The organism is Azomonas agilis, from assembly GCF_007830255.1.
Taxonomy (GTDB): domain Bacteria; phylum Pseudomonadota; class Gammaproteobacteria; order Pseudomonadales; family Pseudomonadaceae; genus Azomonas; species Azomonas agilis.
In genome coordinates this window covers 171750-228826 of the sequence record NZ_VLKG01000003.1, presented here as the reverse complement: position 1 = coordinate 228826, position 57077 = coordinate 171750, and the positions used below count along the sequence as shown (strand labels likewise).

The 57077-nt window shown below is 52.1% G+C and carries 57 protein-coding genes and 1 tRNA gene (2 of these 58 cut by a window edge); 27 read left to right on the top strand and 31 right to left on the bottom strand.

The window, feature by feature from the left end:
- The 4 genes from LX59_RS05795 to LX59_RS05780 all read left to right on the top strand — a co-directional run.
- Positions 1-155: the 3' portion of a c-type cytochrome gene (locus tag LX59_RS05795; protein WP_144571005.1), read on the top strand. Its footprint begins 241 nt before the window's first position; 155 of the gene's 396 nt are visible here — the last part of the coding sequence; its start codon lies off the left edge, out of view; the stop codon is at positions 153-155.
- Positions 156-299: 144 nt separating this feature from the next.
- The gene (locus tag LX59_RS05790; protein ID WP_144570901.1) at positions 300-1013 is read left to right on the top strand and encodes a carbonic anhydrase; all 714 of its coding nucleotides are present in this window, start codon (positions 300-302) and stop codon (positions 1011-1013) included.
- Between the two features lie 38 nt (positions 1014-1051).
- Entirely contained in the window at positions 1052-1921 is an 870-nt protein-coding gene (locus LX59_RS05785) for an acyl-CoA thioesterase (RefSeq protein WP_144570900.1), read from the top strand.
- Positions 1918-2517 carry an HAD family hydrolase gene (locus LX59_RS05780; RefSeq protein WP_144570899.1) on the top strand — a complete coding sequence of 200 codons (600 nt, stop codon included), beginning with the start codon at positions 1918-1920 and terminating at the stop codon, positions 2515-2517. Before LX59_RS05785 ends, LX59_RS05780 begins: the two co-directional genes overlap by 4 nt.
- A 28-nt stretch (positions 2518-2545) precedes the next feature.
- Here LX59_RS05780 and oadA read toward each other — a convergent pair whose 3' ends face one another.
- Together oadA and LX59_RS05770 are read right to left on the bottom strand one after the other, a co-directional pair.
- Positions 2546-4363 (bottom strand): sodium-extruding oxaloacetate decarboxylase subunit alpha, encoded by a 1818-nt coding sequence (gene oadA, locus LX59_RS05775; protein ID WP_144570898.1) that lies wholly within the window; start codon positions 4361-4363, stop codon positions 2546-2548.
- Positions 4364-4443: 80 nt separating this feature from the next.
- Entirely contained in the window at positions 4444-5859 is a 1416-nt protein-coding gene (locus LX59_RS05770) for an acetyl-CoA carboxylase biotin carboxylase subunit (RefSeq protein WP_144570897.1), read from the bottom strand.
- 277 nt (positions 5860-6136) lie between these two features.
- Between LX59_RS05770 and LX59_RS05765 the strand changes: the two genes are divergently transcribed.
- A complete protein-coding gene (locus tag LX59_RS05765; protein ID WP_144570896.1) occupies positions 6137-7105 on the top strand; it encodes a LysR family transcriptional regulator in 969 nt (322 codons plus the stop codon).
- On the opposite strand, the gene LX59_RS05760 is transcribed toward LX59_RS05765, so the two are convergent.
- Both LX59_RS05760 and hexR read right to left on the bottom strand, forming a co-directional pair.
- A complete protein-coding gene (locus LX59_RS05760) occupies positions 7041-7262 on the bottom strand; it encodes a PA3496 family putative envelope integrity protein (protein ID WP_144570895.1) in 222 nt (73 codons plus the stop codon). The genes LX59_RS05765 and LX59_RS05760 overlap by 65 nt on opposite strands.
- 101 nt (positions 7263-7363) lie before the next feature.
- Entirely contained in the window at positions 7364-8233 is an 870-nt protein-coding gene (hexR, locus tag LX59_RS05755) for a transcriptional regulator HexR (protein ID WP_144570894.1), read from the bottom strand.
- Positions 8234-8426: 193 nt separating this feature from the next.
- Between hexR and LX59_RS05750 the strand changes: the two genes are divergently transcribed.
- From LX59_RS05750 to LX59_RS05720, 7 genes are all read left to right on the top strand, one after another.
- A complete protein-coding gene (locus tag LX59_RS05750) occupies positions 8427-8876 on the top strand; it encodes a YiiD C-terminal domain-containing protein (protein ID WP_144570893.1) in 450 nt (149 codons plus the stop codon).
- Positions 8877-8971: 95 nt separating this feature from the next.
- Positions 8972-9877 (top strand): energy transducer TonB, encoded by a 906-nt coding sequence (locus LX59_RS05745; protein WP_144570892.1) that lies wholly within the window; start codon positions 8972-8974, stop codon positions 9875-9877.
- A 90-nt stretch (positions 9878-9967) separates the two neighbouring features.
- On the top strand, positions 9968-10555 hold the full coding sequence (locus LX59_RS05740; RefSeq protein ID WP_144570891.1) for a YqgE/AlgH family protein: 588 nt from the start codon (positions 9968-9970) through the stop codon (positions 10553-10555).
- The gene (gene ruvX, locus LX59_RS05735) at positions 10552-10986 is read left to right on the top strand and encodes a Holliday junction resolvase RuvX (protein WP_144570890.1); all 435 of its coding nucleotides are present in this window, start codon (positions 10552-10554) and stop codon (positions 10984-10986) included. The genes LX59_RS05740 and ruvX overlap by 4 nt, the downstream gene beginning before the upstream one ends.
- Positions 10987-10998: 12 nt before the next feature.
- On the top strand, positions 10999-11508 hold the full coding sequence (pyrR, locus tag LX59_RS05730; protein WP_144570889.1) for a bifunctional pyr operon transcriptional regulator/uracil phosphoribosyltransferase PyrR: 510 nt from the start codon (positions 10999-11001) through the stop codon (positions 11506-11508).
- Between the two features lie 10 nt (positions 11509-11518).
- On the top strand, positions 11519-12529 hold the full coding sequence (locus LX59_RS05725) for an aspartate carbamoyltransferase catalytic subunit (RefSeq protein ID WP_144570888.1): 1011 nt from the start codon (positions 11519-11521) through the stop codon (positions 12527-12529).
- A complete protein-coding gene (locus LX59_RS05720; RefSeq protein ID WP_144570887.1) occupies positions 12529-13803 on the top strand; it encodes a dihydroorotase in 1275 nt (424 codons plus the stop codon). The genes LX59_RS05725 and LX59_RS05720 overlap by 1 nt, the downstream gene beginning before the upstream one ends.
- A 28-nt stretch (positions 13804-13831) precedes the next feature.
- Here the strand turns inward: LX59_RS05720 and LX59_RS05715 are convergent, their stop codons facing one another.
- Positions 13832-14239 carry an NINE protein gene (locus LX59_RS05715; RefSeq protein ID WP_144570886.1) on the bottom strand — a complete coding sequence of 136 codons (408 nt, stop codon included), beginning with the start codon at positions 14237-14239 and terminating at the stop codon, positions 13832-13834.
- A gap of 305 nt (positions 14240-14544) precedes the next feature.
- Here LX59_RS05715 and phnD point away from each other — a divergent pair, with 305 nt between their 5' ends.
- The 4 genes from phnD to LX59_RS05695 all read left to right on the top strand — a co-directional run bounded on the left by phnD (position 14545) and on the right by LX59_RS05695 (position 18258).
- Complete coding sequence (gene phnD / locus LX59_RS05710) at positions 14545-15462, top strand: phosphate/phosphite/phosphonate ABC transporter substrate-binding protein (protein WP_144570885.1); 918 nt, start codon at positions 14545-14547, stop codon at positions 15460-15462.
- A gap of 97 nt (positions 15463-15559) precedes the next feature.
- The gene (locus LX59_RS05705) at positions 15560-17200 is read left to right on the top strand and encodes a sigma-54 interaction domain-containing protein (RefSeq protein ID WP_246118684.1); all 1641 of its coding nucleotides are present in this window, start codon (positions 15560-15562) and stop codon (positions 17198-17200) included.
- A 241-nt stretch (positions 17201-17441) separates the two neighbouring features.
- On the top strand, positions 17442-17702 hold the full coding sequence (locus LX59_RS05700) for a DUF2790 domain-containing protein (RefSeq protein WP_170234338.1): 261 nt from the start codon (positions 17442-17444) through the stop codon (positions 17700-17702).
- A 232-nt stretch (positions 17703-17934) separates the two neighbouring features.
- A complete protein-coding gene (locus tag LX59_RS05695; protein ID WP_144570883.1) occupies positions 17935-18258 on the top strand; it encodes a hypothetical protein in 324 nt (107 codons plus the stop codon).
- Between the two features lie 64 nt (positions 18259-18322).
- Here the strand turns inward: LX59_RS05695 and LX59_RS05690 are convergent, their stop codons facing one another.
- Positions 18323-19330 (bottom strand): class 1 fructose-bisphosphatase, encoded by a 1008-nt coding sequence (locus LX59_RS05690; RefSeq protein WP_144570882.1) that lies wholly within the window; start codon positions 19328-19330, stop codon positions 18323-18325.
- Positions 19331-19546: 216 nt separating this feature from the next.
- On the opposite strand from LX59_RS05690, the gene LX59_RS05685 reads away from it, so the two are divergent.
- The 3 genes from LX59_RS05685 (at position 19547) to LX59_RS05675 (ending at position 24547) form a co-directional block, all read left to right on the top strand.
- On the top strand, positions 19547-21868 hold the full coding sequence (locus LX59_RS05685; protein ID WP_144570881.1) for a Tex family protein: 2322 nt from the start codon (positions 19547-19549) through the stop codon (positions 21866-21868).
- Between the two features lie 345 nt (positions 21869-22213).
- On the top strand, positions 22214-23545 hold the full coding sequence (locus LX59_RS05680) for a dicarboxylate/amino acid:cation symporter (RefSeq protein ID WP_144570880.1): 1332 nt from the start codon (positions 22214-22216) through the stop codon (positions 23543-23545).
- Between the two features lie 135 nt (positions 23546-23680).
- The gene (locus tag LX59_RS05675) at positions 23681-24547 is read left to right on the top strand and encodes an isocitrate lyase/PEP mutase family protein (RefSeq protein ID WP_144570879.1); all 867 of its coding nucleotides are present in this window, start codon (positions 23681-23683) and stop codon (positions 24545-24547) included.
- 227 nt (positions 24548-24774) lie between these two features.
- Here LX59_RS05675 and znuB read toward each other — a convergent pair whose 3' ends face one another.
- The 3 genes from znuB to LX59_RS05660 are packed head-to-tail and all read right to left on the bottom strand — an operon-like array spanning position 24775 to position 26823.
- Entirely contained in the window at positions 24775-25560 is a 786-nt protein-coding gene (gene znuB, locus LX59_RS05670) for a zinc ABC transporter permease subunit ZnuB (protein ID WP_144570878.1), read from the bottom strand.
- Positions 25553-26335, bottom strand: a complete 783-nt coding sequence (gene znuC, locus LX59_RS05665) for a zinc ABC transporter ATP-binding protein ZnuC (RefSeq protein ID WP_144570877.1) — start codon at positions 26333-26335, stop codon at positions 25553-25555. The genes znuB and znuC overlap by 8 nt, the downstream gene beginning before the upstream one ends.
- The gene (locus LX59_RS05660) at positions 26332-26823 is read right to left on the bottom strand and encodes a Fur family transcriptional regulator (protein WP_144570876.1); all 492 of its coding nucleotides are present in this window, start codon (positions 26821-26823) and stop codon (positions 26332-26334) included. Before LX59_RS05660 ends, znuC begins: the two co-directional genes overlap by 4 nt.
- Before the next feature lie 61 nt (positions 26824-26884).
- On the opposite strand from LX59_RS05660, the gene LX59_RS05655 reads away from it, so the two are divergent.
- On the top strand, positions 26885-27802 hold the full coding sequence (locus tag LX59_RS05655) for a zinc ABC transporter substrate-binding protein (protein WP_144570875.1): 918 nt from the start codon (positions 26885-26887) through the stop codon (positions 27800-27802).
- A gap of 7 nt (positions 27803-27809) precedes the next feature.
- On the opposite strand, the gene LX59_RS05650 is transcribed toward LX59_RS05655, so the two are convergent.
- The 9 genes from LX59_RS05650 to LX59_RS05610 all read right to left on the bottom strand — a co-directional run bounded on the left by LX59_RS05650 (position 27810) and on the right by LX59_RS05610 (position 36762).
- Positions 27810-29288 carry an ATP-binding protein gene (locus LX59_RS05650; RefSeq protein ID WP_144570874.1) on the bottom strand — a complete coding sequence of 493 codons (1479 nt, stop codon included), beginning with the start codon at positions 29286-29288 and terminating at the stop codon, positions 27810-27812.
- On the bottom strand, positions 29288-29947 hold the full coding sequence (locus LX59_RS05645; RefSeq protein WP_144570873.1) for a response regulator: 660 nt from the start codon (positions 29945-29947) through the stop codon (positions 29288-29290). The genes LX59_RS05650 and LX59_RS05645 overlap by 1 nt, the downstream gene beginning before the upstream one ends.
- 71 nt (positions 29948-30018) lie before the next feature.
- The gene (locus LX59_RS05640) at positions 30019-30651 is read right to left on the bottom strand and encodes a tetratricopeptide repeat protein (protein WP_144570872.1); all 633 of its coding nucleotides are present in this window, start codon (positions 30649-30651) and stop codon (positions 30019-30021) included.
- 27 nt (positions 30652-30678) lie between these two features.
- Positions 30679-31470, bottom strand: coding sequence for an SDR family oxidoreductase (locus LX59_RS05635; protein ID WP_144570871.1), 792 nt, complete (start codon positions 31468-31470; stop codon positions 30679-30681).
- 12 nt (positions 31471-31482) lie between these two features.
- The gene (locus LX59_RS05630) at positions 31483-32142 is read right to left on the bottom strand and encodes an iron-containing redox enzyme family protein (protein WP_144570870.1); all 660 of its coding nucleotides are present in this window, start codon (positions 32140-32142) and stop codon (positions 31483-31485) included.
- A gap of 14 nt (positions 32143-32156) precedes the next feature.
- A complete protein-coding gene (locus tag LX59_RS05625; protein WP_246118683.1) occupies positions 32157-33620 on the bottom strand; it encodes an AMP-binding protein in 1464 nt (487 codons plus the stop codon).
- Positions 33604-34299 (bottom strand): thermostable hemolysin, encoded by a 696-nt coding sequence (locus LX59_RS05620; protein WP_144570869.1) that lies wholly within the window; start codon positions 34297-34299, stop codon positions 33604-33606. The genes LX59_RS05625 and LX59_RS05620 overlap by 17 nt, the downstream gene beginning before the upstream one ends.
- Before the next feature lie 102 nt (positions 34300-34401).
- Complete coding sequence (locus LX59_RS05615; RefSeq protein WP_144570868.1) at positions 34402-35055, bottom strand: YciC family protein; 654 nt, start codon at positions 35053-35055, stop codon at positions 34402-34404.
- A 111-nt stretch (positions 35056-35166) separates the two neighbouring features.
- Positions 35167-36762 carry a SulP family inorganic anion transporter gene (locus tag LX59_RS05610; protein WP_144570867.1) on the bottom strand — a complete coding sequence of 532 codons (1596 nt, stop codon included), beginning with the start codon at positions 36760-36762 and terminating at the stop codon, positions 35167-35169.
- Between the two features lie 348 nt (positions 36763-37110).
- Here LX59_RS05610 and LX59_RS05605 point away from each other — a divergent pair, with 348 nt between their 5' ends.
- Both LX59_RS05605 and LX59_RS05600 read left to right on the top strand, forming a co-directional pair.
- Positions 37111-39618: a YbcC family protein gene (locus LX59_RS05605; protein WP_144570866.1), complete on the top strand. Its 2508-nt coding sequence runs from the start codon at positions 37111-37113 to the stop codon at positions 39616-39618.
- A gap of 9 nt (positions 39619-39627) precedes the next feature.
- Positions 39628-41484: a proton-conducting transporter transmembrane domain-containing protein gene (locus LX59_RS05600; protein ID WP_144570865.1), complete on the top strand. Its 1857-nt coding sequence runs from the start codon at positions 39628-39630 to the stop codon at positions 41482-41484.
- A 94-nt stretch (positions 41485-41578) separates the two neighbouring features.
- Here LX59_RS05600 and nfsB read toward each other — a convergent pair whose 3' ends face one another.
- The gene (nfsB, locus tag LX59_RS05595; protein ID WP_144570864.1) at positions 41579-42238 is read right to left on the bottom strand and encodes an oxygen-insensitive NAD(P)H nitroreductase; all 660 of its coding nucleotides are present in this window, start codon (positions 42236-42238) and stop codon (positions 41579-41581) included.
- 405 nt (positions 42239-42643) lie between these two features.
- Here nfsB and LX59_RS05590 point away from each other — a divergent pair, with 405 nt between their 5' ends.
- Positions 42644-43546: a hypothetical protein gene (locus LX59_RS05590; protein WP_144570863.1), complete on the top strand. Its 903-nt coding sequence runs from the start codon at positions 42644-42646 to the stop codon at positions 43544-43546.
- 23 nt (positions 43547-43569) lie between these two features.
- Here LX59_RS05590 and LX59_RS05585 read toward each other — a convergent pair whose 3' ends face one another.
- From LX59_RS05585 to exbB, 6 genes are all read right to left on the bottom strand, one after another.
- Positions 43570-44955, bottom strand: coding sequence for an HDOD domain-containing protein (locus LX59_RS05585; RefSeq protein ID WP_144570862.1), 1386 nt, complete (start codon positions 44953-44955; stop codon positions 43570-43572).
- Positions 44956-45018: 63 nt separating this feature from the next.
- On the bottom strand, positions 45019-47094 hold the full coding sequence (gene recG, locus LX59_RS05580; protein WP_144570861.1) for an ATP-dependent DNA helicase RecG: 2076 nt from the start codon (positions 47092-47094) through the stop codon (positions 45019-45021).
- A gap of 3 nt (positions 47095-47097) precedes the next feature.
- Positions 47098-48015, bottom strand: coding sequence for a hydrogen peroxide-inducible genes activator (locus tag LX59_RS05575; RefSeq protein WP_144570860.1), 918 nt, complete (start codon positions 48013-48015; stop codon positions 47098-47100).
- A gap of 111 nt (positions 48016-48126) precedes the next feature.
- Complete coding sequence (locus LX59_RS05570) at positions 48127-48966, bottom strand: TonB family protein (protein WP_144570859.1); 840 nt, start codon at positions 48964-48966, stop codon at positions 48127-48129.
- A 1-nt stretch (position 48967) separates the two neighbouring features.
- Positions 48968-49393 carry a TonB system transport protein ExbD gene (exbD, locus tag LX59_RS05565; protein ID WP_144570858.1) on the bottom strand — a complete coding sequence of 142 codons (426 nt, stop codon included), beginning with the start codon at positions 49391-49393 and terminating at the stop codon, positions 48968-48970.
- 15 nt (positions 49394-49408) lie between these two features.
- The gene (exbB, locus tag LX59_RS05560; protein ID WP_144570857.1) at positions 49409-50419 is read right to left on the bottom strand and encodes a tonB-system energizer ExbB; all 1011 of its coding nucleotides are present in this window, start codon (positions 50417-50419) and stop codon (positions 49409-49411) included.
- Positions 50420-50724: 305 nt separating this feature from the next.
- Between exbB and LX59_RS05555 the strand changes: the two genes are divergently transcribed.
- Positions 50725-51759: an aminopeptidase gene (locus LX59_RS05555; RefSeq protein ID WP_144570856.1), complete on the top strand. Its 1035-nt coding sequence runs from the start codon at positions 50725-50727 to the stop codon at positions 51757-51759.
- A 38-nt stretch (positions 51760-51797) separates the two neighbouring features.
- Here LX59_RS05555 and LX59_RS05550 read toward each other — a convergent pair whose 3' ends face one another.
- Complete coding sequence (locus LX59_RS05550) at positions 51798-52277, bottom strand: Lrp/AsnC family transcriptional regulator (RefSeq protein ID WP_144570855.1); 480 nt, start codon at positions 52275-52277, stop codon at positions 51798-51800.
- Between the two features lie 314 nt (positions 52278-52591).
- Complete coding sequence (locus LX59_RS16060) at positions 52592-53311, bottom strand: LytR/AlgR family response regulator transcription factor (protein ID WP_144570854.1); 720 nt, start codon at positions 53309-53311, stop codon at positions 52592-52594.
- 194 nt (positions 53312-53505) lie between these two features.
- On the opposite strand from LX59_RS16060, the gene argH reads away from it, so the two are divergent.
- Both argH and LX59_RS05535 read left to right on the top strand, forming a co-directional pair.
- Positions 53506-54900 carry an argininosuccinate lyase gene (argH, locus tag LX59_RS05540; protein ID WP_144570853.1) on the top strand — a complete coding sequence of 465 codons (1395 nt, stop codon included), beginning with the start codon at positions 53506-53508 and terminating at the stop codon, positions 54898-54900.
- A gap of 51 nt (positions 54901-54951) precedes the next feature.
- On the top strand, positions 54952-55224 hold the full coding sequence (locus LX59_RS05535; protein WP_144570852.1) for a hypothetical protein: 273 nt from the start codon (positions 54952-54954) through the stop codon (positions 55222-55224).
- A gap of 15 nt (positions 55225-55239) precedes the next feature.
- On the opposite strand, the gene LX59_RS05530 is transcribed toward LX59_RS05535, so the two are convergent.
- The 3 genes from LX59_RS05530 to LX59_RS05520 all read right to left on the bottom strand — a co-directional run bounded on the left by LX59_RS05530 (position 55240) and on the right by LX59_RS05520 (position 56766).
- Positions 55240-55665 carry a DUF2141 domain-containing protein gene (locus tag LX59_RS05530; RefSeq protein ID WP_211354826.1) on the bottom strand — a complete coding sequence of 142 codons (426 nt, stop codon included), beginning with the start codon at positions 55663-55665 and terminating at the stop codon, positions 55240-55242.
- Positions 55666-55689: 24 nt separating this feature from the next.
- Positions 55690-56070: a rhodanese-like domain-containing protein gene (locus LX59_RS05525; protein ID WP_144570851.1), complete on the bottom strand. Its 381-nt coding sequence runs from the start codon at positions 56068-56070 to the stop codon at positions 55690-55692.
- 87 nt (positions 56071-56157) lie between these two features.
- Positions 56158-56766, bottom strand: coding sequence for a 2OG-Fe(II) oxygenase (locus tag LX59_RS05520; RefSeq protein WP_144570850.1), 609 nt, complete (start codon positions 56764-56766; stop codon positions 56158-56160).
- 135 nt (positions 56767-56901) lie between these two features.
- Between LX59_RS05520 and LX59_RS05515 the strand changes: the two genes are divergently transcribed.
- A tRNA-Phe gene (locus tag LX59_RS05515) sits at positions 56902-56977 on the top strand.
- 20 nt (positions 56978-56997) lie between these two features.
- Here LX59_RS05515 and LX59_RS05510 read toward each other — a convergent pair.
- Positions 56998-57077 carry the final stretch of a tyrosine-type recombinase/integrase gene (locus LX59_RS05510; RefSeq protein ID WP_144570849.1) on the bottom strand. 757 nt of this gene lie beyond the right edge of the window, so the window shows 80 of its 837 coding nt (coding positions 758-837); the start codon falls outside the window, past its right edge — the gene reads right to left on this strand; its stop codon occupies positions 56998-57000.

Genomic DNA, 57077 nt, shown 5'->3' with positions numbered 1-57077 from the left:
CCGCTTGGAAGGCACGATCAGACAGCCAAGGCGGCTTGGATGGATTGCTTAAATTTGCTCTATCCGGGCTTAACGCCATGCCGCCCAAAGGCACCTGCGCCGATTGCTCGGACGACGAGTTGAAAGCCGCTATTCAGCATATGTCTGGTCTATAACCTAAAGCCCAGTTGTGTCATTGTGCCAAGGCCACCTACGGGTGGCTTTGGCGTTACTGGAATTCATCCAGACATCACAGGATAGCGACATCAGGAGGCAGCGGGAAAACCTAAAGCCCTACCCGGGATTCCCGTACTACAGTCATGAAAACATCAAAGACACACGAACAAGCCGCTCACGAGGCGCTAAATAACATCATCGAGGGCTTCAAACGCTTTCGCCACGACATCTTCCCCACCCAAAAGGATCTGTTTAAGCGTCTGGCCACCGCGCAAAACCCTAGGGCGATGTTCATCACCTGCGCCGACTCACGCATCGTACCGGAGCTGATTACCCAAAGTTCTCCGGGCGATCTTTTTGTAACCCGCAATGTAGGTAACGTGGTTCCACCCTACGGTCAGATGAACGGCGGCGTGTCTACTGCCATTGAATACGCGGTCGTGGCGTTAGGAGTGAAGCACATTATCGTGTGTGGCCACTCCGATTGCGGAGCCATGAAGGCGGTGTTAAACCCCAAATCCTTAGCCAATATGCCCACGGTTCAGGCTTGGTTGCGCCATGTGGAGGTCGCCAAAACTGTGGTTGAGGAACATGCCCACTGCGGCTGTGGAGGTTCACATCTGGCTCTGCTCACCGAAGAAAACGTGATTGCTCAGCTCAATCACCTGCTGACCCATCCATCCGTAGCCGCTCGGGTAGCCAGTGGCCAACTCTTTATTCACGGATGGGTCTATAACATCGAAACCAGCGAAATCGTAGCTTATGATGCTGAGCTAGGCCGCTTTTTACCCTTAGATGGGGAAGTAGTGCCCACGGCCACACCCCGTCCGCGCTTTACCGCCCCTGATAAAGACTGAGAGCGCACCTGAGTGGGCCGTCCCCTAGGAGATAGACTGTGACTCAAACATTGGAAACCTTGGTGCAATTATTGGCCTTGGAACCTATAGAGGAAAACCTATTTCGCGGCGCTAGCCACGATCTGGGTTATCGACAGCTCTTTGGGGGACAGGTGCTAGGGCAAGCCTTATCAGCGGCCTGCCAAACTCTAGACCTCCCCCGTCAGCTGCATTCGCTGCATGGCTACTTTTTGCGCCCGGGGGATGCCAAGCATCCGGTGGTGTATCAGGTGGAACGCCTGCGTGATGGCAATAGCTTCAGTGCACGCCGGATTACCGCGATTCAAAAGGGGGAAACCCTATTCTGTGGCATTGCCTCCTTCCAACAGGAAGAAAGCGGTTTTGAACACCAGATTGCCATGCCCGATGTGCCCGGCCCCGAAAATCTACTGACGGATATTGAGCTGATCAGCCAATGGGGCGACCGAGTGCCTGAGCGTGTGCGGGAGCGCTTACCGGCCCGCAAAGCCATCCAATTACGCCCCATCGGTTTGCGCAATCCTTTAGATCCTAAACCCCAAGAGCCTATCCAGCATTTTTGGTTAAGGGCTGATGGACTATTACCGGCTAGCCAAGCCGTACACCGCTATTTATTGGCCTATGCCTCGGATTTCTTTTTAGTTGCAACCGCCCTGCTGCCGCATTCTGTCTCCTTATGGCAGAAGGATTTACAGATGGCCAGCCTAGACCATGCCCTGTGGTTCCACCGAGACGTAAAGGCCGATGAATGGCTGCTGTACAGCCTAGAAAGCCCTTGGGCGGGGCAAGGCCGTGGTTTGGCGCGTGGGCACTTCTTTAATCAGGCGGGGGAATTGGTAGCCAGCGTAGCGCAAGAAGGTTTGATTCGGGTGCGTGAGGATTGGGCATGATTCGGGGCATACACCATTGGGTGTTTGATATGGACGGCACCCTGACCCTAGCCGTCCACGACTTTGCCGCTATTCGCCGGGCCTTAGAAATTCCACCACAGGATGACATTTTAGATCATCTAGCCGCGTTACCCGCTCAACAAGCAGCGGTCAAACGGGCGTGGCTACTGGAGCACGAACGTGCCCTCGCCCAATCCGCTCAAGCAGCCCCGGGAGCCTGTGAGCTAGTTAAAGCCTTACACGACAGCGGTTATACTCTAGGCATCCTCACCCGTAATGCTCGTGAGCTCGCGCTAATTACCTTAGAAGTGCTGGGGATTCATACCTATTTTGCTGAGCAGGACATTCTAGGCCGTGACGAAGCACCGCCCAAACCGCGCCCTGATGGTCTGCTGCATTTAGCCCAAGGGTGGAACATCGCGCCCAGCCAACTGCTGATGGTGGGCGATTATCTGAACGATGTGCAGTGCGCACGCATGGCCGGAGCCTACAACGTGCTGGTCAACGTCAGCGAAAATCTTTGGCCCGAGTGGACGGATCTGCACCTAGCCGACTGCCATGCCTTACACCAGTATTGGCAGGAGCGGGCTTACTGAGCAGCCAAACCCGCTTAAGCCTTACGCCTTAGGCTCCGATTTCGATCAGCAGCTCACCGGGGTTGATGCGATCGCCCTTAGCCACATGCACCGCCTTCACTGTACCGGTGATGGGGGCTTGTACCTCAGTCTCCATTTTCATGGCTTCAGCGATCAGTACCGGCTGACCGGCTTTCACGGTGTCGCCCTCTTTCACCAGCACATCGACAATATTGCCCGGCATATTGGTGGACACATCGCCCGGCGCACTGGCAGAACGGCGTTTACCGCTGCTGCCACCACCGACAAATTGGTTCAGCGGCTCGAACACCACCTCTTCTGGCATGCCATCCACCGAGAGGTAGAAATGGCGTTTACCTTCACCCTTCACGCTCACGCCGGTAATGTCCACACGGTAGCTTTCACCGTGTACATCGACCACGAACTCTGTGGGCACGCCTTCGCCACCCACGGTTTGAGCATTGCCATCAGGAATGGGTAGCAGCACCTCGGGTTGCAGAGTGCCGGCTTCGCGCTCTTCCAAGAATTTGCGGCCAATATCCGGGAACATGGCAAAGGTCAGCACGTCTTCTTCAGACTTAGCCAAAGCACCGATATCTTGACGCAGACGATCCAGTTCCGGCTTGAGCAGATCAGCCGGACGGCATTCGATCAGCTCCTCACCACCGATGGCTTGGAGACGCAGCTTCTCATTCACCACGCCCGGCGCTTTGCCGTAACGACCTTGCAGGTAGAGCTTGACTTCGTTGGTGATGGTTTTGTAACGCTCACCGGCCAGCACGTTGAAGAACGCCTGAGTCCCGACGATTTGCGAAGTGGGCGTCACTAGGGGTGGGAAGCCGAGGTCTTCGCGCACACGCGGAATTTCGGCCAACACTTCGTCCATCCGATTCAGCGCGCCCTGCTCTTTAAGCTGGTTGGCCAAGTTGGAGATCATGCCACCCGGTACTTGGTTGACCTGTACGCGGGTGTCCACGCCGGTAAATTCGCTTTCGAACTGGTGGTACTTCTTACGCACCGCGTAGAAGTACAGACCGATTTCTTGCAGCAGACTCAGGTCAAGGCCGGTGTCGTAGTCGCTGCCGCGCAGAGCGGCAACCATGGACTCGGTACCCGGATGGCTGGTGCCCCAGGCCATGCTGGAGATGGCGGTGTCGATGCGATCCGCGCCGTTCTCGATGGCTTTGAGCTGGCACAGGCTGGCCACGCCGGCGGTATCGTGGGAGTGGATCACCACATCCAGATCCGGCAGGGCCGTTTTCAGCGCTTTAACCAGATCACCAGTGGCAAATGGGGTCAGCAGACCGGCCATGTCTTTGATCGCCAGTGAGTCGATGCCCATGGCCGCCATGGCTTTGGCTTGCTCGACGAAGGCAGCGTTGGTGTGCACGGGGCTGGTGGTGTAGCTGATGGTTCCTTGGGCGTGCTTACCGGCTTTTTTCACCGCGCGGATGGCGGTTTCCAAGTTACGCACGTCGTTCATGGCGTCGAATACACGGAACACATCTACGCCGTTTTCAGCGGCTTTGGCCACGAAGGCTTCCACCACGTCATCGCTGTAGTGGCGATAACCGAGCAGGTTCTGGCCACGCAGCAGCATTTGCAAACGGGTATTGGGCAGAGCTTTACGCAGGGCGCGCAGACGCTCCCAAGGGTCTTCTTTCAAGAAACGCACGCAGGCATCAAAGGTCGCACCGCCCCAGACTTCCAGCGACCAGTAGCCGACCTGATCCAGCTTGGGACAGATGGGCAGCATGTCTTCCAAACGCATGCGGGTGGCCAGCAGCGATTGGTGGGCATCGCGCAGGATGGTATCGGTGAGGGTGATTTTTCTTTGGCTCATAATTCGGTTCTCCTCGCTAAGGGCTAGAGGCCAAAACGGGGGCTTTTCGTTTAGCCTCCCGCCTTCCAGCCTCCAGCCGGCTGTTATAGGCCCGCGTGGGCGGCAATGGCGGCGGCGATGGCCAGGGCCAATTCGCCCGGCTTGCGTTTGATGGAGTAGTTCAGCAATTCGGGGTGGCTGTCCACAAAGCTGGTATTGAACTGCCCGCTGCGAAACTCGGGGTTAGCCAGAATCTGCTGGTAGTAGGTGGTGGTGGTTTTCACCCCTTGCAGATGCATGTCATCCAATGCTCGACGACCACGATCCAATGCTTCTTCCCAGGTCAATGCCCAGACAATCAACTTCAGGCACATGGAGTCGTAGTAGGGCGGAATGGTGTAGCCGGTGTAAATCGCGGTATCGGTACGCACACCGGGGCCGCCGGGGGCGTAATAACGGGTGATCTTGCCGAAGCTGGGCAAAAAGTTATTGCGCGGGTCTTCGGCGTTGATCCGAAATTGCAGGGCAAAGCCACGGTATTGGATGTCTTCCTGCTTCACCGACAGGGGCAAACCCGAAGCGATGCGGATTTGCTCGCGCACGATGTCGATGCCGGTAATTTCCTCGGTGATGGTGTGTTCCACCTGCACCCGAGTGTTCATCTCCATGAAGTAGACTTGGCCTTCGGAGAGCAGAAACTCCACGGTACCGGCGTTTTCGTAGCCTACGGCTTTGGCAGCGCGCACGGCCAGCTCACCCACATAGGCGCGCTGCTCCGGCGTCAGTTGCGGACTGGGCGCAATCTCGATCAGCTTTTGGTTACGGCGCTGAATGGAGCAATCACGCTCAAACAGATGCACCGTATTGCCGAAAGAATCCGCCAGCACCTGCGCTTCGATGTGCTTGGGGTTGATGATGCATTTTTCGAGGAATACCTCGGCGCTGCCGAAGGCTTTAGTGGCCTCGGAAATCACCCGTGGGTAGGCCTGTTCCAGCTCTTCGCGGCTGTTGCAACGACGAATACCACGACCACCGCCACCGGAAGTCGCCTTCAGCATCACCGGATAGCCAATACGCTCGGCTTCACGCAGAGCTTCGGCCAGATCGGCTACGTTGCCTTCCGTGCCGGGGGTACAGGGCACACCGGCGGCCATCATGCTGCGACGGGCTTCGGTTTTATCCCCCATACGGCGAATCACTTCCGCCGAAGGGCCGATGAACTTCACCCCCCGCTCGGCGCAAATCTCTGCCAGCTCAGCGTTTTCCGACAAAAAGCCATAGCCGGGGTGCAGGGCATCACAGCCGGTTTCCACGGCCAGATTGACCAGCTTGCGCGGATTTAAGTAACCGGCCAACGGGTCTTCACCAATAAAGTGGGCTTCATCAGCGCGCTTAACGTGTAAGGCGTGGCGATCGGCTTCGGAGTAAATGGCCACCGAGCGAATGCCCATTTCGGCGCAGGCACGCACGATACGGACAGCAATTTCGCCTCGGTTGGCGATCAGGATTTTCTTGATCACGGGGGTATTCCTCGCCACCAGTGAATACAAGACCCAGATAAAGGGGTCAATGAGGGCCGCTAAACACTATGCAGCGGTATGTTTCGTACCCTACGCCTCTTTGAGAATTATCAAAAATCAATCTTTATTAGATTAGATATAAGTAAAGCCTAATAATAGGCAACCTAAATTCAGTCTTGAGCCCTGAACTAGAGGTTTTAAGACACACCTGATTCATTTCCTGCCTAAGTGGATTTATCGCCATTTAGTAGCGAATATCGGCTAATAGGAGCCTATTGTGCGCCATACCCTTATGCGGATGACCTTGCGTCAACTTCAGGTTTTTAATGCGGTGTGCGATTGTCTGTCCTACAGCCGTGCTGCTGAAGAAATGGCGCTCACTCAACCGGCGGTCAGTCTGCAAATTAGACAAATTGAGGAGTTAATTGGCCAGCCATTGTTTGAGTATGTGGGCAAAAAACTCTACCTCACTGAGGCGGCAGAAGCTTTAAAACGCGCCAGTACTGATATTTTTCAGCGTCTCGAAAGCCTTGATATGCAGCTTTCGGACTTGCAAGGCAAACTCCAAGGGCAGCTTAATCTGACCATTGAGTCCAGTGCTAAATACTTTGTCCCTCATTTATTTGCTGCGTTTCGCCGCACGCATCCTGAAGTCAGTTTGCATTTGGTGGTAGTCAACCATGCGCAGGCGGTCAAGCGTTTGACGGCCAGTCGGGATGATCTATTCATCATGTCGATGGTGCCTCCTAATTTAGCCTTGGATTTTTTGCCTTTTCTAAACAATCCCATTGTGGCCGTGGCTGCACCCGATCATCCCTTGTGTGAAAAGCAAGCCCTCAATTTGCAGGAATTAACTGCCTTTCCCCTATTAGTACGCGAGGTGGGCTCAGGAACCCGTAAAGCCTGCGAGGAGTATTGCCATCAAAAGCGCGCCCATTTCTCACAGTGGGTGGAAATCAGCTCGACGGAAGCCCAGTGTGAAGGCGTTATTGCAGGCTTAGGATTGGCCCTATTACCACGCCATGCGGTACGTTTAGAATTAGCCGCAGGATTGCTGCACGAGTTACCCGTTCAAGAGCTACCCCTGTATCGTAGTTGGTGTGTGGTGCATGCACAGGGCAAACGCCTAAGCCCCGTAGCTCAGGCGTTTTTGGAGTTTATTCGTCAGCAACATGCCCAAATTAACGACTTAGCTGAGCAGTTTTTGCATAGGGACGCGTTAAAGCCTCTACCAACTGGGCTTTAATCGACTTTAGTTCGGGGTAATCTTCAAGCTCGGTATGCAGTGACCGGTCTTCATCGTAGCGCTCAATCGCCCTACGAAAGCGCATCCGGCGCTCATCCTTGAGTTTACGGCGGGTTTTGGTATCGAGAAATTGATAGATTGGATCATAGGCGGACATGTGAACTTCCCATGATGACTAAAGGGAGTTTCAGCATCTCCAACCAAAGTGACCGGCATACGACAAAGTCGTGACCGGTGGATGATCCTAGCTGAGCGTGATTAGGGCGTATCCTGGTGCTTGATGGACTTAGGAGATAGACGCAGGCTACGCAGACTGCGTTTTACACTCTTTAGATGATTAACCAGTTCTGGGCCACGCGCCATAGCGACCCCCATCGCCAGCACATCAATCACTACCAAGTGAGCAATACGCGAGGTGAGGGGCGTGTAAATATCCGTGTCCTCATGTACATCAATAGCCAGATTGATGGTAGCCAAATCAGCCAAAGGGGTTTGACTAGGACATAGGGTAATTAACACCGCACCCGACTCACGCACTAGATTAGCGGTAATCAACTGATCCTTAGAGCGCCCGGACTGAGAAATACACACCGCCACATCATGGGGCTTTAAGGTAACTGCCGACATCGCCTGCATATGGGGATCAGAATAAGCCGCTGCATTGAGCAATAAGCGGAAAAATTTATGCTGAGCATCAGTAGCCACCGCGCCTGAAGCGCCAAAGCCATAAAATTCCACGCGATCTGCTTGGGTGATGGCGGTAATGGCTTTCTGCAAGGCTTCGGGGTCAAGGTGCTCGCGCACTTCCATCAAAGTATGCAAAGTAGTGTCGAAAATCTTTTGGCTGATCTCCACCACCGAGTCGCTTTCATTAATGGCGAACTGGCCGAAGCTGGCTCCAGCCGCCAGACTTTGGGCTAAACGCAGCTTTAAATCCTGAAAGCCCGTGCAACCAATGGCGCGGCAAAAACGCACGATGGTCGGCTCACTCACACCCACGGCACTGGCCACATCCGCCATGGAACTGTGAATCACCGAAGCAGGGTCTTGCAACACATAATCGGAGACTTTGAGCTCCGATTTACGCAGTTTGTCTCGGGATTGAGCAATGTGTTGCAGTAGATTCACGGTCAAAACTCGCTGTGGGAAGAGAAAAAAATCGGCACAGGCGACCTCCAAGAAGCTGTAGTTACCCTGTAGTTATACTACACGAAAATACACTGGGCTCCGCCAAGTTCCATAGAGCAAAATCTTTTCTAGCTAGAGTAATAACGGCATTCTACGCCATGCCCTTTCCCTGCCTCTTCCCAAGGAGTGCTGTATGAGCCCTGAGCAGTATTTAAACACCACCTTTCATGAACAAATTCCCCTGACCAAGGCTTTGGGGCTGAAAGCACGTCAATGGCAAGACCAACAACTGCAACTGGATATCCCTTTTGCCGGAAATACCAACCATACGGGCAGCATGTTCGGCGGTAGTCTCTACTGCGCCGCGGTATTGGCCGGTTGGGGCTGGCTCACCTTACGCCAGCAAGAAACCGGCTTAGAAGGCGGGCATATCGTGATTCAAGGCGGAACCATCGAATATCCGTTACCCGTATTAGAAGACGCTATCGCCGTATGCAGTGCTCCAGCCCCTGAAGTTTGGCAGCGCTTTGAGCAGATGTACCGACGGCACGGACGCGCTCGCCTTAACTTAGAGCCGCGTATCCTGTTAGCCGATCAGCGCGAGGCGGTGCGCTTTAGTGGCCAATATGTACTGCACCGCTAAGACTGGGTTGCTCGTCCGCTTAGTATGAGATGGCATAGACTTCCCCAGTGGGGTCGGGCAGACTGCATGGTATTTATTTTGGCTTTCTTGTCCCAATGACTGCTGCTCTGTCTCCCTCATTGCCTCGTACCTTTAGCCTCAAAGCTTCCAATCGGTTGGGTTTGACCCTATCTATTGCGATACTGGTACACCTGTTACTGATCCTTGGATTGGGTTTTCACCAAGAACCTCACCCCAAACCCATCAGTAAGACTTTGGATATAGCCCTGACGATTGTTAAAAGCCCTGAGCGTCCGAAAGAAATCGACTTCATTGCCCAAGAAAACCAAATCGGCAGCGGCGAACAAGTCCGCAAAACGCCGCCTAAAACCAACGACTCCACCCCTATCCGTAAACAAGACGTACAAAAGGTGGTGACTAAAAGCCCACCGCCTGAAGTACAGCAACAACAAACCCCTAAAGCGGTAGTAACCACAAAAGCACAGAAACCAGAAAAAGCACCGGTGCAAGCACAGCCCGACCGTGTGACACCGCCCCGCCCCAAGACAGAGCCTGCGCCAGTCTTTGACAGTTCGACCCTCAGTGCTGAAATTGCCAACCTTGAAGCTGAACTGGCCCAAGATACCGAGCGTTATGCCAAGCGCCCACGGGTACACCGCTTAAACGGTGTTTCCAGCGCCAGCGACATCAGTGCTTGGTATCGGGATGAATGGCGGAAAAAAGTCGAGCGCGTTGGCAACCTAAATTACCCTGAAGAAGCCAAGCGCCAGAAAATTCATGGCAGCCTGCGGGTGTTAGTCACCATCAACCGCGATGGTACGGTGGCCGAACTAAAGGTTTTAGAGTCCTCAGGGCAACCGGTACTGGATAATGCGGCTCTGCGCATTGTGCGCTTATCCGCACCCTTTGCGCCTTTTACCGGAGACTTAGCCCGTCACTATGATCAGATCGAGATTATTCGTACGTGGCGTTTTGAACGGGGCGATCGCCTGACCAACTAACTAAAGAATGGGTATCGGGTTATTCCAGATTCGGACAGGGTCTGCAATGGAGTGTAGCCTGAAGCCTTTCCACACCTTAAGCTAATCGGCATGAAAACGACCACACCCCGTTATCTGACTCATCAGTTGCTGATTGCCATGCCCCACATGGATGATCCGCAATTTGCCCAGACCCTGATCTATTTAATTGAACACAGTCCCGGCGGTGCTACCGGGTTAATCATTAACCGCCCTAGCTCCGTCACCCTTGCCGATATTTTAGAGCAGGTGCGCCCTCAGCCTGAGCCCTCAGCCCTGAGCCAACACATAGGCATTCATTCGGGCGGGCCGGTACAGACAGAGCGGGGCTTTGTACTGCACCCTAAATGCTCCTCAGAGTATGCCGCTACCTTGCAGCTTGGCACTCTGAACCTAACCAGCTCTCAAGATGTACTATTTGCGATTGCTGAAGGCGAAGGCCCAGAGCATTACTTAATCGCTTTGGGCTACTCAGGCTGGAATGCGGGCCAACTGGAGCGCGAATTAGCCGACAATGCGTGGCTCACCTGCCCACTGGAGGACGAGCAACTGTTCGACATCCTGTTCAAGCAACCGGACGAGCAACGCCTACAGAGTGCGGCCCAACGGCTCGGAGTCACGAACCTCAACCTATTAAGCAGCCAAGTGGGGCACGCATGAGCGCGGTGCGTTTGGTGCTCGGCTTTGACTACGGAACCCGACAAATTGGTGTTGCTGTGGGGCAGGCCATTACCGGGCAAGCGCGTGAACTCTGCACCCTGAAGGCTCGCGATGGCATCCCTAATTGGGATCAGATTGAAGCTTTGTTGCGTGAATGGCAGCCCGACGCTCTCGTCATTGGCTTACCCTTGAATATGGATGGCACCCCGAGTGAGATGAGTGCGCGGGCTGAAACCTTTGCTCGAAGGCTTCACGGACGCTTCAAATTGCCCGTACATACTCAGGATGAACGCCTAACCACCTTTGAAGCCAAAGGCCAACGGATGCAACAAGGTCAATACGGTGGTTATCGTGATCGCCCTGTAGACGCGCTGGCGGCTGTCCTGATGTTAGAAAGCTGGTTGGCGGAGCATGTACCTGCCCAAATTTAAGGAGTGCCCAACATGATGTTACCTCGCCCTGAACAGCTTCTACCCCACATGGCGAACGCCCTACAACGCCACTTACAGGAGCATCAGATTCAGGAGCCGCGCTTTGTGGGGATCCGCAGCGGGGGTGTTTGGGTAGCCCAAGCCCTGTTGGACGCTTTGAACTTAGAGCAGCCCTTAGGAATCTTGGATGTTTCCTTTTACCGCGACGACTTTACCCAAAAAGGCTTAAATCCTCTGGTGCAGCCCTCAGAATTACCCTTTGAGGTTGAAGGTCAACATCTGGTGCTGGTGGATGACGTGCTGATGACCGGACGTACCATCCGAGCAGCACTCAATGAGCTGTTTGACTACGGTCGCCCTGCCAGCGTTACCCTCGTATGCCTTTTGGATTTAGACTCGCGCGAATTGCCCATTCAACCGGATGTGGTGGGAGCAACACTCAACCTTTCTCCTGAACAACGGGTAAAATTGCAGGGCCCCGCCCCGCTTGCCCTTGAACTTAAAACCCTCGCCCTCCAATAAGAGTCCTGACATGCTGCCGACTGATGCCAAGCGTCCGCTCCAGTTGAACGACAATGGCCAGCTACGCCACTTTTTGTCCCTAGACGGCCTGCCCTGTACGCTTTTGACCGAAATTTTGGATACCGCCGACTCCTTCTTGGAAGTAGGCTCCCGTGCGGTCAAAAAAGTCCCGTTGTTGCGTGGCAAAACGGTATGCAATGTGTTTTTTGAAAACTCTACCCGCACCCGAACCACCTTTGAGCTAGCCGCCCAAAGGCTGTCTGCGGACGTGATTACCCTCAACGTCTCCACCTCATCGGCCAGTAAAGGCGAAACCCTGTTTGACACCCTGCGCAATCTGGAAGCTATGGCCGCCGATATGTTTGTGGTGCGCCATGCCGAATCGGGCGCGGCTCACTTTATGGCCGAATTTGTATGCCCAGACGTAGCCATCATTAACGGGGGAGATGGCCGCCATGCGCATCCCACCCAAGGCATGCTGGATATGCTGACTATTCGTCGGCATAAAGGGGATTTCAAGAATCTATCGGTGGCGATTGTCGGCGATATTCTGCACTCACGGGTAGCTCGCTCCGACATGCTGGCCCTAAAAACCCTCGGCTGCCCTGATATTCGCGTAATTGGCCCTAAAACCCTGTTACCTGCGGGCTTAGAGCAATATGGTGTGCGCGTGTTCCACAATTTGGAAGAAGGGTTGCGCGACGTGGACGTAATCGTGACTCTGCGCTTGCAGCGGGAGCGGATGCAAAGCGGCCTGCTGCCCAGCCAAGGTGAATTTTATCGGCTGTATGGTTTAACCAGCGAGCGCCTCAAAGTGGCTAAACCCGATGCCCTCGTCATGCACCCCGGCCCCATCAATCGTGGGATTGAGATTGAATCAGCGGTAGCAGATGGCAAGCAATCGGTCATTTTGAATCAAGTCACCTACGGCATTGCGGTGCGCATGGCGGTTTTATCCATGACCATGAGCGGACAAAACGCCCAACGACAACTCAACCAAGAAACCCGGGAGCTGAATTAATGCGTATCTGTATCCTAGGGGGACGGGTGATTGATCCCGCCACGGGTTTGGATCGACAAACCGACCTGTATATAGATCAAGGCCGCTTCGTGGCTTTTGGCACAGCCCCCGCCGGTTTTGTAGCCGAACAGACCCTAGAAGCCCACGGATTGGTGATTGCTCCGGGCTTGGTGGATCTAGCCGCTTCCCTGCGTGAACCCGGTTATGGACGTAAAGGCAGCATCGCCACCGAAACCCAAGCCGCTCTGGCCGGTGGTGTTACCAGTCTGTGCTGTACACCCGATACCAAGCCTGTATTAGATAGCGCCACCGTCGCTGAGCTGGTACAAGATCACGCACGGGAAGCTAAAAAAGCACGGGTCTTTCCCTTAGGTGCTCTTAGCCAAGCGCTTGCGGGAGAGCAGGTTGCAGAACTTGTAGCGTTACGGGAGGCAGGCTGTGTGGCCTTCAGTAATGGACTGACGGAGTTTGGCAGCGCCCGTAATCTGCGCCGCGCCCTAGAGTATGCCGCCACCTTTGATTTGACTGTTGTGCTGCATTCGCAAGATCAAGCCTTAGCAGAAGGAGGCCGTGCCCATGAAGGCGCTGCGGCCAACTTCTTAGGTTTAGCCGGAATACCAAGCACCGCTGAAACCGTTGCTTTAGCGCGCCAATTACTCTTGGTGGAAGAAACGGGCGTGCGCGCCCACTTTACCCAACTGACCAGCGCCCGTGGCGTTCAGATGATTGAAGAGGCTCAGGCGCGGGGCTTAGCGGTAACGGCAGATGTGGCCCTGTACCAACTGATTCTCACCGACGAATCCTTATACGGATTTTCCAGCCTGTACCATGTGCAACCGCCGCTGCGCTCAATCAGCGACCGAGAAGCCTTACGCAGCGCGGTACAACGCGGTGTGATTTCAGCTATCGCCAGCCACCATCAGCCCCACGAAGCTGATGCTAAACGTGCGCCCTTTGGTGAAACTGAACCGGGCATCAGCAGCCTAGATATCTTCTTACCTTTAGCACTGACACTGGTACAAGACGGCTTGCTGGATTTACCTACCCTGCTGCAACGCTTAACCCAAGGGCCAGCGCAAGCCTTACAACTGCCGGTAGGTCAGATCAGCCAAGGAGCCCCCGCTGATCTGGTGATTTTTGATCTACAAACCACAACGGTCGCAGGAGAGCCTTGGTACTCCAAAGGACATAACAGTCCTTTTATTGGCCACTGCTTACCCGGCATGGTGCGCTACAGCTTGGTGAATGGCGAAATTCGCTACCAAGCGGAATGACCAACAACGCACTGAGAAGGCCAACTTCTTAGTGCGTTCGCTGCTGGGCGTTTTGAAGGGTAATCTGATCGTTGAGCGTCCAAAAATCGTACAAAATACCCACGAAAAACAATCCCCCCGTACACAGATACAGCAGGCCGGTAAACCACTTCCCCTGATAGAAGCGGTGTACCCCAAAAATGCCGAGAAAGGTCAGTAACAACCAAGTGACGTTGTAATCCAGCGGCCCAGCCATAAAGCGTAAATCGGCCTCACGATCCATCGCAGGGATCAGGAAAAAGTCGATAATCCAGCCCACAAATAGCAGCCCTAGGGTAAAGAACCACAGGGTTCCTGTGACCGGCTTGCCGTAATAAAACCGATGTGCGCCCAAAAAACCTAAAACCCACAGGGCATAGCCTATGACTTTGCTGTGCGTATCGTTATTCGGAGGCATCCACCTTACTCCTTGATGTTGAGCAAAACTTTATCTGCAAGAAAGGGCTATTTCAGTGCAGGATTTCTAAAAAATGTGCGCCGAATGCTCAATCAGTTGGAAAGGCTCTACCGACAAAAGCCCAGAGCCTGTTCATGAATGTCATGCTTTGGCGTTAACTGTACTCTTTTGTTCCATTTAAGTGACCTATTTCCTTGATTTTGCGGTCTTTAGCGCTGCGTGGAACGGAGCTTGCTGTGTCTTTTTAAAGACCGCCCGGTGGGCGGAAGGACGTAGCAATACAGCCCTTAAGGTGATCATTTTTCATGAAAATCATCAAATGTGGACTCCTACCGGGTGAGTCACGTGCCGTTGTAGAACGTCTCAACGAGCCCCTGCGTGCTTACCTCGAACAGTATTTGGGTTTGCCCGTGCAGTTGGTGGTGGGCGATAATTATGTAGCCACAGGCGAAGCCCTACGGCGTGGCAAGCTGGATTTAGCTTACCTTGGCCCAGTCACCTATATTCTGCAAAGCCGAGGAACCGGACTAGAACCCTTTGCCCGCCCCAACCACGGTGGCAGCATCGGCCCCACCTTTAAATCCGCGATTATTGTGCCTGTCGATAGCCCCGCCGAAACCCTGTCTCAACTGAGAGGCGGGGAGATTGGCATGGGTGACTTGGCCTCCACCTCCGGCGCTTGGGTACCACGGCATATGCTGTTGGATGCAGGCCTGACGATGGATAAAGACTATGTGCGTCGTACCTTGGGAGCACACGACAACGTAGCTAACGCCGTAGCCCATCGACGTGTGACCGCCGGTGGAGTCTCTTTACCCATTTTGCACCGCCTGTTAGCTGATGGGCGGATTGATGGAGATGCCATCCGCATCTTGGCTGAATCCCCCCCTATTCCCGAATATATGTGGACCTTCCGCGAAGGACTGCCTGAGGATTTGCGCGAGCAGATGCGCCAAGCCTTCATTAACCTGCGTGATCCGGTTATTTTGAAGCTGTTTAGAGCACAATCTTTCATCCCATCGGTGGATGCGGATGTAGACCGAGTACGGCGCTGGATGGAAAATATTCTGCAAGCCCGCTTCCAGCCCTATGGTGAAGGCATAACCTGTCCACAAACAGAACCGGAAGAGTTACCCTCAGGCCGCCGTAAGCAAAACCTAGCCTCTGGGATTGTGCTCCCTTGGCGGGGAGCTGAAGGGCGCAACCGCTCCCCTCTTAGCTAACCCAACCCCCTTTAGCTCTAGTACACAATGGAGGAAAGCGAGATCAAGGGGGCATACCCCACCTCCTATACAAGCAGGAGACACTCGCGTAATCAGCATGAGTATTCAGGGGATTCGCCCAAAATCCAGCTCCGATCTTACTCAGTCGGAGCGCATCTCGACCCCTAGCCTCGGTAGGGCAAAGCCGGTTGCCAGTCAGTTAACGGAATGCCGCCACTACTTTTTTTTGCCTTGGCTGCTGCGCATGACCCATGAGCTGACACAAACGGGGGATCTTGCGGCGGTTGCACGCATCATGCTGGAACTGATGCAACAGCAACTTAGGGTAGAACGTGCCTCCATCAGTTGTTATGACGAGCGCACAGGGCAAATGCTGGTTCACGAGCACTGTGGCCTCAGTGCAGAACAGTTGCTGTTTGGCCTGTGGAATCCGGGGGAACACCTGACCCGCCAAACTCTAGCCCAAGGCCAAGCGGTTATTATTCCAGACGTGCGTCAAGAACCAGAGCTACTGGCCTTTTATCAACGCACTCAGCCCCTTGCTGATACGGAAGTTTTGTCCTTCATCTGCATTCCCTTGACCCGTCAAGACCGAGTATTGGGCAGCATCAACCTTGAACGTCCCTACGACAGCCTCAAGCAACTGAGGTGGGATGCAGAAATGCTATCAGCACTGGCTGCGCCCCTCGCCCAAGCCGCTGAGTTGCAACTGATGCAAACCACATGGCATACCGCGCTAAAGAAAGAAAACCGCCAACTGCACTCAGCCCTACGGGGCCGCTTTAATCCAAACAACATTATTGGCCACTCCAAACCCATGCGGGCCGTGTATCGGATGTTGGAAAAAGTTACCCGGGCCAAAACTACGGTACTTATTTTGGGCGAAAAAGGCGTGGGTAAAGCCTTAGTCGCCCATGCCATCCACTACAATGGCCCTTGGGCGGATAAACCCTTTGTCAGCTTTAGCTGCGCCAACCGCTCTGAAGAGCTGATTGAACGCGAGTTGTTTGGCTACGAGCAGGGAGCCTTCCCCGGAGCCACAACTCAGCGCCGTGGACGTTTTGAGCAAGCCAATGGTGGCACGCTGTTTTTGGACGAAATTGCTGAACTGCCGTTGTCTATGCAGGCTAAGTTACTGCGCGTACTCCAAGAAAAAAGCTTCGAGCGACTCGGCAGCAGTGTCACTATTCAAGTGGACTTACGTTTGCTTGCCGCCACCAGTCGCCCCCTCAAACACTGTGTGGCCGAAGGAACATTCCGTGAAGAGCTGTACTACCGGCTCAATGTGTTCCCCATTAATGTGCCACCCTTGCGCGAACGTCTGCTGGATATTCTGGCTTTGGCGGAGCACTTTGTGGGTCGCTACGCCCTAACCTTAGGCATCGAAGCCCCTAAAATCAGCTCTGCGGCCTTAAGCATGCTCACCCACTACCATTGGCCGGGCAATGTGCAAGAGCTGGAGCATGTGATAGAGCAGGCCTTATTGTGTTCAGAAGGGCAACTGATTGAGCCCAAACACTTACCCTGCTCTCTGCACCCCCCCTCACTACCTGAGCCACCGGTTCAGGATTTATTGGATACCCGCCTAGGTATTGCCGAACGCAAAATCATTATTGAGGCTTTGACCCAAACTCGGGGTAACACCACCGAGGCGGCGGCTCAACTAGGGCTTACCCGGCGTATGTTGGGTTTGCGGATGCAAAAGTACGACTTGCACTATAAGGATTATCGCGTTTAATCCCCGAAGCATTAACCGCTTCAGGCAGAGGCGGTTTTATTCCACACCTGAAAACTCTCCATCATACATCAGACTTAGTGTCAGGATTGTGAACAAGATCGGGATAATCTGGGTAGCTAAGTCCTCTTATTCCCCAAAGACTTGGGGATTAATATGACCTCCAACGAAACGAAAAACCTTCAGACCACCGCGATGCCCTCAGTGACACCACAACGGGACGGCCTGAACTTTGGAGGTCATGATGAAAGGCTTTACTGCTACCACCTTACTGATGCTGTGTATGCCCTTGGCGGCCTTAGCCAATGAGCCTTTAGAGGTGGAAGATTATCGCTACGGTATGGATCTGGACATTAAACAGGTGATCTCGGTGAAGTCCGAACAACCGGATAACTTCAGTTCAAGTTGTGTGCCTGTTAAAGAAGAGATGATCTACAAAGACTCTCAAGGCCACGAGCATGACCTGAAATACCAAGTGATGAGTACCGATTGCAATAACGGTTAAAGGGTGGGCTAGAGTCGTCAGCCGTTTCCTTAAAGCCCCAAAGGGTCACTTTGGGGCTTTTTTATTTGCCCCACGCCAAGCTCGCCCAGCAGCGCCAACGCCCATAAAATGGTCGGATAGGCAGCATTACATCCGTATTACCGGGTAGGATATCCCAGTAAAACCGGCATTAATCCAACGGAGGAAGCGAGAACAGGAATACACATAGTCTGGGGGTTCTCGCGCACTATTCATGAACGTCAACGTCTGGGCCTTAAATAAACACCGAGATATCCGCCACGCTCTGTTACGACTGCACGCGCAATTAGGTACTGAAGCCTTTTTGATTGATACGGCGACCTCTCCCGATCCCCGCACCCTCTATTTACTGCACAAAACTGATGCGGGTGTGCGCGCTTGGTTACATACCCTAGGCCAAACTCAGGGTCATTATGGGGTGCATCTGGAATATCCGGGCACCAATAGCATGGATATCCACGAAGATCTCTCCCTGAATGAACTGGTGAGAGTAATGGCTAATCACTTTGATGTACCCATCATCCAGCCGCTGTCTTAACAGAAGCAGCCGTTTAAGCAAGCACCCCCTGCTATAAACGGCTATCCCACAGTCTGGCCACTAACTATTGATGGTAACGGGTAACGCGCTCCACCTCTTGCTTAGAGCCTAAAAATACTGCCACACGCTGGTGTAAAGACTCAGGCTGAATATCCAAAATCCGCTGATGACCGTTAGTAGATACCCCACCGGCTTGCTCAATGATGAAGGACATGGGATTGGCTTCGTACATTAAGCGCAGTTTGCCGGGCTTTTCGGGCTCACGGGCATCGCGTGGGTACATAAAAATGCCCCCACGGGTCAGAATGCGGTGTACATCGGCCACCATGGAAGCAATCCAACGCATGTTGTAGTTTTTCTCCAGTGGGCCTTCTGTACCGGCCAACAACTCACTGACGTAGCGCTGCACGGGCGCTTCCCAGTGGCGCTGGTTGGACATATTGATGGCAAACTCAGCGGTGGTTTCTGGGATACGAATGTCGTCGTGGGTCAGGACAAAGGAGCCGCGCTCACGGTCGAGGGTAAAACCCTTAACCCCATCGCCTAACGTCAACATCAACATGGTTTGGGGGCCGTAGATCGCATAGCCCGCGGCGACTTGCTGGGTACCCGGCTGTAAAAAGGCTTCTTCGCCCAGTGGGTTATTTTGGCTGAAATCTTTAGCCGGACAACGCAGTACCGAAAAAATAGTACCTACGGAAACGTTCACATCAATGTTGGAGGAGCCATCCAGAGGATCGAACACCAGCAGATAAGCGCCTTTAGGGTACTTACCAGGGATTTGATAGGCTTTATCCATTTCCTCCGAAGCCATGCCCGCCAAGTGACCGCCCCACTCGTTAGCTTCCAGCAGAATTTCGTTAGACATCACGTCCAACTTCTTCTGCACCTCGCCCTGTACATTTTCAGTCCCCATGCTGCCTAACACACCGCCCAAAGCCCCTTTAGAGACGGCATGGCTGATTTCTTTACAGGCCCGCGCGACGACTTCAATTAAAAAGCGTAAGTCAGCGGGCGTGTTATGGCTACGAGTCTCTTCAATCAGATAGCGACTCAGGCTTGTGCGTGACATGGAAAAAGCTCCATCCATTGAGGAAAAAACGAACAGCAGTTTAGCGCTTGTACCTTACAAAATCTGTAGTTTCTGGGAGCAAATTCACGGGAACTGGCTGGCCATTAGCCTGCTTTTGGAAACCTAATCAGAACAACAAACCTAGGGAAAGGTTGTCCTATAATCCTGCCCTCACGCAGGCTGTGACCTGCTGGCTTCATCGACTTAGGTAGGCTTATGGATAGCATCAATCAACGCATTGCCGAAGAACTGGGCGTTCGCCCGCAACAGGTAGCGGCCGCCGTGGCGCTGCTGGATGAAGGCTCCACCGTGCCCTTTATCGCCCGTTACCGTAAAGAAGTGACCGGCAGTCTGGACGACACCCAACTGCGTCACTTAGAAGAGCGTCTGCGCTACCTGCGTGAGCTGGAAGATCGACGGACAGCGATTCTGGCCAGCATCGAAGAACAGGGCAAACTCACGCCTGAATTGGCCCGCGACATCGCCCAAGCCGACACCAAGGTACGGCTGGAAGACCTCTACCTGCCGTATAAAACCAAGCGCCGTACCAAGGGCCAAATTGCCTTGGAAGCCGGTCTTGGCCCATTGGCTGAAGCGCTGTTTGCCAACCCGACCCTCAGCCCTGAAACCGAAGCCGCCGCCTTTGTGGATGCTGATAAAGGCATCGCCGATGTCAAAGCGGCTCTGGAAGGCGCGAAATACATCCTGATGGAGCGCATGGCCGAAGATGCCGCGCTGCTGGAAAAAGCGCGCACCTTCCTCAAGCAAGAATCCACCCTGAGCGCGCGGGTGGTGGCCGGTAAAGAGCAAGAGGGCGCGAAGTTCAGCGATTACTTTGAATACGACGAGCCGCTGCACAGCCTGCCGTCTCACCGTGCCTTGGCGGTATTTCGGGCGCGCAATGAAGGCATTATCAGCGCGACTCTGAAGGTCGGCGAAGAATTACCCGGCACTCAGCATCCTTGTGAAACCCTGATTGCCCAGCACATCGGCTTTAAACCCCAAGAGCGTGCGGGGGATAAGTGGCTGTCCGAGGTGGTGCGCTGGACGTGGAAGGTTAAACTCTACACCCATCTGGAAACCGACCTCTTGGGCGAGCTGCGCGATAAAGCGGAAGAAGAAGCCATTCGCGTGTTTGCCAGCAACCTGCACGACCTGCTGTTGGCCGCGCCCGCAGGCCCACGCGCGACCTTGGGCCTCGACCCCGGTTTGCGTACTGGCGTGAAGGTGGCGGTGGTGGACAGCACCGGCAAGCTGTTGGATACCAGCACCATTTATCCCCATGCGCCGAGAAATCAGTGGGATCAATCCATCGCCGAGCTGGCCAAGCTGTGCGCCAAGCATCAGGTGGATTTGGTGTCCATCGGCAACGGCACTGCCAGCCGCGAAACCGATAAGCTGGCCGCTGAGCTGATTAAAAAACACCCAGAGCTTAAGCTGACCAAAATCATGGTCAGTGAAGCCGGCGCTTCGGTGTATTCGGCCTCGGAATTGGCCGCGAAGGAGTTTCCAGAGCTGGATGTTTCTCTGCGCGGTGCAGTGTCTATTGCCCGCCGTCTGCAAGATCCACTGGCCGAACTGGTGAAAATTGACCCCAAATCCATTGGCGTGGGCCAGTACCAACACGATGTTTCCCAAGTCAAATTGGCGCGCAGTCTGGATGCGGTGGTGGAGGATTGCGTGAACGCCGTGGGTGTGGACGTGAATACCGCCTCCAGCGCCTTACTCAGCCGTATTTCCGGTCTTAACCAAACGCTGGCGCAAAACATCGTGGCGTTCCGCGATGCGAATGGCGCTTTCCCCAACCGTGCCGCACTGAAAAAAGTACCGCGTTTGGGCGAGAAAACCTTCGAGCAGGCTGCTGGCTTCCTGCGGGTGATGAAGGGCGATAACCCGCTGGATGCCTCTGCCGTTCACCCGGAAGCCTATCCGGTGGTGAAACGCATTGCCGAAAGCAGCCAGCGCGATATTCGTTCTTTGATTGGCGACTCCAGCTTTTTGCGTCAGCTCGATCCGAAGCAGTTCACCGACGAGCATTTCGGGCTGCCCACCGTCACCGACATTCTGAAAGAGTTGGACAAACCGGGCCGCGATCCACGCCCTGAGTTTAAAACCGCCAGCTTCCAAGACGGCGTGGAAACCCTTGCTGACCTAAAACTGGGTATGCAATTGGAGGGCGTGGTCACCAACGTCACCAACTTCGGTGCGTTTGTGGATATTGGCGTGCATCAAGACGGTTTGGTGCATATCTCCGCGCTGTCGGAGAAGTTCGTCAAAGACCCGCGTGAAGTGGTGAAGGCTGGCGACATTGTTAAGGTCAAGGTGATGGAGGTCGATATTCCCCGCAAGCGCATTGCCCTGTCCATGCGGATGGGCGATACCCCCGGTGAGAAAATTGAGGGCGCGAAGCCGAGTGGTGGTGCTAAGCGCAATGAGCGCTCGGTTCGTCCAATACCTCAAGCCAATACACCGGCTGCAACGCCTGCCAATCCAGCTATGGCGGCTTTGTTTGCCAATGCCAAACAGTTACGCAAGTAACGAAATTCTAAAACCGCTTTATTCTGGGGGGTGGTGCCTATTCTGCACTCCCCCTCTCATGCCAAGAATCTCGAATCACCTCAATCTGGCGAATTTCCGCCCATCTCTACAAAAATCCTGAAGTATTTTGGCGATGCTCCGCCACACATAGGGCTTTTTATTGACTAAAAAAATAATAACCTGTTGTTTTTAAACATAAAAACCAGCATGGCATAAGGCTTGCCCCATAGGTTTCGTGATGCAGGTATTTCCTGAATCGAACAATAAGAACCCCTTCTGGATCAATAGAAGGCCCATGCGTCAACTGGTCGATACCGCATCGGTATAAACCCGTGGAGACTTCCTATGACTGCCGTTTCGCAAGCTATTGATGTGCCTACCGTCGAAAGACAGCCCTTTTATAAGACCCTGTATTTCCAAGTTATTGTTGCCATCCTGCTCGGCATCTTGCTGGGACACTATTACCCACAAATCGGCGAACAGCTCAAACCCTTAGGGGATGCGTTCGTTAAGCTGATTAAGATGGTGATTGCCCCCATCATCTTCTGCACCGTAGTCACTGGCATTGCCGGTATGCAGAACATGAAAGCGGTCGGCAAAACCGGGGGCTATGCCCTACTGTATTTCGAGATCGTCTCGACCGTCGCGCTGATCATTGGTTTGGTCATCGTGAATATCGCTCAACCGGGCGTGGGCATGCATGTAAATCCCGCTACTCTGGATCATGGCAGCATTGCTCAATACGCGGCGGCGGGTGAAAAACAAAGCACCATTCAGTTCTTAATGAACGTCATCCCCAGCACAGTGGTAGGTGCCTTTGCCCAAGGTGAAATCCTTCAGGTGCTGTTTTTCTCGGTATTCTTCGGCTATGCCCTGCATCGTTTAGGCGAGCGCGGCCGTCCTGTCTTTAACTTTATTGACCAAGTCTCCCACATCTTCTTCAACATCATTAACGTGATTATGAAGGTCGCTCCCATCGGTGCCTTTGGTGCTATGGCCTTTACCATCGGCAAGTACGGTGTGGGAACCCTGGTGCAGCTTGGCCAGTTGATGCTGTGCTTTTACATCACCTGTGTACTCTTTATTTTGATTGTACTGGGCGGCATTGCCCGTGCCCACGGCTTTAGCATCCTCAAGTTCATCAAGTACATTCGTGAAGAGCTGCTGATCGTTCTGGGCACTTCGTCTTCAGAATCCGCTCTGCCACGCATGCTGGCGAAGATGGAAAAATTGGGCGCGGAGAAATCCGTTGTAGGTCTGGTGATTCCTACCGGCTACTCCTTCAACTTGGACGGCACCTCCATCTATCTGACGATGGCGGCGGTGTTTATCGCCCAAGCGACTGATACTCCGATGGATTTATCCCATCAAATCACCTTGCTGTTGGTGTTGCTGGTAGCCTCCAAAGGCGCTGCTGGGGTGACAGGTAGTGGATTTATCGTGCTGGCTGCAACTCTGTCAGCAGTGGGTGGTTTACCCGTAGCCGGTCTGGCCCTAATCCTGGGGATCGACCGCTTTATGTCCGAAGCCCGCGCCCTGACCAATCTGATTGGTAACGGTGTCGCCACTATTGTCGTGGCAAAATGGTGCAAACAACTGGATACCCAGCAATTAGATCAAGAGCTTAACCAAGGGCCACAAGCTGTGGAGTACGCCGAAGCTAACAAAGTAGCCTAAATCTATTTGATAGAAAGCTAAGGACTTGCTTTGATTGGCATCTGCCGGTATTTGTCGATACTCCCGTACCGGAGTATCGACAGATTGCTCTGGTAGAGACACTCCTTTCTTGTTTAATTGCCAAGTGGTGCCTTTATGCAAAAAAGATTTTCCCACCATAGCCTGCGCAACGACTTTCGTAAGTTATTGCAATCTAACCAGTGCTATCACACCGCCTCCGTTTTTGACCCCATGTCTGCGCGTATTGCTGCTGACCTTGGGTTTGAAATGGGCATTTTGGGCGGCTCTGTGGCTTCCTTACAGGTATTGGCGGCTCCTGACTTTGCCCTGATTACTTTGAGCGAGTTTGTAGAACAAGCCATCCGCATCGGTCGAGTGACTCGTTTACCCATCATTGCCGATGCTGATCACGGTTATGGTAATGCCCTGAACGTAATGCGCACGGTGGTTGAGCTAGAGCGCGCTGGCATTGCCGCTTTAACCATTGAAGACACGCTATTACCGGCCAAGTTTGGCCATAAATCTACCGATCTGATCGGCATTGACGAAGCAGTCGGTAAGATTCGTGCTGCCTTGGAAGCTCGTGTCGATCCCGCCTTAAGCATCATTGCTCGCACTAATGCCAAGGTCATTAGCACTGAAGAAGTGATCCAGCGGGCCAAAGCCTATGAAGCCGCCGGAGCAGACGGCATTTGCATGGTGGGTGTAGCAGACTTTGAGCACTTGGAGCAAATCGCCGAACATTTGAAGGTTCCGCTGATGCTGGTGACCTACGGCAACCCCAAACTACAGGACAACGAGCGCTTGGCCCGCTTAGGCGTTCGAGTGATTGTGAACGGTCATGCCGCTTATTTTGCGGCGATTAAAGCGACTTACGATTGCCTACGGGAACAGCGCCAAATAGCCGCCTGCGATCTGAATGCTTCGGAGCTCTCCGTGAAATACTCCACCGCCGACGAATACATGGTGTGGGCGGAAGAGTTTATGCAGGTGAAGGAATAGGAATAACCAGAACTAACCCAAAGACTCTTTTCAAGAGCTAATTAAACGGCTTTGAGTACAGGGCGGGAGGCTGAACAGGGAGATGCGGGGAGGTTGGCACAGCCAAAAGCACGTCACCTTCGGCGGTAGACTACCCGGACAGCTAAGAGGCTGGAGAGGTCGCAAAGGCTATCTTTGTAAAAGCTATCTTTGCAGAGACTATCTCTAACGCCTCCCGAAACCGGTGCTTAGTCCGGCTTTGGCCACATAAAGCCGAGCAAAAACAGTGCGGCAGCGCTCACCACAATGGATGGCCCGGCTGGAGTATCGGCAAACCAAGACAGCGCCAATCCTACACAGACTGCCAACATACCCAATAGACTGGCTCCAAGTGCCATTTGTTCAGGCGTGCGCGCATGTCGTTGTGCTGCTGCTGCGGGAATAATCAGCAGCGAAGTAATCAGCAACACGCCGACGATTTTCATTGCTACCGCAATCACCACCGCAATCAGCAGCATAAAGGCCAAACGCACGGCCACAACCGGAACCCCTTCTACCCGTGCCAACTCCTCATGCACGGTAATGGCTAATAAGGGCCGCCACAGGTATAGCAGCAATACCAGCACCAGCAGGCTACCGCCTAGCATCCAGAGCAAATCGTCGCTGGTCACGGCCAGTAAGTCGCCAAACAAGTACCCCATCAGATCAATGCGAATCTCACGCATAAAACTTAAGGTCACTAAACCCAGCGATAAGGTGCTGTGGGCCAAAATCCCCAATAGGGTATCGGAGGCTAAGGGTTGGCGTTGTTGCAGCAGTACTAAAACCACGGCCAATAAAACGCAACCTAGGGTAACGGCCAGCATTGGGCTGATATCGAGCAGCAATCCCAGTGCAACCCCGAATAAAGCCGCATGGGATAGGGTATCCCCGAAATAGGCCATACGCCGCCACACCACAAAGGAGCCCAGCGGCCCCGCTACCAAGGCCAGTACTAAACCGGCAATCAGGGCATTCACTAGAAACTCAGGCATCCTGATTAGACTCTTTATGAGGCGTAGGACAACAGGGGATGGAGGGCACAATATGGCCCTGCATGTCGTGGCGGTGATCGTGCTGATGTCGATACAAGGCTAAACCTGCCGTTTCTGCGCCAAATAAGGCCACAAAAGCCGGATCGGTACTGACTTGGGCTGGATGACCGGAACAGCAAATATGGTGATTCAAGCACACCACGCGGTCGGTGGTATTCATCACCAGATGCAAGTCGTGGGAGATCATCAACACCCCGCAGCCATATTGATTGCGGATGCGGGTGATCAGTTGGTACAGCTCAATCTGTCCGCTGACATCAACGCCTTGTACGGGCTCATCCAGCACCAGCAATTGAGGTTGGCGTAATAACGCCCGCGCCAGCAGCACCCGCTGTAATTCCCCGCCGGAAATTTTTTGCACTGGACTGGCCAGCAAATGGGCGGCCCCTGTATCTCTCAAGGCTTGCGTAATAGTCTGGTGATCTGCCTGAGGTACCAGCCGTAAAAAGCGCTCAACAGTCAAAGGCAGTGTGGCTTCTACATGCAGCTTTTGCGGCATATAACCAATACGCAGCCCCGGTTTGCGCCACACCTGCCCCGAAGTCGCCTTCAATAACCCCAACACGATGCGCACTAGGGTGGTCTTACCTGCTCCGTTGGGGCCGATCAGGGTCACAATCTCGCCTTGATGCACCTCCAGTTGGGCATCGACTAACACCGCTTGCTGGGCAAAGCGCATCTGAACGTCGTGCAAACGGACTAAAGTTTCCGTCATTTGGTCGCCGCCTGACATTGAGCACAGAGCCCTACCACCTCAACCATTTCTCCTTCAATCCTAAAATCGACGGCTTCAGCCGCTGCATGAATAGTCGCACTGATGGCAGGCGAATCCACCTCAATCGCGGTATGACATACCCGGCAGATGAGAAAATGACTTTGGTGCGCATGGGCAGGATGGGTGCAGCCAATGAAGGCATTTAACGAAGCCAGCCGGTGAATCAGATGATTTCCCAGCAAAAAATCCAAGGCTCGATACACCGTAGGCGGAGCTGCACGTCGCCCATCTTCCTGACTGAGCACGGCCAAAATATCGTACGCGCCCAAGGGTTTATGGCTTTGCCAAATCAGCTCCAGCACGCGCCGGCGTAGGGCCGTCAAACGTACACCTTGACGGCTGCATAACGCGTCAGCCGCCTGCAATGCCTGATGAACGCAGAGGTTGTGGTCATGCTCCGTACAGGCAATAGGTAATGATGGATTCATGGCAGCGACGCATTAAGTGAGGGACGTTATTATATAACTCATCCTTATGTGCGAGGTTGTCATGCGCCGTATTTTTTCATTCACCCTGTTGATTTTTGGGACAATGGCGCTTGGCTCTGCCCAAGCTCAGCCTCAGATACTCACCAGCATTAAACCGCTGCAACTGATCGCCGCTGCGGTGCAGGATGGCGTAGGTGAGCCTGATGTATTGCTCCCTGTGGGAGCCTCTGCCCATCATTACAGCCTGCGACCTTCGGACATACGCCGCCTGCATCAAGCCGATCTGTTTTATTGGATTGGCCCCAGTATGGAAGGCTTTTTGGTCGAAATACTGAAGCAGCGACCTACAGGCACTCAAGCGGTACAGGAGTTACCTGATCTACAACTGCAGTATTTTGGCGACTCCGATCATCAGCATGACGCAGAAACCGATCATGCCGATGCTGAACATAAACCGGGCAGCCTCGATGCTCATCTGTGGCTGTCTTCTGTCAATGCGCGCCAGATTGCCCGGCGAATGGCCGAAGACTTAAGCCAACTCGATCCCAGCCACGCCCAAACCTATCAAGACAATTTAGCCGCTTTTATCCAGCGTTTGGATCAGTTAGACCAGCGCTTAAAACAGCAGCTCACACCCGTTGCGGATAAGCCGTTTTTTGTGTTTCACGAGGCCTATAACTACTTCGAACAAGTCTACGGGCTAGCACACCGAGCGGCCTTCCACTTTAGTGAGGAAAATACGCCCGGAGCGCGGTATGTGGCTCAACTGCGCACTCAATTACAAGACGCGGGGCCAAGCTGTCTGTTCAGCGAGCCGCCAGTACGGCCTCGCCTTGCTCAGAGCCTGACTCAGGGCTTGCCCGTTACCTTAGCCGAGCTCGATGCACTGGGCGGCTCAATTCCGGTCACAGCCCAAGGCTATGAGCAACTTTTAGAACAGATAGCCCAGTCGCTCAGTCGGTGTTTAAGTACGCTGTAACCCTAGCCTAAGAAGTTGCATCCGCTGGGGCCGGAAGATGGCGCGGCAGCTCAACCCGTACAGACAACCCACCAAAGCATGAGGCTCCCAGCTCTATGCGTCCTTGGTGAAGCTCAAGGATACGCGCCACAATGGACAGCCCTAAGCCCGCGCCCTGCCCGGCCCCTAGACGAAAGAACCGCTCAAAGAGTTTATCCCTGAAGGCCGCAGGTACACCCGGCCCACTGTCTTGTATCTGTAGACTTAAATAGTCCTCGTGGGCTTCCAACTGAACCTGAATCACTCCAGCCTCTGGGGTGTATTGAATGGCGTTGCTGAGCAAGTTTTGCAGCAAGGTGCTGAAATTCGCGGCATCCATGAATAGCTGATAATCCTGAGTTTCATCAGCCTCTAAGGTCAGCTCTTGATGGCGGGCTAAAGCCAAAGGCGTAATCTCAGCCAATTCGGTACGCGTGACACTCAAAGCATTCAATCGTTGGATATTAAGTTGTATCGCTTGGGGCTCTAAACGTGCAAAGGTGAGTAGTTGGCTAACCACTCGGGTAGCTCGTTCCACCCCTGTCCCCAGATTACGCAGCGCATGCATACGTTCAGATTCTGTTTGCGCTGCTAAAGCGTTTTGCTGGTGAATGCGCAATACCGCAAGCGGGGTGCGCAGTTCGTGGGCGGCATCGGCCAAAAACTGCTTTTCCCGCTCAAGGAGCCGCCGCACCTGCAACAGTAAGCGATTTAGGGAAGCCGCAATGGGTTCTAGCTCACGCGGTAATGGGCTGATCAGCAATGGAGACAAATTATCAGGGGCACGGGTTTTAAGCAGTTGGGTCATATATTCCAAAGGCCGCAACCCGTAATGAACCGCAAACCAAATAAATATCGCCAACAGGGGCAAACCTACGACATCTGGCATCAGGTTATGGCGCATGATTTTCTCAATCAACTCACCCCGTACATCATCCCGCTCGGCAGCCAAAATCCATAGATCATCCACATGGTCATGGAGCAGAAACAATCGCCATAGATATTCCCCCAACATCAAGCTGTGGTAGCCCCCAAGGTGCGGATGGCTAAAAGGGTCTTTGATATCAGAGGCTAAGCCATGTGACTCCAGCAATACATGCAAAGCATCATCTGGGATACTGGCAGAGTGCAAAATGCGCCGTCCCCGTTGGGTAAAGACCTGAAATCCCACTTTAGTTTCATAGGGATGGCCCTGTAGCAAGATATTGGTGGAGGCGGGTAAATCCTCCTGTCCCTTATGATGCAAAGCCGCCTCATCCAGCATTTGTTGCAGAGAGCGCAGCGTGCTGGGGTTCATATTGCGGTGCAACAATCCACTGAGCAAGCGCGTACTTTGGGCAAGCTGAGCATCAAACAGCTCTTCTACCTCGTGGCGGGCATCGTAATAGCTTTTGTAGGAGATGATGGGTAAAAACAGCCCAAAAATACTCAGCACCAGCAACAAGATTCGCGTGCGTAAGGAGCGCATTAGACTTTTTCCACCAAGTAGCCTACGCCACGCACGGTACGAATCAGGTCAGAGAAGAGTTTTTTACGCAGATAATGGATGTGTACTTCGAGGGCATTGCTTTCGATTTCCTCCCCCCAACCGTATAGAGTCTGCTGTAAGCTGTCCCGTGTGAATACACGCCCCGGTTGTGCCAGCAGCTCGTGCAGCAGCAAGAACTCTTTGCGCGATAACACCACGGGCTGTCCTTGGTACTCCACCTGCTGGGTAGCCGGATCCAGTTGGATGCCCCGATACTCCAACACAGGCTGCGGACGATTAACGCTGCGGCGCAGCAAAGCCCGCATTCGGGCTTTTAACTCTTCCACATCAAAGGGTTTAATGAGGTAATCGTCTGCACCGCAGTCCAGTCCAGCAATGCGGTCACTGGTGGCATCCCGAGCTGTGAGAATCAGCACTGGGACTGGATTATGTTCTGAGCGCAGGTGTTTAAGTAGGCTCAATCCGTCCATACGGGGCAGACCCAGATCGAGCAACACCAAGGCAAAGTGCTCCGATTTGAGGGCATGCAGCGCACTTTGCCCATCCTGTAGCCAATCTACGGTATAGCCTTCAGGCTTTAGGGCGATGCGAATCCCCTCGCCTAGCTGGACATCATCTTCCACCAGTAAAATCCGCATACGCCCCAACCTCCCTATGTGCTGCCCATTGAACGACAGAGCCTATGAAACGGAGTTTATGCGGCTCAGGGCTAAAATTGGGCTAGGCGTTGGCGAATTTCTTCACGGCGAAATTCATCCGCTTTGGCCCGTCCGGGTCGAGCCGGAGCCTTAAGGGCTGTTTCAAACACCCTGCGCGCCTCTTTGTACTGTTTTTGCTGTATCAAAAAATCAGCATAGAAGTAGTTAGGATCAATACCTTCTGGGTTAATCGCCAAGGCTTGCTTTAACAACTCTTCAGCTTTTTTATCGTTGCCAAAGCTTAGGGGCCAACCCGGTACTTGGTAATACAGAGCGCCCAAACTGGTATAGGCTGAGCCATCTAAGGCTTTAGGGTTAATGCTTATCGCCTGCTCTAAACTAGCCTTGGCGCTTTTGACCAAATCCAAAGCCCCTAAGCCTCCGGCCGCACCCGCCCAAGAAGATTGAATAATGCCAGTCCAAATCAATAACTCAGCAGATTTTGGGTACTGCGCTAGGGCATGTTCTGCTTCTTTGGATAAAGCCTCAAAGGCGGCTGGTTTTGCTTTTTCCGGGGTTTGGTAGTTCACCTCAACCCAGCGGTCTTGCAAATGTACCAAGAGTTCTTGGGTGTTAGAGGCCATCACCGGCAGACTAAGCACACTGGCTAAAACGAGCACTAAAGATGCTTTAATAAAATTCATGGGCTGCACCAATCCTATCCAACACACTTAAGGGCGCTGACGCGCAAAACGCTGAACCACAGGCAATTGCTTACGCAGGGCGCGATCCACAATGCCGGGCAATAGGCTGTTTAAGCGTACAAAAAACTTCTCAGGCCATCCCAGATACAGCAGCTCATGCTCGTACTGAAGGGCCGCCGCTATTTGGGCCGCAACGGTTTTAGGATCATCCATAGCAACGTTTAGCTCATCATTTAGGGCTACTACGCTCTGGGTATTCATTCCGGTACGGGTGGCACGGGGTGCAATGTATAAAACCTTAATGGGCGTATCGGCCAGCTCTCGACGCAGCGCTTCAGAAAAGCCGCGTAGCGCAAACTTACTGGCGCAGTAGGTGGCAAATCCCGGATAACCGATGGAGCCAAAGGTTGAGCCCAAATTCAAAATCAGTGCTTGCGGCTGTTGGCGCAGTAGCGGCAGCAGGCGCTGAGTTAGTTGTAGGGTCGAAGTGAGGTTCACCTGTATCAGGTGGGCTATCTGCTCTTCGGTTTGATGCTCAAGCAAGCTGAATTCATTTACCCCCGCAGCGTTGACCAAGCAATTAATAGAGCCTTTTTGTGCCACAGCGGCCACAACGGCTTGGCGGCCTTCTGACAAGCTTAAGTCAGCTTGGATACTGTCAATTTGTTCGGGATAGCGCTGCTTTAAGGGCTCTAAAGCGGCGGTGTTACGGCTAACCAACAGCATTTTGGCGCCGGCGGCGCACAGGTGCTCTACCAAGGCTTGACCGATACCACCGCTAGCGCCGGTGAGCAGAATATGGCAATGCTTAAGTTCCATGTTGCAAGCTCCTCAATGAGCATCCGATAGGGGTAGGGTTCGGAATAAATCGCCATACAGCCGATAGACCACCTTGGCGACATGGATCACGTGGGCCTGATCCTGCGGGTCATCTAAACGATCCATCAGGGTTTTGAAAAAAGAAACGTGCTCAATATCTAAGCTGCCGTGGGAAGTGAGGTAACTAAAGGCTTGTTGTGGCAGAGATAAACTTCCTTGCAGTACCTGCGCAACCTGAGTGGCTAAGGCAATGCTGGTGCCCTCCAACACATTAACCATGCCGAAAAAACCCATAGGACTACGGCGGTTGATGTAGTCGTAGACGTAGCTCACCATCAGTTCAGTAGGTAACTCTGGAGTCTGATGACGGATGGCTTCTGCATCCATACCGCAGGCCCTAAGGTCATTCAAAATCCACTCTTGATGCCCTTTTTCCTCCGCGATGTATTCAGCAATAGCCTCACGCAGCCATTCCTTATCCTCAGGCAGACGCGCACCACAGGCCATGAGCAAAGGCGATGTATGCTTGACGTGGTGATAGGCTTGAATCAAAAAGGCGATGTAGGTACTTAGGGATAGCTGACCTTTTAATGCCTGTTTAATGGCCGGAGCCTGTAACAGATAACTGCGCTCGGTGGCCGTTACATTTTGTAGGTGTTCGAAGAAAGACATTCCAAATGGCCTCACTAAACAAGCGGCTGTAAGGGAAGCTGAGCACGGTAGTGCTCAAACAAAGCCATGCGGCGTAAACGACCATTAGCGGTGGTTAATCCACGATCAGCGGTAAAAGGCTGAGGTTCTAATAGCCAATGGTGAATTCGAGCGTAATCGGGTAATGCAGCATTGACTTGATCTACAGCGGCCTGTAACTCCGCTTGAGTGCGGGTAGCGCCTCTAGGCACTAATACTGCCCAGTTACGGGGTAACGCTTCACCGTATACCCAAGCTTGGGCAATACAGCTTTGCTGCGTCAGTTCCGCTTCGATCCATTCTGGGTTGAGGTTGCGCCCATAAGCGGTGATGAATTGATTTTTACGCCGCCCCTTGAGCTGTAGAAAACCCTCAGCATCCAGTTGGCCTAAATCGCCTGTGGTCATCCATTCTGAGTGACTGGAAGGCTCACCGAGATAACCCAACATGGAGGAGCCTTTAACCAACACCTCCTGATCCTCGGACAGCTTTAGTTGTACATGGGCCAAAGGACGACCCACAGTGCCCAAACGCCGAGCTTGAGGTGTATTCAAGCACACCACCGAGGCGCACTCAGACAGACCATAGCCTTCAAACACCGGCAACTGCTGTTGCTCGGCGCGCTCTAAAAGCTGACGGGATATATGACCACCGCCCACAGCGATAAAACTCAGGCGGTGCGGGGGAAGAAAACCCTGTTCTGCTGCCGTCACCAAGGCCAGTAATAATTGAGGCAGCAAGATCAGACTATTGGGCTGGACTTGGTGCAACTTGGTTAAAAAACGCTGCACCTCAAAACCGCTAGCACCCGACAGGCCAACCTCTGACAGGCCGGATACCTCAATGCAAGCGCCACCCCACAGCGGGCTGTAGACACCGGCTAAATTTTCCAGCAGCGTGGCTAGGGGCAGTACGCACAGATGGCGCTGGATGTCGGCACATTCGGTAGCCTGCCACAGACTTTTAGCCACCTGAAGCTGCTGCTCAATGCTGAGGCAAACGCCCTTAGGCTGTCCGGTAGTCCCCGAGGTATAGGTGATTTTTTGCGTCCCCACGGGCACTTCCGGGTATTGCGCTAAAACGCGCTGCGCCATACCCAAGGTTTGCAGCGGCTCAAACAACCCCAGAGGTAAACTCGCTTGGCTGGTGCGATCATAAATCAGCAGATCAACGCCCGCGTTTTCTAACACATGCCGCTGCTGTTGCGCCGAGAAAAATCCGGGAATAGGTACGGATACCCGCCGTGCATGCACGATGGCTAAATCCCACAAAATCCATTCAACGCCGTTATCTAAGGCTAAGCCGATACGCTGCGCCCCAAGCGCTTGCAGATGCTGGCTACGGCGCTCCACTTCTTCCTTAAGCTGTCGGTAACTGAAGCAGTGCTCCTTATCCTTTAAGGCTAAACGATCACCCCAGTCATTCAGGTGAGCCCAAAACTCCTCAACCATGCGCGACATGGAGCGACTCCTGTTCAGCGGCATAAAAAGGGGTAAATCCCAGCCGCAGATAAATGCCTTGCTGAATCAAGCGTTGATGGCCCGCAGGAACATAACCGGCCGTCACCTGTGGGTTGGTTGCATAGTAATGCCCCCAATCAGCCCGCTCTGCTCCCATACGTTCTGGATCGGCTTTAGCTAAACTAATCAAATCAATCCCTAAGCGCCGAAAACTGTTTAACAAACCGGGGGTTCCGGTAAACACCACCCAATTCACCTGCAAAGAAGCCAACAAATGGGTGAGGCAGACAATCAGAAAACGAGCAGAAGCAGCACCTTGAGCCGCTAAGTTACCGACCTCAATGATTTCTGAGCGCTGTATTGGGGTTTTCCAGTGTTGAGCTAGGGTGTGCTCTATGCCTTGATCTAGGTAGCGCTCCAAAAACAGCGGTTGATGCTGCGCCATGCGTAGCCCAAAGGCTCCCTGAATTTGGCCATGTTCGTCTTCTAAGCTGATCAAATCCGGCATGAACTGGCGAATATGGGCTTGATGGTGTTGGGCAAAGCAGGTGCGAATAAAGGATTCAGTGTGAGTGCGTCGAGCATCCTGTTGGTCTTGATGACTGATAAAACAATGCAGCGATTGATCAAGACCAATCCGAGCCAACGGATTGTGATGTGCCACCCCAGCCAGTTCCATACGCAGGTACCCTAGGTGATGAACTTAGGGTCAATGGTGAAAGCTCTGGCTTAAGGGATTCTTAAGTAAAATGCACAAACTCAACAGAAGTTGAAAAAGTACTTAAGAAGCCACGGGCGGCACAATCAGCATATACAGGCGGAAAAATAAGACGGTAGTGTAACTCTGACCTAAACCCAAAACGGCGTCTGTCAGTACCCTCAGCAGGGGATCCCCTTGAGTCCATTGGACACTCAGCACATCCAGAGCCATCAGAGGAAATAGTGTGAGCAGCACACAGCTAAGAATTAGCCCAAAGCGTCCCCGGGTAAGGATAAAACTATCCCGCAGCGCTTCTAAGGGCGACAAGCCGCGCTGAACCAGCAGATATTCGGACATCGAAGCTTTCACCATCACCCAAATCCCCGGCAGGATGTACAACGCCCCGCCCAGAATAATCAGCGATGAAGTAAAGCCCACCAATACCGCCAAAGGCAACCAGCGCTGAAACGCCTGGCTCAATAACCAAACATTACTAGGGTGCTGGTTCTTGCCGCGTGCATCCATCAGCACAATTAATACAGCGGTATACAACGGATAGAACAACAAACCAGCAACTAAATCCTGAATGGGTAAGGTCTGCTCAGTGCTCCAATGCTCTAAGGCTTGGCGCGTCAGACTCTCCAAGATAATCAGGGGTAAACACAGGCTCAACACCACAGCCAAATGACGGGTGTAAAAGAACCAAGCATCTCGTAATAGGGAAAAAACCGTCATCAGATACGACCAAAAGCAATCAAAGTACGGCCCACTCTAGCCCATTTAGCGCCTTGATACTCAAACAAAACAGGGAGGCTAAAGCCTCCCAAGTACCCTCAATGACTGAGATTAAGCCATGCTGGGCCGTATTTTACGCGCCGCCAAAGGATGGCTGGAAAAGGCATCAAAACGATCAAACCCAACCAGCGTTAAACTTCCTCCCGCATGGGAGCATTCCTCTTGCCAATGGTGCAAAAACTCCATAAAGGTGTGATCCACCAAATGAGCCTGAGTAAAGTCAATCTGAATGGATTTGCTGGTATCTAAGCGGCTAAACAGTTTTTTAAAGCTCAGCAGGTTAGAAAATAAAGCGGAACCCTGTACCTGAATCTGCACGCCACTGGGCGTTTCTTGAGACTGATAACGGGCCTTAAAGAAATTATTCAGCGGCACACGATGGAAGACTAAAAACACCATCTTAGTCAGAATCCCAGCGCCCACCCCCATCAATAAATCCGTGGAAATGGTGACTACAATGGTGATGACAAAAACCACCAATTGCTCTGGGCCGATCTTATAGGTTTTAAAAAACTCATGGGGTGAAGCCAAGCGATAACCCACGGAAATCAACAAAGCGGCCAGCGCTGTATTGGGGATCATCTCAATCACTGGGATAAACAACAGCATGGCCACTAATAAGAACAGGCCGTGAAAGAAGTTACTCCAACGGGTGTGGGCGCCAAAGGTCACATTGGCTGAGCTACGCGCTACCTCAGAGATCATCGGTAAGCCGCCCAAAGCCGCTGACAACGTATTACCCGCACCCACCGCGACTAAGTCTTGGTTGGTGTTGGAAATCCGCCGCCAAGGATCAAGACCGTCAATGGCCTTCACCGTGAGCAAGGACTCAAGGCAATTGATGAACAAGAACATCACCACATACTTCCAAAAGGCGGCAGTGCTGATCATGGAAAAGTCAGGGTTAAAACCGATATTGCCCCAAAAATCACCGATGCTGACCAGATCAAAAGCCGGAGTGGTATGGCGAAAATCCATGCCGATGGCCATAGGTACGGACACCAGCAACACCACCATAGGCGCGGGGATTTTTTTCAGTGAGGGAATGGCACGCGCCACCCACGGCATACCGAAAATAATCACCAAGCTAATCACACCGACCAAGGTCACACGCGGATCAGCATTCGCGATGGAATGAGGAATCGCTTGGTATAAGCCGATCAGCCCTACGCCTTTTAAGGTCGCCGGATCAATCCCCAATAACACATGGATTTGCTTGGCAAAAATAATCAGGCCAATGGCCGCCAACATGCCATGCACCGCAGAATGCGGGAAAAAATCGGTTAGGGTGCCAAAGCGCAAAAACCCGAAGGCTATTTGCAGCAAACCCGCCACCAACATGGCTCCGAGGGCCATATGCCAGCCGGTCATTCCGCCGCCAAACTCCATCACCGCACCGGCACAGAGGGTAATTAAACCCGCCGCTGGGCCTTTGATGGTCAGCCGTGATCCTGCCAATAAGCTCACCAATAGCCCACCGATCATGGCGGTTAACACCCCCATCGCCGGTGGAAACTCACTGGCCTTAGCAATCCCCAAGCTTAGGGGTAACGCCAGCAAAAACACCAAAAACCCCGACAGCATATCGGCACGCCAATGCTTTCGGAGTCCTTCCCATCCATCAGCAGGAATATCAAGCGCTTTCATAGTTTGCTACCTATTGCGACAGAAGTGTCACGATATTGACTTGATCAGTCATTCGTGGTTGCAAATAATCAAGTTATACGCTGTTTTTTGCAATATTTAGAAATATCTTTATTTGGTATTACTACCAAAGAACTAAAAAAATATATTGATATCAGAGTATTTACATGGTGCTAATGCCTTGGTTAGAGTTTTAAACGAAAAACAAGGTCGCTTATTTATTTCAAAATGTAATTTTACGCATCAATCTGTGAATACTCTGTGAACCACAGATCAACAATCTGGCATCCCAGTTCTAGCCCGTGACTTGGCAGTGGATGTGGCTTTTGCTCCATTTCGGGAGATCTCGTAATGACTGCTCCAGCGGTAACCGCCCCTAGGTCGGGCGTTTTTGATGAGCTTGCGGTGCTGCATGATCTAAAGCACTACCTGCCAGCTCAGGCTCCGTTGAAAGACTTTGTGCACCACAACAGCCTGCATGCCTTCCAACAGCGCCCCTTTTACGAGGCCCTGCGGACGGCATCGGGCATTCTTGGTTACAGCACCTCACTGACACTGGAAGAGTTTCGCCGGCGCTATGCACAAGGAGAGATCAATCCCGATATCCTGATGCGCTTAATCCGCGAGCAAGCCGGTGATCAGGTAGAGCATTGGACTGAGCTGGTTTTACAGGCTCAGCTAGATCCCTTTCCTCCCGCTCGGATCGGGCAATTGCGCGCCCTGTGGAAAAAAGATCGACAGCTTGATTTAGACTCACGGGTGCATCCCGGCCTGTTTCGCATCCTGTGCAGCTATCTGGATCAGGGCATCGCCATTTGGAATTTTCCCCACGCGGAGTTGGGCTTTCTCAACGCGCTACGGGCGTTAGAGCAAAACAGCCTCACCAGCCTGTTTCGGGGGGAACGTGCCCGCCAATGGCTGCAACAAGAAGACCTGAGCATCCCGCGCTTACTGGCTGAATTGGTGGCCGATGAACGCCTGTATGCGCGCTATCTGTTTGATCAGCAATTTGCCCATCCGGGCTGGTCGGGCATTGTGGCGGTCATTGAGCAACAGCCGGACACCCTGATTGACCAGCGCCGTATCAGCCTGCACGACCTGATTTTATTCGAGCTGCTGCTGGAGCTTGATGCACTGGACGAGCACTTTCCCCACGGCTGGCTCCCGTTAAGCGCCCCCGAAGCCCTGTATGAGGACTTATTGGCCGAAGTGCCCGAAACGCCCTTGCATCAGGTGTTAGCCCTTTGGCAAGAGGCCTTTGAATGGAGTTTTTACGATCCGGTTCTGACCGCACTACAGCACCAAAACCCTGAGCAAAACGCACTGACTGAAAAAAGCTTTCAGGGGCTGTTTTGCATTGACGACCGCATCGGCTCCTTCCGCCAGCATTTGGAACAACTGGATGCCCAGTGTGAGACCTTTGGTACTCCGGGATTTTTCGGCGTGGAGTTTTACTTTCAGCCCGAACACAGTAAATCCTTCACCAAAGTGTGCCCCGGCCCCATCACGCCCAAATATTTGATTAAAGAACAGGGCAGCCTGAATAAATTACAAAGCGAACCTCATCTGCATAAGCAATCGCACCAACTCTTGGGTGGCTTGCTCATTACTCAAACCCTAGGCTTTTGGTCGGCGGTCAAACTGGGCTTTAACCTGTTTAAACCCTCTTTGACCCCGGCAACGGCCTCCTCCTTCCGACACATGGATCACCTCGCCCAGCTCACCATCGAAAACAGAGCGCAAGGAGATCGTGAACAGGGGCTGCAAATCGGTTTCACCTTAAATGAAATGACCCTGCGCGCCGAAGGGTTGCTCAAAAGCATCGGCTTGATTCGCGACTTTGCGCCGCTGGTGTACATCGTAGGCCACGGAGCCAGCAGTCTGAACAATCCCTATTACGCGGCATACGACTGCGGTGCCTGCTGTGGTCGCCCCGGATCAGTAAACGCCCGTGTGATCAGCTACATCCTCAATCACCCGGAAGTACGCAAGCAACTGGCGGAAAAAGGCATCGAAATCCCTGACAGCACGCGCTTTATTGGAGCCTTGCACGATACCACCCGTGACGAGGTGGTGTTCTACGATGAAACCGGGCTCAGTCAAGCACAGCAGGCGCAACATGCCCGCACTGCGGCCATCTTCCAAGAAGCTTTGGATTTAAACGCTAAAGAACGTGCCCGTCGCTTCGAACTCACCAACAGCCTACAACCTCCGAAGCAAGTGCATGATGCGGTAAAACGGCGCTCTGTGTCTTTGTTTGAGCCGCGTCCTGAACTCAACCACGCCACCAACGCCCTGTGCATCGTGGGCCGCCGCGCCTTAACCCGAAAAGTATTTTTGGATCGGCGCGCCTTCCTCAACTCTTACGACTACCGCATCGACCCCAACGGGGATTTGCTAACCAACATTTTGCGCCCTGCGGCTCCGGTCACGGGTGGGATTAATTTGGAGTATTTCTTCTCCCGCGTGGATAACCAAAAATTAGGCGCAGGCAGCAAACTACCCCACAACGTCATGGGCTTGATCGGCGTAGCTAACGGCAATGACGGCGACCTGCGTACCGGATTGCCCAGTCAGATGATCGAAATTCACAACCCGATTCGGATGATGATCATCGTTGAGCACTTCCCTGAGGTGATTGAAGCAGCGATTCAGCGCCACGAGCCGACCCACGAATGGTTCCGTAATTCATGGATCAACCTGGTCTCCATCCACCCTGAAACCCATGCGCTGTTTCGGCTGCACCAAGGCCATTTTGTGCCCTATGAGCCTCTCACTACGCAGATCGACAAGGCCTCGAATTTAGAACGCCTGTTCGAAACCCGTACCGAGGATCTGCCCGTTTACACCCTCAACTAGGTCAGCACGATGAATGCCTTTTTACAGCTATTTATTTTCCTGCCCTTGGTGGGATTTTTCGCCAGTTTGCTGGTAAAACGCCAAAACGAAGCCCGTATTGCACAGATTGCCATCATCACCTTCGTCGGCCATGCGCTGGCTTTTTATCTGTTTTGGTTGTATTGGGCAGCGGTGGGATTTCCTAAGCTGGAACTGAAAAGTTTTGCCCTGTTTCAGGGTCAAGGGTACGAGTTTTACCTCGATTTTTTCTTTGATCGTGTGACGGCGGCTTATGTATTCGTTGGCTCTTTTTTAACCTTTATGGTGGCGGTGTACAGCCGCTACTACATGCACCGTGAGTCCGGCTACAAACGGTTTTTCAGCACTATTTTGTTTTTTTATGCCGGCTACAACATCGTGGTGTTCTCCGGTAATTTGGAGACCATGTTCATCGGCTGGGAGATGTTAGGCATTACCTCCTTCCTGCTGATTGCGTTCTACCGTGATCGCTATTTGCCGGTTAAAAATGCGGTCAAAGTGTTCTCCATCTACCGCATCGGAGACGTGGGCTTACTGCTGGCCATTTGGATGAACCACAATCTGTTCCACCAGAACGTGACCTTTCAGATGCTGCACGATAACGCCTATGTGCAAGAGCATCTGCAATCGGGCACCGCCCTCGGCATCTTTATTTCGCTGATGATTTTGGTCGCAGCGGCGGGTAAATCAGCCCAATTGCCTTTCTCCAGTTGGCTGCCCAGAGCTATGGAAGGCCCAACGCCCTCCAGTGCGATTTTTTACGGTTCGCTGTCGGTACATATGGGCGTGTTTTTGCTCCTGCGTACCTTTCCGTTTTGGGAGGACCAGGTCTCGGTACGTCTGATTATTGCGGCTCTAGGCATCACCACCTGTTTGGTGGCCACCATCATCGCCCGTTCACAAGCAGCGATTAAAGCTCAGATTGCCTATGCTTCCATCGCTCAAATCGGGCTGATTTTTGTGGAAGTAGCGGCGGGATGGCATACGCTGGCCCTAGTGCATTTTGCGGGTAACGCCTTCCTGCGTACCTATCAATTGCTGGTCTCACCTTCGGTAGTGAGCTATCTGATCCGCGAGCAGTTTTATAACTTTGTGCCGCGCAGTCAGCACCTTGGGCAATCTTGGCCGAAAAAGCTGGAAAGCACCCTGTATATGCTGTCCCTCAAAGAATTCAATCTGGATTCTTGGATGTACCGCTGTCTGTGGAATCCCATCAAGATGCTGGGGCATAAGCTGGATTTCCTCAGCTTTTGGCGGGTGCTGATCCCTTCTATTCCGGTGTATGCCGCTGGGCTTTATGTGGCCTACCATAAGGGCTCCGTGCCCGCTGCCGTTGCGCACCTGTTGGCGCTGGTCTTTGCATTTGTGGCTCTGCTGTTTGTGCTGCGCTCTTTTGCTGAGCGCCGCCGCACCCGCATGGCTTGGCTAATGACCCTAATGACGCATTTTTGGATCGCTCTGGCCGTATCCCTAAATGCGGAATTTAGCTTTAACGAAACTTATCTCTACCTGAGCGGTGTAGCTATTGCAGGGTTGATCGGATTTTGGTGCTTAAAACGCATGCGCCGCTTAGAGGGGAATATCGACTTAGATCAGTTTCACGGCCAAGTACAGGATCATCCACAAACGGCCTTTGTGTTTTTACTCTGTTGTTTGGGCGTTACCGGGTTTCCCATCAGTCCCACCTTTATCGGTGAGGATTTGATGTTTGCCCATATCGGCGGGGATCAGGTGCTGTTGGCCTTTTTAGTCAGCCTGAGTTTTATCGTGGTGGGGCTATCTATTATTCGTATCTATGCGCGGGTATTTCTGGGGCCAAGGGTGCAAGCAGCCAGCCGTTGCTCCTGATTAAGTCTAAACCGAGTTAAACAATTATCCCCCTGTTTGCCTCCGCCCAAGCGGAGGCTTTTTTTATTCGGTACGAGCCTAGGCTTAGCAACCCTTAAAGACGGGTAAAGACTTGCTCTGCCTCCAAACGGGATTTGGGCAATTGGGCGTTAAAGTCTTCGCCACTGTGATAACCCAAACTCACCAGCACCAAACTGGTTAAGCCACGCTCACGCAGACCCAATTCCGCATCCAGAATATTGGCGTCAAAGCCCTCAATGGGGCAGGCATCCACCTCGACCACCGCCGCCCCTAGCAGCAGAACACCTAAGGCAATGTACACCTGCTTTTCCATCCAAAATTGCAGATCTTTGCGCTCAAAGCGGTGCAAATCAGCGTAAAAGCTACGAGTTTTATGCTGGGTGGCTTTAGCCTCAGCATTGGCTAAACGGCCATCGGCGGCTTCTTTATCCAGTACCGCCTCCAAGTGAGGCTGATCCAAATCACTGCGCACACAAAACACAATCACGTCAGAAGCCCTAAGAATCTTGGCCTCGTTATAGGCATATCCCGGTTGCGTGGCCTTAGCGATGCGCGCTTTAGCTTCATCACTCGAAGCCACCACAAAATGCCAAGGCTGAGAATTAACCGAGGAGGGGCTGTTACGCAGCGCAGTTAACAGTTGCTCCAAAGTTTCTGCCGGAATTTTACGCGCAGGATCAAAGGCTTTGGTGGTGTAACGGGTTTGACTCAGTTGGGCCAGATCGACACTCATCATGCACTCCTATCAAAAATAATAAGGGTCAGCGATTAGGAACAAAGGAAACATCATGCCCCATAGCATGGCGACATGCATTAGATCGAAAAAGTCGCCTGATTCAGCAGCAGTTTCTCTTTTAGAGTGAAAATGGATTCGGCTGGGGTGTTCTCGCAAACCTTAAATAAAGGACGGTTACAGCATCCTTCCTAGGGCTGCGTTGGAGTGTTTCTAAGCCAGTGCTGAAATTTTGATGTTGAAACACTGGCACACTTGAAAGATTAGGCTATGGTTGTTAACTGCCAGTTAGTCTAACTAATTGGTAATTATATATTTAAAACATTTAAATGAGGCTAAAAGTGTTATTAACAAACTTTTTCATAAAAATTATATTTATTTAGTTTACTGATTAGGTTTTAGATAATGAATGCTTTTTTTAGCCTTATAAAATATTTTATTAAATTATTAATTATAATAATCTCCTGTATATTAATTTCGATTTTAATAAAAATAGATGTATCTCGTATACTTGATAAAAACTCATCCTTAGCACAAGATGTAAAGCAAAATAGTATTTTAATCCGTAAAGGTAATATTAACGGTGTACCCATAGCGATACCAAAAAATTATTTTTACTTTCCATTTGCATACCATGATAAAAGTATTTGGGAGCCCACCAAACCCGGAGATAAAAAACCAGAAGAGCGCACTTTTGAAGATGGTGTGAGCTCTTTTGCCATTTATGTACATTGGCCAGATATGCAACCCGTTAATGCTGAAAACACTAAGAGTTATTGGGACAGCCGATCTTCAGATAGAGAGCACTCATGGTTATTAATTGGACTGGATGAGTCTCTTGCAACTAATCCCCGTCCACCTCAAACACCTGAAAATGGCTTGGCACGTAACCTAAAAGGAATCATTAAGCGATTACCTGAAAACTCAGTTGCTCCGAAATATAAAAAAGATGACAGTAATAGTGCGGGAGCATACTACGTTTTACAGGGTACAGACCAAGTTATTGGTTTACAGTGGGCAGAACCTGTAGGCTCAGGTATAGAGAAATTTGAAATCTGGAATAAGTTACTATACTGGCAAGGAAATATGGATGGCATCGTGACGGATTTAATAAGATGTTATAACGGAAGATTACCAAATCCGGTATTTTATCATAAATGTATTCATCGCTTTGAGTTTCCTGAGTGGAGCTCCTACGTTTCCCTCGAATATCCTAGAAGCTGGCTACCCCAATGGCGAGAATTAAAAGAGAAAGCACGTGATCTACTGTTGACATTCGCAGTAACTCCAGAAAATACAAGCAAGTGAATTTATTAACTCAGAAAGCTCTCTCAATGCGTTGTATGCGACTGTATTTGTTTAACCAATTCCCGTAGATCTGCCTCAGCCTTTAACATTAAAGTTAATGCCTGCTCTACTTGTTCTAAGTTTAAACCCAATCGCATCAGCAAAGCCGTTGGAATCTCAGAGGTTAAGGCTGTACCTATACCTCGTTGTCCTAGTAAATTAACAGCCAAATAGATCAGGTTCGGATATACCGAATGCTCCCCCTGATAATCTGGCATTTTTTGATAGTAAAGCGCAGCGGCTAATTCTTCCGGCATGTGCCAGCGTTGTACCCACCAACCGCCAATTTGCTCACGGGTAACACCTAATAAATAGCGCTCTAATATATCGGAAGATAAATGTGGGTTAGCCTGTTGATATTGGCATAGTGTGGCAAAGTGCGGTGGAAATACATAAGCCAATATCAAATGACCAAAGTTATGCAGCAGTCCCGCTAGATAAGCTAATCCCGGCTCAGGCCGCTTTGAAGCAGGTACTAACTTAACCAAACCATCAACCAGCATGGCGGTATAGATCGCTTGATGCCAATATTCATTACGATCCGTACCTGCTTGATCAGACAGTTGCAAGTTATGGTCTAAAGTTAATCCCAAAGCTAGATTAAGCACACGCTCAAAACCTAAAGCGCGCATGATGGCATCTTGTACTGAGTGTATTTTGCTTACAGAGGCGTAATAGGCTGAAGAGGCCCAGCCAATAACCTGAGCGGCCAAAGGGGGATCAGTTTCAATAATCCGGGTTAAATCCCCCACGTCCGCTTTGGGGTTATTTTGTAATATCAGAAGACGCTGAGCGGTTTGCGACAAAGGGGGAATTTCCACCACCTCATCCAAACGCTGATAAATTCTTTGCCCTGTAAAAGAGTGTGGGTTTTTAGTCCGTGCTTCATCCAAATTTGCAGGCTGAATCCCAGTTAAAGCGATCCCAAAACGCTCGATACGCGCATGACTGAGCAGCGGTTTAAATGCCTCTATGGAAATATCTAATAACCATCCCGGTTGGCCAAACTCTAGGAATAACTGTTCTTGCTCCAGTAATCTCGCTTCGCACAACACTGGAACTTTAGCCATCAAACAAGCAAATAAACCTAGGGTATGCTGAGCCAATAAGGCTTTTTGCCGCTCTTCAGCCATTACTTGCCAGTGCCGCCCCATCAAGTGAGGAATATATGCCAGATCTAATAATTGCGATCGCGGATATAACACTAACAAGGGGTTGCCTAAACCGTCTTCCATCCACACGCCTTGCACGCGCTGTTGCGCTTCTAGCAACCCTGTTTGATCGCGTTGCAGGCGGTGCTCAGTCATACCCTGTGCCTCCAGCAGTTGCTGGATAGGGACTGAAGATTCGACAATGACGGATGCAACCATGTGTGTGACCTGATAAGAGATGCTGGTACTGTTTTAAATGTTATTACTCAGTGCATCAGTGACTCATACTTGACCATAGTGCTGTCCCCGAGGTAGCCAACGCCTTAACAAAGGGGCAATACGGTCAGGCCATTGGCTGGCAACTTGGCGGGCTGCATCCCGCACCTCTGGCAGCAAAGTAGCGTCACGCATCAAATCTGCTATCCGAAACTGCAACAGCCCTGTTTGACGAGTTCCCAAAAGTTCTCCCGGGCCACGTAACTCCAAATCCTTTTCTGCAATGATAAAACCATCGCATGTTTCACGCATGATCGCCAGCCGCTCACGCCCCTGATAAGACAGAGGGGCATGATATAATAGTAAGCAATGGCTGAGGGCCATCCCGCGTCCTACACGTCCCCGCAACTGATGTAGCTGAGCTAATCCTAAACGTTCTGGATTTTCGATAATCATCAAACTGGCGTTGGGCACATCCACACCTACTTCAATAACCGTCGTTGCTACTAACAGATGGACAGCACCTGATTTAAATTGCTCCATAATGGCTGTTTTTTCAGCCGCTTTCATACGCCCATGTATCAAGCCTAGACGTAACTCCGCTAACCGCTCCGATAACTCGCTAAAGGTTGTTTCAGCCGCCTGACAGGTTAATTCTTCGGATTCGTCGATCAGGGTACATACCCAATAGGCTTGGCGGCCCTCAATGCAGGCACTGCGTACCCGTTCAATCACTTCATCACGTCGTGTATCGGCCAGCACTCGGGTTTCAATAGGAGTTCGTCCCGGTGGTAGTTCATCCAGAATGGAGGTATCCAGATCCGCATAGGCGCTCATGGCTAAGGTACGGGGGATGGGGGTCGCGGTCATAATCAGTTGATGCGGACACAACAAACCCTGTACGCCTTTTTCCCGCAACGCTAGACGCTGCTGCACTCCAAAGCGGTGCTGCTCATCAATGATTACTAGGGCTAAGGCAGCAAACTGAACCTCAGCTTGGAACAGTGCATGAGTACCAATGACTAAGGAGCATCCCTGTTGGATGCGCTCTAAGTTGGCTGCACGCGCCTTCCCTTTTAACTTTCCGGTCAACCACACTAGGTCAATCTGCAAGGGAGCAAACCAGCGCTGAAAATTTAAATAGTGCTGTTCTGCTAGTAACTCGGTGGGGGCCATGAGTGCCACTTGATAACCAGCCTCAATGGCTTGCAGGGCTGCTACAGCTGCTACTAATGTTTTCCCAGCCCCAACATCGCCTTGTACTAAACGCAGCATGGGGCGAGGCTGGCTTAGGTCTTGGGCAATCTCAGCGCCTACCCGCTGTTGAGCCTTCGTTGGGCAAAAACCTAACTGCTGTAAAAAACGGGCCACTAAGTGCTTAGAAACAGGTAATGCAGGCGCTTTTTGACGGCGTATTTGATGCCGTAAGCGTTGCAAAGACAGTTGATGGGTTAATAGCTCTTCAAATACCAAACGCCGCTGGGCCCAATGACGACCCTTAGCTAACTCCCTAAGATTAGCCTGAGCAGGAGGCTGGTGTAGATACTGTACTGCAGCCTCTAACTCACCTAATCCATAGTGATCAATTAAAGCGGAAGGCAAACAATCCTCTAAAGGGTGCTGTTGCATCAGCGTAAGGGCTTGCTGGCACAGAGTCCGCAAGCGCTGCTGAGTTAGCCCCTCAGTCGTCGGATAAATAGGAGTCAGGGCTTGCTCTGTGGGCAGAGACTCAGTAGCAGTCAGCAAACGGTATTCAGGATGGTACATTTCCAATCCCGAAGCCCCTGCGCGAACCTCACCATAACAGCGGATACGCTCACCCCGCTTAAAGCTCTGCTGCTGGGCTGAGCTGAAGTGATAAAAACGTAAGCTAATGCTTCCAGTGCCATCCTGTAGGCGCAGCAACAAACTCCGCCGCCGACCGTTGACAACATCAGCCAGCAGGATACGGCCCTCAATAACCGCATCTTGACCCGGCTGAAGGCAGCCCAAAGAGGTAATGCGGGTGCGGTCTTGATAGCGCAGGGGCAGGTGGAAGACTAAATCCTGCACCGAATAGAGGCCTATACGCGCGAGCTTTTCCGCTAAAGCAGGGCCAACACCCTGCAAGCAGGTCACAGGAGCCTCTAATGCCTCAGACATAGGCTAGCCCTTGGAAATACCTGTCCGAATGACCGAGCATAAACGAATCGAATCGGCCAACACCTCAATGGCCTTAGGGCGTGGAAAACTGGCGCGCCATGCAATAGCCACGGTACGAAAAGCCGCCGGTTTAACCAAAGGGCGAACCTCTAAAATACCCGGTGCATAGTGATGGGTTTCCACCGCCGACAGCGGAAGTACCGAAATCCCTAATCCTGAAGCTACCATGTGGCGGATGGTTTCTAAGGAGCTGGATTCAATCGTAGTGTTATGCAAGTTATCGTTTTTTTGGGTCGGACAGGCCTCTAGTACCTGATCACGGAAACAATGCCCTTCCCCCAACAACAGCAAGTTTTGATCACTGAGTTGATCGGCTTCAATACTGTCTAAAGCCGTCCAAGGGTGATCAGCGGCCATCACGACATAAAAAGGCTCGTCGTATAAACCTAGGGTTAGGACATCAGCTTCTTGAAAGGGCAAGGCGATGATGACAGCATCCAGCTCTCCAGTACGCAGCTTGTCGCGCAGGATATGAGTAAAGTTCTCCTCAATGTACAACGGCATCTCAGGCGCTACCCGATGTAACTGGGGAATTAAATGGGGGAATAAGTAGGGGCCGATGGTGTAAATAGCCCCGACTTTTAACGGTGCGGCCAGTTGGTTTTTACCCGCTTGGGCCAGTTCGCGAATGCCTTGAGCCTGCTCTAAAACCTTTTGAGCCTGAGTGACAATGGTTTCACCCACAGGCGTTAAACGCACGGCACTTTTGGTTCGCTCAAAAATCAGAATGCCTAGCTCATCTTCCAACTTTTTAACGCCAACGGATAAGGTAGGTTGGCTTACATGACAGCGCTCAGCTGCCCGCCCAAAATGTTGCTCCTGAGCCAGAGTAACGATATAGCGCAGTTCAGTTAGGGTCATGGGCATATTCCGTATGTCTTGCCGCCAAGCATAACGGTTAGCTGCCTTAAGAACCAACCAGCAGATGCACTTTGCGCCCATCTACTGGTGGTCTTTCCTTCGCTCGATCAATCAGTCGCGCTTCAGCTCGTACACTAAGGGGGCTATGATTTCCAAAGTGCCGTTATTAAGCAGCTCTGGCGGCGGTGGTGGTAGGGGTTGTGCTCGTTTGATCATATCCAAAGTGGCCTGATCCAGCAGATCGTTCCCAGAATACCCCACCAGTTCATAAGACAGCACATAGCCCGAGGCATCAATCACGAACCGCAGACGGTTAATTTTCTTAGCCCCCGGACGCTCAATACGTTTAGCCGCCTCAGGGTAGCGTTTGTAACGGGATAAATGTCCCAACAGCAAACCCTGCCAAGAAGCCTTAGCCTCTGCACTGCCTACAGAACTGCCAGCCCGAGGAGATCCTGCTCCTCCACCTTGACCTGTTGAGCGCGCCGTGCTCTGTGCATTGGAGGTACTGGTAGAGTCTGAGTTTGAGAACTTCGTAGCGTCCGCAGGCGGTGGATTCTTAGCTACTGTTTCTTCAACCGGCTTAGGTGGAGTCGGTTGTTGCTTCTTAGGCGGCTCGACTTTTTTCTCAGGTTTCTTTTCAACAACCTTTTTGGGTTCAGGCTTAGGTTTAGGTTTAGCTACCGCTAAAGCGGGCTTAGGAGCCTCAGCCAATTTAGGCATGGGTTCAGATTCCGCCTCAACCTTGGGGGTCGGAATTGGAGGCGGCGGCGGTGGTGGGGGCGGAGGCAAAGGCTCTAACTGAGCCAGCATCACCGGAGCCGCTGGCGGTAGAATCAAGGGCGGTGGCTTGACACGCCAGAACAATGCCCAGAGTGCCACACCGATGTGTAAGCCCAGCACTACCAACAAGCTGAAGCTCCACAATGGCCACTTACGGATATTGTTCATGCTACTTTCCGAGTGTCTCAAGTCCAACTAAGCCGATCTTCAGATAACCCGCCTCACGCAAGCCGTCCACTACTTCCATCAAACGGCCATACTCAACCTCTTTATCACCGCGAACAAAGACTACGGTTTCCTTATTCGATTGAGTCAGACTGTCCAGTTCAGTACCTAGGTCAGCCAAATCCACTGCTTCATTACCCAGATATAGGCTTTTGTCTTCCTTGATGCTCAAGTACAGAGGTTTATCAGGCCGCTTCTCTGGCTTAGCCGTTGAAGCGGGCAAATTCAACTTAACGTCAACTGTTGATAGAGGCGCTGCCACCATGAAGATGATCAGCAGCACCAACATAACGTCAATGAAGGGGGTAACGTTGATATCGTGAGACTCTGTTAGGTCGTCACTACCACCTTCTTTTAAATTCATGCCCATGTTTGCTTGACCTGCTTACTTCACTTTGAGGACATGGGGCATAGCCGCTGATCCTGTGCGGTTATCACCACCAGAAAGCTGTGCAGTATCCAAATCACGGCTAACTAACAACAGGACTTGAGCGGAAGCATCTGATACTTCAGCTTTATAAGTGCCGATGGAGCGTGAGAAGACGTTGTAAATAATAACCGCAGGAATCGCTGCTACCAGACCAATCGCGGTAGCTAATAGAGCTTCCGCAATACCGGGAGCCACAACGGCAAGGTTGGTGTTTTGAGATTTAGCAATCCCGATGAAGCTGTTCATGATTCCCCAAACGGTACCGAACAGACCAACGAAGGGAGCCACAGAACCAATGGTAGCCAGCACGCCGGTACCTTTGTTCATTTCACGGCCACAAGCAGCGACAAGGCGATCCAGACGGAAACATACACGCTCTTTGATGCCTTCTTTCTCTTCGCGGATTAGATGATTAGAAAGGCGCAGCTCCTCTTGAGCATCCTCAATCAGTACGGCGGTAAAGCTGTGCTTTTCAGTAGCTTGCTCAGCAGCTTGATTCAGCGAGCGAGCCCCTCTGAGGTCTGACAACTCGCGGCGCAGGCGACGTCTAGCGCGGCTTAACTCGATGGTTTTAGCCAACCAGATAGTCCAAGTAGCGACCGAAGCCAACAGCAGGGTGATCATGACTCCTTTAACCACAATATCAGCCGCTTGGTACATGCCCCAAGGAGACAGGTCATGTCCTGCTAAGCCTGCACCTTCTTCAGCCACTACATCTTCTTCAGGCAGGGTTTCATCAGCGGCTGCACCGGGAGCCGTAGGAGCCGTTGTAGCAGCAGGGTTAGCTGTTGCCGGAGCTGGCGTAGCACTGACGGCTGTCGACTGAGTGGGAGCAGCGGCATTTTGTGCCAATGCGTTCAAAGGAGCTAGCAGACTTAATGTAGTGACAACGGCCAGCACTTTAGCGGCGTTTTTAGCTACGAGGGAAGCCGAGCGACCTTGGTTATCAACGTCTGTCGTATTCATACAGGTTAAGCCTCTATGCGCGTAGAAGAACCCAGTAAGTAAGGGATATGTATAGATTCGGTAATGGGTTGGTATAGTAGTACAACTGATTATTATTTAGAACCCATATTCGTCGTTCTTACTGGATAAATGGTCGTGGCAATTTGTCCGACCACACATGAGTTATCCATCTCTGTCATTTATAAAACCCATTAATGGACATCCCATTTATCCAGTGTAGGCTTAGCCATCATTCTGATTTTTGATCTACTCCCTTCTTTTGATGGGTATAGGCTGACTTTGTGACCCTTACTGCACACACCTCTATGCTTGTGATCTTAATTTCGTCCTGTGTGCTACTGAGCGGCTGTGTGGGCTATTACGGTCAGTTGATCGTAGGGCAACTGGCTCTATTCAGTGCCCATAAACCCATTTCAGCCATCTTAGAAGACCCAAACCAAGACCCTCAGTTACAGGCTCGTTTAGCCAAGGTGCTGGAAGCGCGAGACTTTGCCAGCACCCACCTAGGGCTTCCTAACAACAATAGTTACCGCGAATACGCCGACCTACAACGGAACTATGTGGTTTGGAACGTATTTGCTACCCCTGAGTTTTCAGTAGACCCCATCAAACATTGCTTCCCGATTACAGGCTGTGTGGCCTATCGCGGTTACTTTAAAGAACAAGACGCGCACAATAAGGCCACAGAACTTAAAGCCCAGCATATGGATACACTGGTGGCAGGTGTTGATGCCTACTCCACACTGGGCTGGTTTTCCGATCCCCTGATCAACACCATGCTCAGGCGCAACGATGATCAGCTAGCGGCATTGATTTTCCACGAACTGACGCACCAAATGCTGTATGTGCAAGGCGACACAGCCTTTAACGAATCCTATGCCAGCTTTGTAGAACGTGAAGGCCAACGGCAGTGGCGGGCCTATCAAGGACTACCTCCATTACAAACGGATCGAGTTAAAGCCTATAGACAAATGGTAGAAGAAATTCTGGCTACCCGCGAACGCTTACGCGTCCTATACGCTACCGCACTCCCTGAAGAAGACATGCGCACGCGCAAGCAAGCGGAATTCACCCGACTGCGCCAAACCCACCGACGTTTGAAGGAACAAGAATGGGGTGGACGGGGCTACTTCGATCAATGGTTTAAACAACCTTTAAACAACGCTGCTTTATTACCTTTTGGCTTATATGATCAATGGGTGCCTGCATTTGCTCAGCTATTTCAACAGGTCCACGGGGATTGGCCGGCTTTTCATGCGGCGGTCGCTCGCTTAGGTAAACTCGCGCCTGCCGAACGCACCTCTACCTTGGAGCGCTTGCTCCAAGAAGCCAAACCCTAAGAACCCACCGAATCAGTTCATTTAGGGCGGGGAGGATGTCAATCGTACAGATGGTTGAGGGGTAAGGCGGTACTGGAAAGCACCTGCCGTAGCACAAAACTGGAGCGTACGCTGGATACCCCATCAATGCGGGTCAATACTCCCAATAAAAACTGCTGATAATGATCCATATCGGGCACCACCACCTTGAGTTGGTAATCTGCATCCATGCCAGTAATTAGACTGCACTCCAATACCTGAGGATGCTGACTGATCACCTGTTCAAAGTGTTCAAAACGCTCAGGGGTATGCCGATCCATGCCCACTAAAACCGTGGCGGTCAGGCTTAACCCCAGTGCTTTGCGGTCTAGCAAAGCAACTTGGCTCAAAATATAACCGTCGTCTTCTAATTGCTTCACACGTCTGGAACAGGGCGAGGGAGATAACCCAATATGCTCCGCCAATTCTTGGTTGGATAAACGGGCATCCTTTTGTAAGGCTGCCAAAATGTTTAAATCGTATCGATCCAATCTACTCATGTTTGATTCAACGAGATACTCCAGTTTGCGCTGGAGAGGGATGCAAGATGACCCTGGTCTCGCGTCCTCCTTGTCTTCTTGCTGTGTTCGGGATATGGAGTTGTGGGCCATAATTCAATTCAGAATTCATACTGCCTGAATGAGAGGGGTCAACTTCATTGGTTTCATTGATTGACCCTATAGAGCACACAAAGGGTATTGCGTGCGTGGCATTATGCCATTGAGTTGGTCGGTTGCGGTGTTTCTCAGCAAGATTGTTAACACCTATGGGAGCATTCCTAACCCTAAGCAGAGGTAGCCTCTGAATCAAAGCTTCAACGGGCACTGGCATCAGGTAGCAAACGGCGAATGCTGGACAACTGTCGGCGACTGACGGTCAGCCCCTGATCCTTAAGCCCCGTTAGGTACAGACGAATATCCCCCTGAGCGGTACGCTGCAAGCGCTCCATACGGCTACGCAGCACCAGAGTATTGCGATGAATCCGCACTAATCGGTCACCAAACTCTGTCTCTAAAGCTTTAAGCGACTCATCCAGCAACAACTCACCCTGTTCATGGTGCAAGGTGACGTACTTGTGATCGGCCATAAAGTACAACACCTGATCCAGAGGCACTCGCTCAATACCACGCCGGGTACGCGCACTGAGGTGACTGCGCGGAAATTGGTGGCTGAGGGAAGATAGATCCGAGCAACTAAGCGGCTTAGCCTGCTGCAAGGCCTGTTGCAAATTATCCAAGGTAAGCGGTGGCTGCAAAATGGCCGCAGGGCTCTGTGCTTGATTAAGCCCCGGAGCCACATGAGGATCGACTAAAAGCACCAGCCCCGGCAGTTGATCTGCACTGTTCCAGCACTGAATCGACTGTATTTGTTCGCGGGTGATGGGCGTAGTAGCCAACAACAACACATCAGGCACCCGAGTTTGAGGCTGGGGTACTACAGGACTATCCAACACGCAGACATCCTGTAGCTGGTTGGCCAAGTGATGTAACTGGGTGCGAATTTCAGGATTACTATCGACAATCAGGACATTCATAACCGGGATTCCTGTTGTTGCCTTGCTTAACAAGCATAGTCTAGGGGCACGGATACTGCTGCAATCCTTAATTCAGTATTTCGTGGGATTTTTCGCGGTTTTGCGACTTTCTTGGTTTATTCAGCACCAGCAATCGGCCTGCCTGTTATCATTTCAAGCATTTATACCCGAATGATCTCAAGTGAGCCCATTACATGAGCACCGACAGCACCAACCAGTCTTGGGGTGGCCGTTTTAGCGAGCCTGTGGACGCTTTTGTCGCCCGCTTTACCGCCTCCGTTGACTTCGATAAACGCCTATACCGCCACGACATCATGGGCTCTATGGCTCATGCGAGCATGCTGTCACGGGTAGGTGTACTGACTGAAGCCGAGTGTCAAAGCATTCACCAAGGTCTGCAACAGATTCAGGCCGAAATCGAAGCCGGTCAATTTGAATGGCGGGTGGATCTGGAAGACGTGCACATGAACATCGAGGCGCGTCTGACCGATCGTATCGGCATCACAGGCAAAAAGCTGCACACCGGACGCTCACGCAATGATCAGGTGGCCACGGATATTCGCCTGTGGCTGCGGGACGAAATCAGCATCATCCTCGGCGAAATCACCCGCTTACAACAGGGCTTGCTGAGCGTAGCGGAAGCAGAAGCCGATACCATCATGCCCGGTTTTACCCACCTGCAAACCGCCCAGCCTGTAACCTTTGGTCATCACCTACTGGCCTGGTTTGAGATGCTGTCCCGCGATTACGAGCGGCTGGTAGATTGCCGTAAGCGCGTCAACCGCATGCCCTTAGGCAGTGCCGCCTTGGCCGGAACCACCTACCCCATTGACCGCCAAATCACTTGCGATTTGCTGGGTTTTGAGGCCATCTCTGGCAACTCGCTGGATGGCGTTTCTGATCGGGATTTTGCCATCGAATTTTGCGCCGCTGCTTCCTTGACCATGATGCACCTGTCGCGCTTCTCCGAAGAGCTGGTGCTTTGGACTTCGGCTCAGTTCCAATTCATTGATCTGCCGGATCGTTTCTGCACCGGCTCCTCCATCATGCCGCAGAAGAAAAACCCCGACGTACCCGAACTGGTGCGCGGCAAATCTGGGCGCGTGTTTGGCGCTTTGATGGGTCTGCTGACCCTGATGAAGGGCCAGCCCTTAGCCTACAACAAGGACAATCAAGAAGATAAAGAGCCCCTGTTTGATGCCGCCGATACCCTGCGCGACTCTTTACGCGCCTTTGCCGACATGGTGCCGGCCATCAAGCCCAAACGCGAGATCATGCGTGAAGCGGCCCTACGCGGCTTCTCCACCGCGACCGATCTAGCCGATTACTTAGTACGCAAAGGACTGCCCTTCCGTGACTGCCACGAAATCGTCGGTCATGCGGTGAAGTACGGTGTGCAAACCAGCAAGGATCTGGCGGAGATGTCGCTGGAAGAACTGCGCCAATTCAGCGACCAAATTGATGATGACGTGTTTGCGGTGCTGACGCTGGAAGGTTCGGTCAACGCCCGCAACCACATCGGTGGCACGGCTCCTGCCCAAGTACGCGCTGCTGTTGTGCGTGGCAACGAGCTACTGGCTCAACGCTAAATCATCAGCCCAAACCGAAGCCTTGCGCTTCGGTTTTTCGGAGCATTTTGTATGCATGAACACGAAGAAGACGAACTCTTCGCCAAGGATCGACTGATCGAAGCCATCGAAAACCAATTGGCCAGTGGCGAGCCAGCCTGTACTCAAGCCGTATTCAATAAACTGAGTCTGGTCGGCTACGAGCGTACAGAAATTCTGGAGCTGATGGCCTTGGTTCTAGGCCACGAAATATGCAGCCTACTGCACGAGGAGCGCGGCTTTGATGTTCAGCGCTACGAACAGCTATTACGCCAGCTCCCTGAGCTACCACCGGAAACACCCTAAGCCCTAAAGCCGGCATCAATAGCGCGTCTCAATATTGATGCTCAGGTTTTGATCCTCCATCTTAAAGGCGCTGTCTTCAAAGGTGGGTGGGCCAAACACACTGGGATTGTTAGATAGACCGTATCCTTCGGTAGGATACATACCCAAGAGCAGATTCAAACGGCCATTTGCATCCTCATCGTGGTAGGCCATGATGGCGTACCAACCTGGCTGTAAGTCCGTAAACTCAACCTGTACTGTGCCCGCTTTGGCAGGCACTTCGATGACTTTTAAGGCATAAGCTTCTTTACGAAACTTCTCTTTATTGCTGTAAAGTCCCACTCGAATCTTACCGGTATCGTTTTTTATGCCCTGTAGATTGACGTACAGATTTTGCGCAAAGGCCGATCCACAGCTCATCAGTAGTAGCAGTAAAGACAGCCTCAATAATACGGGTTTCACAACAGATACCTCGCAGAGATAGGGTTATTCAAAATGGGGAAAATCCGGGCCAGACTGAGGTTTTCCCGCTGCAATCCACGCATCGAAACCACCGGCAATGGACTGCACCTGTTGATAGCCCATGTGCTTGAGCGTCAACGCCGATAAAGCCGCCCGGCCACTGGTTTTACAGTACAGCACGATCTTAAGTGCTCGGTTAGATAACTCGGGCGTACTTTCTAATTTAAACTCCAGCAAACCGCGTGGAATATTAATGGCAGTGGGAATGTGTCCTGTTTGGTATTCACTGGCTTCCCGGACATCCAGCAGTAAATCAGCCTGTTGAATACTATTTACTGCTTCTTCAGGACTGATTTCATGAATCTGCGCTTTGGCGTCAGTAACCAGATCGTGAGCGGTTTTCACTCAAGTACTCCTGTTGTAAAGCCTATACAGTGTCAGAGCCTAGATTAGGCTGATAGCGGCATGGGGCTTTTAATCTGCATCAAAACCTTACAAGGGCAATGGGTTACAGGAGCGTCGTTTAAACCAGCCCGTTAGGGCTAAGCGTTCTCGTTGAGTGGGTAACACTTCGTGGGGCCTATCCGCCGACATAAAAACGGCTAAATTCCCGGCCAGAGGTGGAATGTCTTGTGCTGCTCCATCGGATAGATACAAACGCATCAGGCCACCATCTTCTGATGTCCAATTCGAATTTAAATAGGTCACGGCAGTGACCGTGCGGCTGTCGTCGTCTCGGAATCGGTCTACATGGGTCTTATAAAAACTCCCCGGTGGATAAAGTGCCATGTGACATTCAAAGTCTTCCAACCCCAAAAAAAACGCCTGATTTAAGGTCACGCGTAATGCTTCCATGTGCTCAAGATAAGCATCTGTACAGGTAGCTTGTCCGTGTTCCAGCCAATGGATGCTATCGCCACGAATAGTATCGCGTACAGTCAACTCCTGAGCACGCCCTACTCCAGCAGGAGTCAGTAATCCCTGAGCTGCTCGGCGGTAGGACTCGGTAATGAGTTCCTGAATCAAAGATTCAGGGAGACTGTTTTGTTGTAACGACCAGCCTTGTTTAACCAGATCATCAATAATGGAGTCAAAGGGCACGATGGGGGTATCCGAATGCCTATAGGTGATTGATTATTCCACGGAGTTAATCGGGGTGTATCTCCACAAGCCTGTGAATTTTTTAAAGAAGTTACTTGACACTCGAAGACGAAACCCGTTTAATGCGCGCCCATAGCCCAGATAGCTCAGTCGGTAGAGCAGGGGATTGAAAATCCCCGTGTCGGTGGTTCGATTCCGCCTCTGGGCACCAAGCCTTCTCGCCGTCGGCGTTTACAACAGTTTTTCGATGTTGGCCGCCGGTTTCTTCAAATGCTCACCAGCAAGGTGGGCATAGCGCAAAACCATATCCA

Coding starts and splice junctions, on each gene's coding strand:
- LX59_RS05590 (WP_144570863.1), top strand. CDS start 42,644: ATGAATGCTTTTTTTAGCCTTATAAAATATTTTATTAAATTATTAATT.
- LX59_RS05630 (WP_144570870.1), bottom strand. CDS start 32,142: ATGTCTTTCTTCGAACACCTACAAAATGTAACGGCCACCGAGCGCAGT.
- phnD (WP_144570885.1), top strand. CDS start 14,545: ATGAAAATCATCAAATGTGGACTCCTACCGGGTGAGTCACGTGCCGTT.
- pyrR (WP_144570889.1), top strand. CDS start 10,999: ATGATGTTACCTCGCCCTGAACAGCTTCTACCCCACATGGCGAACGCC.
- LX59_RS05550 (WP_144570855.1), bottom strand. CDS start 52,277: ATGAGTAGATTGGATCGATACGATTTAAACATTTTGGCAGCCTTACAA.
- LX59_RS05780 (WP_144570899.1), top strand. CDS start 1,918: ATGATTCGGGGCATACACCATTGGGTGTTTGATATGGACGGCACCCTG.
- LX59_RS05625 (WP_246118683.1), bottom strand. CDS start 33,620: ATGTCGCGCATGGTTGAGGAGTTTTGGGCTCACCTGAATGACTGGGGT.
- LX59_RS05705 (WP_246118684.1), top strand. CDS start 15,560: ATGAGTATTCAGGGGATTCGCCCAAAATCCAGCTCCGATCTTACTCAG.
- LX59_RS05570 (WP_144570859.1), bottom strand. CDS start 48,966: ATGAACAATATCCGTAAGTGGCCATTGTGGAGCTTCAGCTTGTTGGTA.
- exbD (WP_144570858.1), bottom strand. CDS start 49,393: ATGGGCATGAATTTAAAAGAAGGTGGTAGTGACGACCTAACAGAGTCT.
- LX59_RS05655 (WP_144570875.1), top strand. CDS start 26,885: ATGCGCCGTATTTTTTCATTCACCCTGTTGATTTTTGGGACAATGGCG.
- LX59_RS05760 (WP_144570895.1), bottom strand. CDS start 7,262: ATGTCCGCCTATGATCCAATCTATCAATTTCTCGATACCAAAACCCGC.
- LX59_RS05740 (WP_144570891.1), top strand. CDS start 9,968: ATGAAAACGACCACACCCCGTTATCTGACTCATCAGTTGCTGATTGCC.
- LX59_RS05600 (WP_144570865.1), top strand. CDS start 39,628: ATGAATGCCTTTTTACAGCTATTTATTTTCCTGCCCTTGGTGGGATTT.
- LX59_RS05680 (WP_144570880.1), top strand. CDS start 22,214: ATGACTGCCGTTTCGCAAGCTATTGATGTGCCTACCGTCGAAAGACAG.
- LX59_RS05645 (WP_144570873.1), bottom strand. CDS start 29,947: ATGCGGATTTTACTGGTGGAAGATGATGTCCAGCTAGGCGAGGGGATT.
- LX59_RS05615 (WP_144570868.1), bottom strand. CDS start 35,055: ATGACGGTTTTTTCCCTATTACGAGATGCTTGGTTCTTTTACACCCGT.
- LX59_RS05555 (WP_144570856.1), top strand. CDS start 50,725: ATGCTTGTGATCTTAATTTCGTCCTGTGTGCTACTGAGCGGCTGTGTG.
- LX59_RS05695 (WP_144570883.1), top strand. CDS start 17,935: ATGAACGTCAACGTCTGGGCCTTAAATAAACACCGAGATATCCGCCAC.
- LX59_RS05690 (WP_144570882.1), bottom strand. CDS start 19,330: ATGTCACGCACAAGCCTGAGTCGCTATCTGATTGAAGAGACTCGTAGC.
- LX59_RS05610 (WP_144570867.1), bottom strand. CDS start 36,762: ATGAAAGCGCTTGATATTCCTGCTGATGGATGGGAAGGACTCCGAAAG.
- nfsB (WP_144570864.1), bottom strand. CDS start 42,238: ATGAGTGTCGATCTGGCCCAACTGAGTCAAACCCGTTACACCACCAAA.
- exbB (WP_144570857.1), bottom strand. CDS start 50,419: ATGAATACGACAGACGTTGATAACCAAGGTCGCTCGGCTTCCCTCGTA.
- LX59_RS05585 (WP_144570862.1), bottom strand. CDS start 44,955: ATGGTTGCATCCGTCATTGTCGAATCTTCAGTCCCTATCCAGCAACTG.
- LX59_RS05715 (WP_144570886.1), bottom strand. CDS start 14,239: ATGCCTCCGAATAACGATACGCACAGCAAAGTCATAGGCTATGCCCTG.
- LX59_RS05720 (WP_144570887.1), top strand. CDS start 12,529: ATGCGTATCTGTATCCTAGGGGGACGGGTGATTGATCCCGCCACGGGT.
- LX59_RS05725 (WP_144570888.1), top strand. CDS start 11,519: ATGCTGCCGACTGATGCCAAGCGTCCGCTCCAGTTGAACGACAATGGC.
- ruvX (WP_144570890.1), top strand. CDS start 10,552: ATGAGCGCGGTGCGTTTGGTGCTCGGCTTTGACTACGGAACCCGACAA.
- znuB (WP_144570878.1), bottom strand. CDS start 25,560: ATGCCTGAGTTTCTAGTGAATGCCCTGATTGCCGGTTTAGTACTGGCC.
- LX59_RS05675 (WP_144570879.1), top strand. CDS start 23,681: ATGCAAAAAAGATTTTCCCACCATAGCCTGCGCAACGACTTTCGTAAG.
- argH (WP_144570853.1), top strand. CDS start 53,506: ATGAGCACCGACAGCACCAACCAGTCTTGGGGTGGCCGTTTTAGCGAG.
- LX59_RS05745 (WP_144570892.1), top strand. CDS start 8,972: ATGACTGCTGCTCTGTCTCCCTCATTGCCTCGTACCTTTAGCCTCAAA.
- LX59_RS05650 (WP_144570874.1), bottom strand. CDS start 29,288: ATGCGCTCCTTACGCACGCGAATCTTGTTGCTGGTGCTGAGTATTTTT.
- znuC (WP_144570877.1), bottom strand. CDS start 26,335: ATGACGGAAACTTTAGTCCGTTTGCACGACGTTCAGATGCGCTTTGCC.
- LX59_RS05640 (WP_144570872.1), bottom strand. CDS start 30,651: ATGAATTTTATTAAAGCATCTTTAGTGCTCGTTTTAGCCAGTGTGCTT.
- LX59_RS05660 (WP_144570876.1), bottom strand. CDS start 26,823: ATGAATCCATCATTACCTATTGCCTGTACGGAGCATGACCACAACCTC.
- LX59_RS16060 (WP_144570854.1), bottom strand. CDS start 53,311: ATGAATGTCCTGATTGTCGATAGTAATCCTGAAATTCGCACCCAGTTA.
- LX59_RS05700 (WP_170234338.1), top strand. CDS start 17,442: ATGAAAGGCTTTACTGCTACCACCTTACTGATGCTGTGTATGCCCTTG.
- LX59_RS05575 (WP_144570860.1), bottom strand. CDS start 48,015: ATGACCCTAACTGAACTGCGCTATATCGTTACTCTGGCTCAGGAGCAA.
- LX59_RS05790 (WP_144570901.1), top strand. CDS start 300: ATGAAAACATCAAAGACACACGAACAAGCCGCTCACGAGGCGCTAAAT.
- LX59_RS05635 (WP_144570871.1), bottom strand. CDS start 31,470: ATGGAACTTAAGCATTGCCATATTCTGCTCACCGGCGCTAGCGGTGGT.
- LX59_RS05750 (WP_144570893.1), top strand. CDS start 8,427: ATGAGCCCTGAGCAGTATTTAAACACCACCTTTCATGAACAAATTCCC.
- recG (WP_144570861.1), bottom strand. CDS start 47,094: ATGTCTGAGGCATTAGAGGCTCCTGTGACCTGCTTGCAGGGTGTTGGC.
- LX59_RS05605 (WP_144570866.1), top strand. CDS start 37,111: ATGACTGCTCCAGCGGTAACCGCCCCTAGGTCGGGCGTTTTTGATGAG.
- LX59_RS05685 (WP_144570881.1), top strand. CDS start 19,547: ATGGATAGCATCAATCAACGCATTGCCGAAGAACTGGGCGTTCGCCCG.
- LX59_RS05535 (WP_144570852.1), top strand. CDS start 54,952: ATGCATGAACACGAAGAAGACGAACTCTTCGCCAAGGATCGACTGATC.
- LX59_RS05620 (WP_144570869.1), bottom strand. CDS start 34,299: ATGGAACTGGCTGGGGTGGCACATCACAATCCGTTGGCTCGGATTGGT.